The 57,671-nt window shown below is 47.0% G+C and carries 51 protein-coding genes, 1 tRNA gene, 1 pseudogene and 1 riboswitch (1 of these 54 cut by a window edge); of the genes and pseudogenes, 17 read left to right on the top strand and 36 right to left on the bottom strand.

Annotation, left to right across the window (positions count from 1 at the left end; translation table 11 throughout):
* The 24 genes from B5F83_RS02585 to B5F83_RS02470 form a co-directional block, all read right to left on the bottom strand.
* On the bottom strand, nt 1-293 hold the 5' end (the start) of the coding sequence (locus B5F83_RS02585) for a WecB/TagA/CpsF family glycosyltransferase (protein WP_087275154.1). 406 nt of this gene lie to the left of the window's left edge; only the first 293 of its 699 coding nucleotides appear in the window; the start codon lies at nt 291-293; its stop codon lies beyond the left edge, outside the window.
* 14 nt (nt 294-307) lie between these two features.
* The gene (locus B5F83_RS02580; RefSeq protein WP_087275157.1) at nt 308-1,501 is read right to left on the bottom strand and encodes a glycoside hydrolase family 88 protein; all 1,194 of its coding nucleotides are present in this window, start codon (nt 1,499-1,501) and stop codon (nt 308-310) included.
* A 19-nt stretch (nt 1,502-1,520) separates the two neighbouring features.
* On the bottom strand, nt 1,521-1,862 hold the full coding sequence (locus tag B5F83_RS02575) for a helix-turn-helix transcriptional regulator (RefSeq protein WP_087275159.1): 342 nt from the start codon (nt 1,860-1,862) through the stop codon (nt 1,521-1,523).
* Between the two features lie 7 nt (nt 1,863-1,869).
* Nucleotides 1,870-2,283: a DapH/DapD/GlmU-related protein gene (locus B5F83_RS02570; RefSeq protein ID WP_239383808.1), complete on the bottom strand. Its 414-nt coding sequence runs from the start codon at nt 2,281-2,283 to the stop codon at nt 1,870-1,872.
* Between the two features lie 248 nt (nt 2,284-2,531).
* Nucleotides 2,532-2,756 (bottom strand): hypothetical protein, encoded by a 225-nt coding sequence (locus B5F83_RS10775; RefSeq protein ID WP_239383807.1) that lies wholly within the window; start codon nt 2,754-2,756, stop codon nt 2,532-2,534.
* Between the two features lie 23 nt (nt 2,757-2,779).
* The gene (locus B5F83_RS10770; RefSeq protein ID WP_239383806.1) at nt 2,780-3,118 is read right to left on the bottom strand and encodes a transposase; all 339 of its coding nucleotides are present in this window, start codon (nt 3,116-3,118) and stop codon (nt 2,780-2,782) included.
* Nucleotides 3,119-3,277: 159 nt separating this feature from the next.
* Nucleotides 3,278-4,621, bottom strand: a complete 1,344-nt coding sequence (locus B5F83_RS02560; protein WP_087275163.1) for a hypothetical protein — start codon at nt 4,619-4,621, stop codon at nt 3,278-3,280.
* A gap of 18 nt (nt 4,622-4,639) precedes the next feature.
* Nucleotides 4,640-5,665, bottom strand: coding sequence for a glycosyltransferase (locus B5F83_RS02555; RefSeq protein ID WP_087275165.1), 1,026 nt, complete (start codon nt 5,663-5,665; stop codon nt 4,640-4,642).
* A 48-nt stretch (nt 5,666-5,713) separates the two neighbouring features.
* The gene (locus tag B5F83_RS02550) at nt 5,714-6,823 is read right to left on the bottom strand and encodes a glycosyltransferase (protein ID WP_087275167.1); all 1,110 of its coding nucleotides are present in this window, start codon (nt 6,821-6,823) and stop codon (nt 5,714-5,716) included.
* A gap of 2 nt (nt 6,824-6,825) precedes the next feature.
* Nucleotides 6,826-7,923, bottom strand: a complete 1,098-nt coding sequence (locus tag B5F83_RS02545) for a glycosyltransferase (protein ID WP_087275169.1) — start codon at nt 7,921-7,923, stop codon at nt 6,826-6,828.
* The gene (locus tag B5F83_RS02540; RefSeq protein ID WP_087275170.1) at nt 7,877-9,088 is read right to left on the bottom strand and encodes an O-antigen ligase family protein; all 1,212 of its coding nucleotides are present in this window, start codon (nt 9,086-9,088) and stop codon (nt 7,877-7,879) included. The genes B5F83_RS02545 and B5F83_RS02540 overlap by 47 nt, the downstream gene beginning before the upstream one ends.
* Nucleotides 9,082-9,990 carry an ATP-grasp fold amidoligase family protein gene (locus B5F83_RS02535; protein WP_204207308.1) on the bottom strand — a complete coding sequence of 303 codons (909 nt, stop codon included), beginning with the start codon at nt 9,988-9,990 and terminating at the stop codon, nt 9,082-9,084. Before B5F83_RS02535 ends, B5F83_RS02540 begins: the two co-directional genes overlap by 7 nt.
* Nucleotide 9,991: 1 nt before the next feature.
* On the bottom strand, nt 9,992-11,443 hold the full coding sequence (locus B5F83_RS02530; RefSeq protein WP_087275172.1) for a lipopolysaccharide biosynthesis protein: 1,452 nt from the start codon (nt 11,441-11,443) through the stop codon (nt 9,992-9,994).
* 14 nt (nt 11,444-11,457) lie between these two features.
* Nucleotides 11,458-11,820: a serine acetyltransferase gene (locus B5F83_RS02525; protein WP_204207306.1), complete on the bottom strand. Its 363-nt coding sequence runs from the start codon at nt 11,818-11,820 to the stop codon at nt 11,458-11,460.
* Nucleotides 11,821-12,192: 372 nt separating this feature from the next.
* Complete coding sequence (locus tag B5F83_RS02515) at nt 12,193-12,999, bottom strand: acyltransferase family protein (protein WP_158094128.1); 807 nt, start codon at nt 12,997-12,999, stop codon at nt 12,193-12,195.
* A gap of 23 nt (nt 13,000-13,022) precedes the next feature.
* Nucleotides 13,023-14,033, bottom strand: a complete 1,011-nt coding sequence (locus B5F83_RS02510; protein WP_087275179.1) for an NAD-dependent epimerase — start codon at nt 14,031-14,033, stop codon at nt 13,023-13,025.
* 4 nt (nt 14,034-14,037) lie between these two features.
* Nucleotides 14,038-15,348: a UDP-glucose/GDP-mannose dehydrogenase family protein gene (locus B5F83_RS02505; protein WP_087275181.1), complete on the bottom strand. Its 1,311-nt coding sequence runs from the start codon at nt 15,346-15,348 to the stop codon at nt 14,038-14,040.
* Nucleotides 15,349-15,354: 6 nt separating this feature from the next.
* Entirely contained in the window at nt 15,355-16,560 is a 1,206-nt protein-coding gene (gene wecC / locus B5F83_RS02500; RefSeq protein ID WP_087275183.1) for a UDP-N-acetyl-D-mannosamine dehydrogenase, read from the bottom strand.
* Nucleotides 16,557-17,267: a CpsB/CapC family capsule biosynthesis tyrosine phosphatase gene (locus B5F83_RS02495; protein WP_087275184.1), complete on the bottom strand. Its 711-nt coding sequence runs from the start codon at nt 17,265-17,267 to the stop codon at nt 16,557-16,559. The genes wecC and B5F83_RS02495 overlap by 4 nt, the downstream gene beginning before the upstream one ends.
* An 11-nt stretch (nt 17,268-17,278) precedes the next feature.
* Nucleotides 17,279-19,711 carry a tyrosine-protein kinase family protein gene (locus B5F83_RS02490; protein WP_087275186.1) on the bottom strand — a complete coding sequence of 811 codons (2,433 nt, stop codon included), beginning with the start codon at nt 19,709-19,711 and terminating at the stop codon, nt 17,279-17,281.
* Between the two features lie 20 nt (nt 19,712-19,731).
* Nucleotides 19,732-20,550: a polysaccharide biosynthesis/export family protein gene (locus B5F83_RS02485; RefSeq protein ID WP_087275518.1), complete on the bottom strand. Its 819-nt coding sequence runs from the start codon at nt 20,548-20,550 to the stop codon at nt 19,732-19,734.
* Nucleotides 20,550-21,692 (bottom strand): MraY family glycosyltransferase, encoded by a 1,143-nt coding sequence (locus tag B5F83_RS02480; protein ID WP_087275520.1) that lies wholly within the window; start codon nt 21,690-21,692, stop codon nt 20,550-20,552. Before B5F83_RS02480 ends, B5F83_RS02485 begins: the two co-directional genes overlap by 1 nt.
* Before the next feature lie 25 nt (nt 21,693-21,717).
* Nucleotides 21,718-22,293: a UpxY family transcription antiterminator gene (locus B5F83_RS02475; RefSeq protein ID WP_143822442.1), complete on the bottom strand. Its 576-nt coding sequence runs from the start codon at nt 22,291-22,293 to the stop codon at nt 21,718-21,720.
* A gap of 230 nt (nt 22,294-22,523) precedes the next feature.
* The gene (locus B5F83_RS02470) at nt 22,524-24,611 is read right to left on the bottom strand and encodes an alpha-L-fucosidase (protein ID WP_087275188.1); all 2,088 of its coding nucleotides are present in this window, start codon (nt 24,609-24,611) and stop codon (nt 22,524-22,526) included.
* Between the two features lie 93 nt (nt 24,612-24,704).
* On the opposite strand from B5F83_RS02470, the gene B5F83_RS02465 reads away from it, so the two are divergent.
* Nucleotides 24,705-27,293 carry a 4-alpha-glucanotransferase gene (locus B5F83_RS02465; protein ID WP_087275190.1) on the top strand — a complete coding sequence of 863 codons (2,589 nt, stop codon included), beginning with the start codon at nt 24,705-24,707 and terminating at the stop codon, nt 27,291-27,293.
* Nucleotides 27,294-27,949: 656 nt separating this feature from the next.
* Here B5F83_RS02465 and B5F83_RS02455 read toward each other — a convergent pair.
* The 3 genes from B5F83_RS02455 to glmM form a co-directional block, all read right to left on the bottom strand.
* Entirely contained in the window at nt 27,950-28,210 is a 261-nt protein-coding gene (locus tag B5F83_RS02455; protein ID WP_087275194.1) for a type B 50S ribosomal protein L31, read from the bottom strand.
* A gap of 89 nt (nt 28,211-28,299) precedes the next feature.
* Nucleotides 28,300-29,388: an exo-beta-N-acetylmuramidase NamZ domain-containing protein gene (locus B5F83_RS02450; protein ID WP_087275195.1), complete on the bottom strand. Its 1,089-nt coding sequence runs from the start codon at nt 29,386-29,388 to the stop codon at nt 28,300-28,302.
* A 12-nt stretch (nt 29,389-29,400) separates the two neighbouring features.
* Entirely contained in the window at nt 29,401-30,870 is a 1,470-nt protein-coding gene (glmM, locus tag B5F83_RS02445; RefSeq protein ID WP_087275197.1) for a phosphoglucosamine mutase, read from the bottom strand.
* A 206-nt stretch (nt 30,871-31,076) separates the two neighbouring features.
* Between glmM and B5F83_RS02440 the strand changes: the two genes are divergently transcribed.
* Entirely contained in the window at nt 31,077-31,445 is a 369-nt protein-coding gene (locus B5F83_RS02440) for a DMT family protein (RefSeq protein WP_087275198.1), read from the top strand.
* A 40-nt stretch (nt 31,446-31,485) separates the two neighbouring features.
* Here B5F83_RS02440 and B5F83_RS02435 read toward each other — a convergent pair whose 3' ends face one another.
* Complete coding sequence (locus tag B5F83_RS02435; protein WP_087275524.1) at nt 31,486-34,104, bottom strand: heavy metal translocating P-type ATPase; 2,619 nt, start codon at nt 34,102-34,104, stop codon at nt 31,486-31,488.
* Between the two features lie 188 nt (nt 34,105-34,292).
* Here B5F83_RS02435 and B5F83_RS02430 point away from each other — a divergent pair.
* Nucleotides 34,293-34,364 (top strand) — tRNA-Glu (locus B5F83_RS02430).
* Nucleotides 34,365-35,160: 796 nt separating this feature from the next.
* Here the strand turns inward: B5F83_RS02430 and B5F83_RS02425 are convergent.
* The 4 genes from B5F83_RS02425 to B5F83_RS02410 all read right to left on the bottom strand — a co-directional run bounded on the left by B5F83_RS02425 (nt 35,161) and on the right by B5F83_RS02410 (nt 41,075).
* Entirely contained in the window at nt 35,161-37,365 is a 2,205-nt protein-coding gene (locus B5F83_RS02425; protein ID WP_087275199.1) for an AAA domain-containing protein, read from the bottom strand.
* Nucleotides 37,366-37,380: 15 nt separating this feature from the next.
* The gene (locus tag B5F83_RS02420; protein WP_087275201.1) at nt 37,381-39,531 is read right to left on the bottom strand and encodes an AAA family ATPase; all 2,151 of its coding nucleotides are present in this window, start codon (nt 39,529-39,531) and stop codon (nt 37,381-37,383) included.
* A 143-nt stretch (nt 39,532-39,674) separates the two neighbouring features.
* On the bottom strand, nt 39,675-40,400 hold the full coding sequence (gene rsmI, locus B5F83_RS02415) for a 16S rRNA (cytidine(1402)-2'-O)-methyltransferase (RefSeq protein WP_087275203.1): 726 nt from the start codon (nt 40,398-40,400) through the stop codon (nt 39,675-39,677).
* Between the two features lie 9 nt (nt 40,401-40,409).
* Nucleotides 40,410-41,075: a hypothetical protein gene (locus tag B5F83_RS02410; RefSeq protein ID WP_087275205.1), complete on the bottom strand. Its 666-nt coding sequence runs from the start codon at nt 41,073-41,075 to the stop codon at nt 40,410-40,412.
* A gap of 59 nt (nt 41,076-41,134) precedes the next feature.
* Here B5F83_RS02410 and B5F83_RS02405 point away from each other — a divergent pair, with 59 nt between their 5' ends.
* Complete coding sequence (locus tag B5F83_RS02405) at nt 41,135-41,737, top strand: thymidine kinase (protein ID WP_087275206.1); 603 nt, start codon at nt 41,135-41,137, stop codon at nt 41,735-41,737.
* Here B5F83_RS02405 and B5F83_RS02400 read toward each other — a convergent pair.
* Nucleotides 41,723-43,054 (bottom strand): AMP-binding protein, encoded by a 1,332-nt coding sequence (locus B5F83_RS02400; protein ID WP_087275208.1) that lies wholly within the window; start codon nt 43,052-43,054, stop codon nt 41,723-41,725. The two genes, B5F83_RS02405 and B5F83_RS02400, sit on opposite strands and share 15 nt — an antisense overlap.
* A gap of 172 nt (nt 43,055-43,226) precedes the next feature.
* On the opposite strand from B5F83_RS02400, the gene B5F83_RS02395 reads away from it, so the two are divergent.
* From B5F83_RS02395 to B5F83_RS02385, 3 genes are all read left to right on the top strand, one after another.
* On the top strand, nt 43,227-44,021 hold the full coding sequence (locus B5F83_RS02395; RefSeq protein ID WP_087275210.1) for a hypothetical protein: 795 nt from the start codon (nt 43,227-43,229) through the stop codon (nt 44,019-44,021).
* A gap of 36 nt (nt 44,022-44,057) precedes the next feature.
* The gene (locus B5F83_RS02390; RefSeq protein ID WP_087275212.1) at nt 44,058-44,819 is read left to right on the top strand and encodes a PEGA domain-containing protein; all 762 of its coding nucleotides are present in this window, start codon (nt 44,058-44,060) and stop codon (nt 44,817-44,819) included.
* 88 nt (nt 44,820-44,907) lie between these two features.
* Nucleotides 44,908-45,426 (top strand): DUF4136 domain-containing protein, encoded by a 519-nt coding sequence (locus B5F83_RS02385; protein ID WP_087275214.1) that lies wholly within the window; start codon nt 44,908-44,910, stop codon nt 45,424-45,426.
* A gap of 1,514 nt (nt 45,427-46,940) precedes the next feature.
* On the opposite strand, the gene B5F83_RS02380 is transcribed toward B5F83_RS02385, so the two are convergent.
* Entirely contained in the window at nt 46,941-48,269 is a 1,329-nt protein-coding gene (locus tag B5F83_RS02380; protein WP_087275216.1) for a pyridoxal phosphate-dependent aminotransferase, read from the bottom strand.
* Nucleotides 48,270-48,396: 127 nt separating this feature from the next.
* Nucleotides 48,397-48,487: riboswitch (TPP riboswitch) on the top strand.
* 53 nt (nt 48,488-48,540) lie between these two features.
* On the opposite strand from B5F83_RS02380, the gene thiS reads away from it, so the two are divergent.
* The 10 genes and pseudogenes from thiS to B5F83_RS02335 all read left to right on the top strand — a co-directional run bounded on the left by thiS (nt 48,541) and on the right by B5F83_RS02335 (nt 56,315).
* Entirely contained in the window at nt 48,541-48,738 is a 198-nt protein-coding gene (gene thiS, locus B5F83_RS02375) for a sulfur carrier protein ThiS (protein WP_087275218.1), read from the top strand.
* A 73-nt stretch (nt 48,739-48,811) separates the two neighbouring features.
* A complete protein-coding gene (locus B5F83_RS02370) occupies nt 48,812-49,450 on the top strand; it encodes a thiamine phosphate synthase (RefSeq protein WP_087275526.1) in 639 nt (212 codons plus the stop codon).
* Nucleotides 49,451-49,467: 17 nt separating this feature from the next.
* Nucleotides 49,468-50,241 (top strand): thiazole synthase, encoded by a 774-nt coding sequence (locus B5F83_RS02365; protein ID WP_087275220.1) that lies wholly within the window; start codon nt 49,468-49,470, stop codon nt 50,239-50,241.
* 90 nt (nt 50,242-50,331) lie between these two features.
* Nucleotides 50,332-52,035, top strand: a complete 1,704-nt coding sequence (gene thiC, locus B5F83_RS02360; RefSeq protein ID WP_087275222.1) for a phosphomethylpyrimidine synthase ThiC — start codon at nt 50,332-50,334, stop codon at nt 52,033-52,035.
* Nucleotides 52,036-52,042: 7 nt separating this feature from the next.
* Entirely contained in the window at nt 52,043-53,197 is a 1,155-nt protein-coding gene (thiH, locus tag B5F83_RS02355) for a 2-iminoacetate synthase ThiH (RefSeq protein ID WP_087275224.1), read from the top strand.
* Nucleotides 53,194-53,949: a HesA/MoeB/ThiF family protein gene (locus B5F83_RS02350; RefSeq protein WP_087275227.1), complete on the top strand. Its 756-nt coding sequence runs from the start codon at nt 53,194-53,196 to the stop codon at nt 53,947-53,949. Before thiH ends, B5F83_RS02350 begins: the two co-directional genes overlap by 4 nt.
* A 97-nt stretch (nt 53,950-54,046) precedes the next feature.
* A complete protein-coding gene (locus B5F83_RS02345) occupies nt 54,047-54,736 on the top strand; it encodes a thiamine phosphate synthase (RefSeq protein ID WP_087275229.1) in 690 nt (229 codons plus the stop codon).
* An 18-nt stretch (nt 54,737-54,754) separates the two neighbouring features.
* A pseudogene (gene thiD, locus B5F83_RS02340) lies at nt 54,755-55,534 on the top strand (bifunctional hydroxymethylpyrimidine kinase/phosphomethylpyrimidine kinase); the annotation flags it as partial.
* A gap of 45 nt (nt 55,535-55,579) precedes the next feature.
* Nucleotides 55,580-55,891 (top strand): nucleotide pyrophosphohydrolase, encoded by a 312-nt coding sequence (locus B5F83_RS10765; protein ID WP_255376107.1) that lies wholly within the window; start codon nt 55,580-55,582, stop codon nt 55,889-55,891.
* Between the two features lie 43 nt (nt 55,892-55,934).
* Nucleotides 55,935-56,315, top strand: coding sequence for a hypothetical protein (locus B5F83_RS02335; protein ID WP_087275231.1), 381 nt, complete (start codon nt 55,935-55,937; stop codon nt 56,313-56,315).
* 27 nt (nt 56,316-56,342) lie between these two features.
* Here B5F83_RS02335 and B5F83_RS02330 read toward each other — a convergent pair whose 3' ends face one another.
* Nucleotides 56,343-56,543: a helix-turn-helix transcriptional regulator gene (locus B5F83_RS02330; RefSeq protein WP_087275233.1), complete on the bottom strand. Its 201-nt coding sequence runs from the start codon at nt 56,541-56,543 to the stop codon at nt 56,343-56,345.
* Nucleotides 56,533-57,117 carry a hypothetical protein gene (locus B5F83_RS02325; protein WP_087275235.1) on the bottom strand — a complete coding sequence of 195 codons (585 nt, stop codon included), beginning with the start codon at nt 57,115-57,117 and terminating at the stop codon, nt 56,533-56,535. Before B5F83_RS02325 ends, B5F83_RS02330 begins: the two co-directional genes overlap by 11 nt.
* Between the last annotated feature and the right edge of the window lie 554 nt (nt 57,118-57,671).

Below are 57,671 nucleotides of genomic sequence, written 5' to 3'. Positions count from 1 at the left end.
AGATAAAAAGTCTTTTCATCATGGAATTTTGCAACGATTTTCAGCCACAGTTCGCATCCGGGAAGTTTTGCCGCATCCTTATATCCTTTCTGCTTGACGGCAAGCTGCGCCCCTGCCCCATCGCAATAACCTATGTTCCTGTTGATAATGCCCCGTGTCTGCTCCGTTGCATGCAGAATCTTCTCTGCATTTATGGCCACAAGGATTCCCTTATGCTCATCCACAAAATCCAACAACTGACTTTCTGAAGTGAAAGGATATACCTCTACTCCGTTTAGAACGACTTTATCCATGGTGAAATGTATCTTTATTTTGAAAGAAAATAATAACTCATCGCATTGAACATAAATGCATTGCTCCAACGCATATACGGTATCTTCGAACTGATTCCCGGCTTCAACTGATAGTAAAAATATCCTTTTTTGTCCTGCATGTTGGCGATTGTCCACTTCAAAACCTTGTCTGCAAGTTCAGAATATTCACCATAACGATGCAATCTGTACAATGTCACGAGCAATTGTCCCGGACAATGGATATCTATCGGATATTTCTGATTATCATAATACTTCGGACAACCATCCGGCTCAAAGAAATTTTTTATATAATAATCAAAACCTTTTTCGATATTTTCATGAAAGGATTTGTCCCCCGTCTGTTCTTCGTAAGCAATCAGGCCGTCAAGATTGTAGCCGGTATGGAAACTGTCAATCCAAGACTGGACAGGGAGCATTCCATATACCCACGACCCATCATCGTTTTGCGAATTGCAGCAGGCAAGTACAGATGCCCTCGCGGCATCAAGATATTCCTGATTACGGGTATGATGCCAGCAATATGAAAGCAATTTGCTCCCTAACAGCGAAGCATTGAAAACAGTGTCATTGCCCTTCAAAGGACTGTATGAAAACAGGAATCCACCTTTACATTCAGTACGATGCAAGTCTTTAAGCACGAAATCCGCCGCCGACAAAGCCGTATCCAGATATCTCTTATTCCCCGTTATTTCGTAAGCATCCATCAGTGCCGTCGCACAAAAATTGGTAGCTACGACCGTCGGGGTAAATTTCGGGAACAGGAAGAGTCGCCTCGCCTGCCAATCGAAATTGTATCCCCAGCAAGCGCCGCTGTATCCTTTGGACTGAAGCGATATCAGCAATCCGGCCAACTCATCGACTCGTTCAAGTATAGAATCCTTGCTGCCGAGTGTCCCGGCCAATGAAGGATTCTGCCCGACCGCCTTATACAAATTGCAATACCCTTGCAAGAACAGGCCGACACCCTTTGCATTGTATTCCTTCGGAACCATAGCCAAAGGGCGAAGATTGACAGGACATCTTTTAAAGCCCTGAATCACTACAAGCCTGCACAAAGCCGATTTCTTGAAGAACGGCAACGCCTGGAAGACTTTCGAGTTCAACCCGTCATACGGATCCCAGCCCTTGAAATGCTCTGCCTCGCACCACGACCGCAGGGCGGAAAAAGAGGCATAAATATCTTGCATTGAGAAAAATGATTTAAGATTAGTTTTCCAACAGTATTTCCATTTTCGTGTAATTCCTGACGATTCGTTTGAAATCAGCAATTTGCGACATATCTTCAGGTGAAAGATCACTTATCTTAAATGGAGATGTGCTCATAGCCTTTGTCATATCAATATCATCTTCGTACAACGACCACACTTCACAGCCATACAAGTCAGCTAATCTCTCCATTAAGTCAAGCGGCAATTCCTGCTTTCCCACCTCATAATCAGAATATATCGAATGATTTATTCCTAAAAAATCTGCAATATTATCCTGTGAAAAGCCGTTAACTTCACGTAGTTGCTTTATATTTTCCGCAATAACACATTCTTCATTCATGTCAAATTTATTTTAATACTTTAAGATATGGCATTATTCCTTCTTTATATTTAGGATTTTCTTCAATTTTATAATCCAAATCCTTCCTCCAACCAATTATTTTAGCCGGAGTACCTGCCACGATAGCACCTTTCGGGACACTTTTATCAACAAAAGAATTTGCAGCAATTATTACATCGTCATCTATAATAACAGGACCTGCTATCACAACATTAGGACCACACCAAACATTATTTCCTAATTTGGGTACTTCCTTATATGGAAACTTTCTAACTGTCGAAAACCTTAAACCTAAAACACAATTATCACCGATTGTTGTTCCAGGTATTACCACTGTACTAATCCCATTACACACAAAATACGTTCCTTTACCGATTGATGAATCACCGGTAACTTTGCTATTATATATTATGAATATCAATAACTGGATAAATTTAGGCAATAGCGGAACTTTATGTAAATATAAAGACCGCATTACACGGTACAATTTAATGGCATTCATTTTTCCTTAAATATATTTCTTTAGTATTTCTTTCATATTCTTCGCTACACTTGAAGCCATAAAGTGTTTTTTTTTGCTTATTCGCAATTATATACTGTCGTTTAATTCCGTCATTATGAGTCACCCGGCAGACTGTCCCTGTATTTTCCCGTTTGAACTCATCTTTTTTATATCATCGGCTTCGTACGTTTGCGCCGCTTCTTGTACACGAGGTTGGCCTTCTCTATCCCTTCCCACAGCAGCTTCGGATCAGTCAGGTATCGCATCTCGCTCTCGTAGCAGGTCGAATCCGTGTACATCGTCTCCAGTTCCTTCATGTAGGGCTTCCAGGCCCTCGCCAGTATCTCCTGATGCTGTTGGATCTTCAGTCCGCCGGCAGGTTCTGAAAACACATCGTCAAGGAGCTTGTAGTTCGTCAGTGGATGCTCGGGTTTATCCTCACATCGCAGAACAACTGGTAGTGGAGATTCCCATTCAACTGTTCCATCAGTTTCGGACTGCTCAGTCCCGTGTACATTTTCAGGAACATCAGCGCAACCTTTCCCTCCGGCGTAAAATACGACCTGTGTCCTCGCTTCACTCTCATGCTCTTCCTTGTCAGCCCTAAGTTCTCCGCCATCTCATGCAAAGGAAGCTTCCGCCTGATCCTTCCCAGTTCGCTCTTCTCGAATGTCTGCCTGTACTGATCATAAAAATCATACTCCGTAAACGGAAGATCGGGGGTTATTCCAGAGAAATTTTGTACCTTAGCCATGCAGATTAATTTTTGTGATACCTCCAAAATCAGCTTTGCCAGGGCAGTTAGTTGGAGGTATCTTTTTTATCTTCAACTAAGTTACTAATTTATTATCAATCAATCAATTTGTTGGAAAGTTTTCACCTTTTTTACGACAGTCCCTAATTAACTATGGTTCTAACTTTCAACAATAATACTATTTGCTTTCAAAGAGCGACCTTTTATCGGAGTGTCAGCTGTTTCTATTGAATAATCGAACAACCCTGGCCAAGTTTTCTCCATATCGGATATCATACGACACCCTATTTCGGGATTATAATTTTCTTTAGGCACAACTCTTAGAATCAGATCGCCGTGCTGTTTTTGGATCAATTGTATAGATTTAATATAATCCCAATAATAATCCTCGAAAGACAAAACCGATATACCGGCAATTTTATAACCTTTTTTGGTTGTCAGGTATGAATTACCACGACCTTCCAACTTTTCAATATATCCAGTTGAATTGATTTTACCAAAATCATTCGTTTTATACCGAATAAACGGCATTGCCTCCATCCAATAACCAGTACCTACCAATTCATAATTTCCATCTGCATTTCTAAAATTTTCCGCATAACCAAAAAAAGGATTGAGCTGATACCCTATCGATTGATGCTCCTCATCAATTTTTGCCACGCCCAACAACACTCTCTCGGACATACCGTAAATACAATAAATCATAGCATCCGGAAATGCTTTTTTAAATGTTAGATAATGATGGTATAAAAATGTATCCGATGCCAGGAAAAGACATTTTACATTTAATGGCTCTATATTATTATCAACAATATATGAAGCATATTGATACAATAAGGATGGATATGAATGAATAACTTCAGGGTGGTATTCATAAGTTTTTTTTACAATTTCCGGCATCCACTTCTCATTTAAATGAATAGGTGAAACGAAACACCTGTTCCCTCGTATTTCTATCGGATATTCATCTTCTTTTTTCAAAGCATCTAAGCCAATTCTTAAGATTTTTGATTTAAGAAAATCATACCTAATAGTTTTCAAATCCTGTTCAAAAAAAATCTTTGAAACTATCGTATCGTTGAATGTACCTGAGATTACCACACCTTGTCCTGTTGTTCCCTCCGTGGAACCGAACTTCAATTTTGCTTTCGGGATATTTACGTTTTGAAAATCCTGCCAATTATCCATTACAGTTTTTTTATCTGTATATGGAAATTGCATGAGTTTATCATATACATTATTAATATTAATTGACAACGGATCTATTGTGACATTTTTTGCATACCATGGCACGTTCTTCAATGCATTATTTAATGTCAACACCATCCGAGCTCTCATAAACTCTTCTATCCTAGTATTTTCATTAGATTCTCTCCATTTATACAATTGAACGATTTGAGGATAAAGCGAACCGTATGTAATCCTTTTTGGAAAAATAGACATCAATTGACTGCCGAACTTTGTCTGTTTGACTATTTTTTTTGCGTACGAAAGATATGACATAAAAGACAGAATTAATTGTTATATATAAGATTGGATTCCTGAATATTTTATAGCATTGTTCACATCATATTTTTTAACTTGTGCTTGGCATTCATCAGACATGGCCCCAATATCTACTTGTTTATTTATTATTGAAAGCATAACCAAATACATATTATTTTCTACATCATCTACAGGAAGAATGAAGCCGGTTTTACCGTCAATTATAAATTCTTTATTTAAACTCCAATCGGTCGCAATTACCGGCAAACCTGAAATATATGCATCTATAATAACTCCCGGGAAACCTTCACCGGACCAAATAGTAGGAAATAACATTGCTGAATACGAAGATAAAAGATCATATCCTTCTTTAGAGTTCAGATTTAAAGTTCCTTTATAATTTACATTGCTAAAAGGTTTCAACTCATCATCGAATTGTGCAGAAAAATCAGAGGAAATTCCTCCATAAAAATCGATTACATACTTGTTTTCCAAACCATCCTTATTCAATTTCTTAGCCACATCTAATATAAATTGCACACCTTTTTCTGGTTGAATTCTTGATAAAAACACAAATTTCGGAATCTGAGGTTTTATCGGCGTTGGAATATAAAAGATTTTCTTAAAATTTGGGCATACAATAACATTTTTAAAACCGCATTCCAGAAGCGTATCTTTCATAGAATGCCCCTCGACAATTATTATGCTAAATACCGACAATAATTCTTTATCTATCAAACCTTCTTTTATCCTTTTAGGAAAAGATCCGCCTATCCCCCAATAAACTACATTTCTATTGGTCTTTAATACCTTTAAAATTTTTAAAAGTGAAATAACATTATCTAATGAAGTCGATATAATGAGTTCTGCCTTTGGATACAGAAGAAAATATAATGGTAATAATAATATATTCCATGGACGTTGCTTTGCATTATGAGTATCAACTAATTTTAATCTATATCCCTCATCCTTGAGATAACTTACTATCATTTTATTTTTTGTAAGTTCTCCACCAAACTCATTTTTATGCCCTATACCGCCGATAAATATAATTTTACTCATATCCAAAATTTAGTTAATTTTCCTATGATACATTCATAAATAATCACATTAATTATTCTTGCAACATGTACTTTTAATATATTCTTTCTCATACTTTTTTGCACATATATCCATACTATAATTTTCTTTATAATAATTAATCAAATAATCTTTATTTAATGGTCTTGTCATAAATCTTTTTAAATTCTTTACATATAACCCAACATTTTGATTTGGGGATAAGTACCCTGTTATGTCATCTTCTATAACATCAGGTATTCCACCCACAGATGTACAAATAGGTGTTAAACCACATGCCAACGCCTCTAAAAGAGTTATTGATAATCCTTCATAATTTGAAGTTAAACAAAAGGCATCAGCACACAACATATAATCACATACGTTATCTTTTTCACATAGGAAATAGACATTCTTACATGCTTGTTTTTGCAATTGTTTACCTGTTTCGCTATCATATCCACTACCTATGACCAACAATACAAAATCAATCCCTTCTTCAAATAAAGCATTAAAAGAGTCAATTAACATCTGTTGATTTTTTTCAGGTGAAAATCTGGCAACATGAATAAAAACAGGCGATGTAGTATTTTTTTTTAAACATTCAACTTCTTTTTTTACAGCTAAAAATTTATTTGAAACCACAGGCATGGCCCGTCCATTATTAATTACAGGTGCATTAAAAAGATTATATAGATCCTCGTATGATTTCTGACACAACTTTGATATACAAATTGGCCTTATAAGATTTAATTTATAATAAAATTTATTAAAATAATATTGCAATTTCGAATCGAATGTATATTCAGCGATACTGTGTAAAGTATGGAAAAACTTAATATGCCTGTAAAATAGACACAATCGGAAAACATACGGAATTACATTCAAATGACAGTGCACTATATCAGGATTTTCTTTCTTAATATAGGCCTGTAACAAATCAGACTTATGAATAGAAAATCCTTTATCGAAATTCATCGCATGGAATTTCACATTGTTATTAATAAATTTCTTGTTAAATGTCAATCTCGTATTATTATCTTCTAACAGCATGCAAACTGTAACGTCATGTCCCATATTGGCTAATTCATTGGAAAGATCCACTACGAATCTTTCCGCACCACCGGAGGAAAGAGAATAGATTATTTGAATTATTTTCATACTTATAAAGAATTATACATGTTAATATATTCTTTCGTTTTGTCTGTTAATAAGAATTTAGTCTTTATAGTATCAATTGCGTTTCTTGATATCCTTTCATAAGTATTCGCATCGGACAACAAATTAATTATTATGTCAATTGCTGAAGCAATATCTTTAGGAGCAACTATATATCCATTCACTCCATTCTCTATGATTTCAGCCGTTCCACCACCCTTGGTCGCAATTATCGGCTTGCCTACTGCCATTGTTTCCATTATGGTATTTGAGACTCCCTCGGCGTGAACATTATCATTTGTAAACAACACGGAGATGTCACAAAATTCTATTATCTTTTCCACATCGTTTCTTTCCCCCAAGAATCTGATATTATCTATACCTTCATCTCTGCTCTTACTTTCATAAGACTCTAACTGTTCACCGCTGCCTATGGCTATAAATAAAATATCTGAACGTATTTTAGTCATTTGTTTTGCCAAATTCAAAAACATATCCCAATCTTTTGCCGGAGAGAAACGGGCTACCATGCATATTGAATATGGTTTGTCTATATTGTATGCTTTCACAAATGAATCCTTATCAAATGATTTTCCTCCTATACGATGGAAATCAAAGCCATTGTAAATGACATGCGACTTCTTCGCAGGGGCTTCTTTTGCTTTCAAGCCTGCTATGGAATTACTCACGACTGCATTTGAACAACTGTATGAGAACTTCGCCACAAATAAAGCCAATTTACTCTTTATGCTATTCCCATCTGCAAGAAACCCTATAATAAGTTTATAATTCAACAAAAATCTACCTAAAGAAACAGTAAAAAGAATGATCGGTATCTCCGTCCATACATGGACTATAAAGGGGGAAATATCTTTTAACGTTTTTAACAATCTAATTATTAAGTCAAAACGATTAGTATATTTCAATAAATGCAATTTTGCGCCACTATTGACTATCTCTTGATATTTATTGTTTGAATCGGAAAAATAAATAATATGTTGCTCTGCAAAATCTTCAGTCAATAATCCTAACACCAATTGCCCCATTCGACGCTCCCTACCACCGCCGCCGATTCCACTGATTATATGTACTATTTTTCTCATAATCTATTAAACTTTTTTGTATACCACCTATAACTAACCCAAACACTATATAATAATGGACAAAAGAATATACCCATGCAGTTAATGAAATAAACAACACTGCGAACATCCATCCCAGATACGGCCAATATTCATTGCCAATTATATGATATTTCCGTGTTTTGATTATTTGCCTAAATATATTGAAATAAAACAACACATATAAGATAGTTCCTATTATCCCGTTTTCTGCTAACTGAGCCATATATTCCGTATGAAAAGGCAACTTTAACTTATCGATATACATAAAATTGTTGATACCTATTCCTGTCAATGGATGCTCCTTGAATATTTCCCAACCTTTAATATAAAAATAAGCCCTATCACCTAAAAAATTTAATATCCTCAAATTTGAAGTATTAAATTGGTTTGCCGATTCATCTATCCCATGCATCCTTTCGCCCAGTATAGTATTATCCAGCATAAAAGACAATCCGACATAGAAAACCAATAATCCAAATATCAAACTTAAAAAATTTTTTACGTTATTCAAAGGATATTTTGTTATTAATAAAAAGAATAACAAAATTAATAATCCACCCAAGGCCTTTCTCGTTGCAACAAATAAAATTGCAGCCAATGACAATATAATAATTATTACCAGATTTTTTAACGTGAGCCATTTCTTCACATACATGAAGACGGCCGTAGCAACCATACTTAATGATGTTAAAGGGAGTACATTTCCCAAGGCCGCACCGCCTCTACCCGACGGATAAATGGTATCTCTTTGAAATAACAATCCAAAAATCACATAGATGACAAAACACGATAAAATGAATTTTAATGTAGTCTGGTAATTTCTCCTGCATTCATATGTAACAACAACCATGGCAATCCATACCAAAAAAATCTGATTCCCAATAAAAATCCATGGGACTTGTACGCTCTCTACTCTATGAAACAGCCAGTTTACTGCTGTATATATGCCCCATAATCCCCATATTAGCACAGGAGTAGATTTTAAGACTTTTCTAAATTCGATGTTATTTATATTTAACAACAAAATCAATATACCAAGTAAAATACTGATTCTACCGGCTCCATCTATAGAATAAAACAAAAAACCAAGTCCTGGCTTAACTAAAATATATGCTAAGAAAAAATAATTAATTAATTTCAGCATTTTGATGGTAAATTAATCATTCGCCCAAATTTCAAATCCCACTCTTCAGGAGAAAATCCGCCTAAACCGGATGTAGGAAAGAAAGTTATTTCACTAAAATAAATCTTTCCACTTATATTATAAAAATCTATTCTGACAAATGGGATATTATCAGCTAACTTTCGAGACAAATCCCTCATTAAATCAAAATTGAGTGGCTTAGATGGACAAACTTCTGCAAATGGAAAATTTCGAGGCTCATGAAATGGCTGATGTACCCATTCCATGTCGAAAAAATCTATCGACATCACATCATTTCTTCCAGATATTACCTGACAATATTTTGGTTCTCCATTAAAGCAGAAAAACTTATAATCCATTAAATCTGAACCGTCCGGCATTTCAAGCAATTGTTCTGCAATAAAACGAGGCCGTACATTTTTATATGGCCATTCTCTGAAATTATTATATATATTATTTTCGGATGACTTTTTTAGTTTTCTTTTTGCTAGGCTATAATCAAATTGATTTTTGTCATTACAAATTACTACCCCGGTACTTCCACCTCCGCCTGTTGTTTTCAAGACAAATTTATCAGGTAATAATTTTATATCTATTTCATCAAGCGTATTCCATATATGATAAGTTGGAATAACATATTCTTCTCCAATGACTTGTTTTACATATTGCTTGACTTCAGCTTTATCAACCAATTGGGTATATTCCGACTTCCTATTGTAAAGTTTCAACCATTGTATTTTTTCTGAAAAAGTTTGCGGATTTTTTAAATTAAGCGATTTATTAAAATTAAAATTATACAAAAGCTTAAGATATAACACATCAGAAAACCACATTTTAAAAATATTTAAAAAAAGTTTTCTAGTATAATTAATATTTTTCAAATAAAATAATGGAGATTTCATATTATTTCCTAACTAAATATTTTTTTAGGTTAAAAACAATATCTCTTTCTTTCGGGAACAATAATAATATGATAAAATATATAGCAGCGGATATTCCACAAAAAACAATTTGTAAAATTATACTGTCATTCGTATTTGCATGAATTAGCAAAACAAATCCAGACATAACAATAGCAGCGACAATTGACGGCATGATATTTTTTATCATTGAACTAAACGATATCCTTAAAACTATATATATTATTACTGCATTAATCAATATGGCCGTAAGTCTTATTATTGAACGTACATCACATAAAACATTAAAGCCATAATCCACTGCAATCATAATTGCTGGGATTAAAAAACATAAATGACAAGCCTGCATAAGTACCGACAATTTCGGTTTCCCTTTCGCCCTATAAAGCTCACTGCAATAATGTGATAAAACGATTGTCACGGCACTTGTCAATCCCCACAAACCGATAAAATGTGCAGCTTCGTGCCATTGATTTCCCAACAATATAGTGGTTATCAAATCCTGAAACAAAAAGATTCCCACGCCTAAAGGGATAACCAGAATTCCGACCAATTTCTGAAATGAAAAGAACATTTTTTTCAGACCGGCATCATCGTCCTGTAATTTGGATAGAGAAGAAAAGAGTACCGGAGTCGTGGCAGCCGTTATCAGCCCCATAATCTGACCGACCGTAGACATCGAAGTTCTATATATTCCCAAATAATGCTCGTTAAGCATCGTTCCAACTATAAATATATCCACATAGCCTGTAAGCCAGATACTTATAGCTTCAATCATCGACCACACGGTGAAAGAAAACATTTCTTTCAACAGCTTGAAACTATAGAACCACTTGGGTTTCCATGGGGATTTTATTGTCAAAATGATTGCGTTTGAAAGATTCAAAGCTATCATTCCTATGATCAAAGACCAATAACTGCGCGTAAAATAAGCAAGCGGGATTGTAACTACTAAAGGAATCAACACTCCGATAATTCGCACCAAAAACAGCGTTTTGAAGTCCAGATTGCGCTTATACAGAGCCATTTGAATACTTGAAAATGCGGCTAATGGAATACAAAAACATGAAACCGCAATAACATCTCCGTGTCCTTCACTACCGACCAAAATGGCTATAGGTTCTGCAAATAATATTATTCCGAACCATATAACCAAAGACAAAGTAAGATTGGACCAGAATGCCACAGTCGTGGATCTGTATAAATCATCTGTACTTTTAAATTTATGCTGAATCAGATACTTCTGGAAACCTGCATCGGTAAAAATCTCTGCAAAACTAATGACCATGGTTGCCGTTACCAACACACCGAAAGCATCGGGTGTAAGCAATCTCGCCAATACCATCGTAGATATCGGCGAAACCAATTTGGCCGCTATTTCAGTTACAGTAGACCATTTTGTAGCAGTAACTACCTGATTGTTAAGATTTGACATTAATAAGAGATTCCTTAAATCTTATTATTTATATAATTTTCAGTCGCGTTTTCCTTGCTTTTAATAATACATGGATTTCCAAACACTATCGAATGCGAGGGAATATCTTTATTTACATAGGTATTAGGAGCTATCAACACATCATCTCCTATCATTATTTTACCTACTATTGTACTATTTACACCTATCCAAACGCTATCGCCAATAACTGGAGCACCCTTTCGTTCTCCTCTATTCTCTTGTCCGATAGTAACACCTTTATGTATATTACAGTTCTTTCCAATAATAGCATTCGGATTTATTGTTATTCCATACGGATGTCCTATATACAATCCTTCTCCTATGGTTACAGCAGAACTGATTTCAACATGATACATAAAATTACATATCCGTAACATTATGAGGCAAAAGATTTTACCCCCCCCCCTTGCTTGATTGGCTTTTTCTGAACCAATACTGATAGCAAGGGCATGCCCCTTTACGCAATTTGTCTTTTTTCCATAAATTATCCATAACGACACTAACCAATTAAAAATCTACCAAATTTTGTCTTTACCGTAAGATACGAAAATGAAACGGACAAAATAATCGCCACTACAAACCCCATCCAAGGCAATATATAAGGAGATACCGATTCCATAAACCCGAAATCATAATACAACAATTTCAAGATAAACTGCTGATAAATATATACTCCGAAACATAATGCGCTCACCTTCATCAAACTTTGCGATATTTTTATCTTATTTTTAATCAAAAGCCAATTTACGGTAATATAAGTCATTATTACTCCACTCCAGGAATAAATAAGAACCGATGCCTTTTGAGCAGACATCTTTAACACTTTGTATAATAAGCCTGAATCTTCCCCCCCCCCATGCAGAATTTGCTATCTGTTCACGTATTAACGTAAAAGACACAAATAGTATAATATAAGCAAAGATTGAAAATACAGCATATTTGCCTTCAAAAAATCTTGACAAGTCTATGTCTTTTTTCTTTAAAATATACCCAGTATAAAAAAACAACAGGTAATACATTGCACTTGTCATTCTAAAAGGTAACGGCAAAAACGATATTAGCGAACACACTACTAATAGCGGGAAAACAATAAATGGCTTGATTTTAAGCTTTTCTATTACAAATATTGCAACGAAACACCAAAAGAGCATCGGAAGAAACCATAAATGCCCAGCGCCATTTACTATGGTATAAACTATATCAAAAACAGGAGCCTTTAAATCATAAAATATCAGATAATAAATAATCCCAAAAAAGAAGCACGGCAATAACAAACGTTTTGCCTTCTTCAATATGGTATTCTTAAATGATATTATTGTCTCCCCTTTTGTTCTAACCTGATAACCAAATAAATATCCAGAGATAAAAACGAACATTTCCAGCATAAAACTATATGAAGCAGAAGCTATCCACCAATATGCTGGAATCTGACAATAACCATCGGGCGCATCCCAGGCACCATTAAATATGGCAAATGAGTGATACAATACGAGTAGTATGATTAAAATCACTCGTATGACGGAAACATCATCCAAATATCGTGGTTTTAATGAATTCGTCATTTCTCAAAATACCCCTTATACCACTTAACAAATTCACTTATCCCTTCTTTCAAAGAAGTTCTGGCCTTGTAGCCCATTACCCGTTCGAGTTTCTCCGTATCAGCGTATGTAGTATAGACATCCCCTTTCTGCATAGGCAGCATGACCATCTCGGCCTTCCTGCCTATCGCATCTTCGAGCGTATGGATGAAATCCATCAGCTGCATTGGATGTCCGCAACCGATATTGTACACATCGGCCGGGATTTCAGAAACCGGAGCCTTGTCTATTACCCTGAGAACACCTTCGACTATATCGTCAATATATGTGAAATCACGGGACAAATCGCCGTTGTTGAAGACCTTGATAGGTTCTCCTGCCATTATGGCCTTTGTAAAAAGCATAGGGGCCATGTCAGGTCTCCCCCATGGCCCATAAACCGTAAAGAAACGTAATCCCGTAGTAGGAATCCCATACAACTTCGAATACACATGCGCCATCAGTTCATTGGATTTCTTTGTGGCGGCATATAGCGATACGGGGTTGTCCACACGGTCGTCTTCGGAGAACGGGACTTTCGTATTTCCACCGTAGACCGAACTCGATGAAGCATAAACGAAATGTCTGACAGGATACGCCCTCGCCGCTTCCAAAAGGTTCAGGAAGCCGACGATATTGCTCTGAATGTATGCGAAAGGATTTTCTATCGAATATCGGACACCGGCCTGCGCCGCAAGGTTCATTATGGCATCGAAACTCTCCGTCTCGAACAATCTGCGCACAGCCTCCTTGTCTTCGATATCGACACGCATAAAACGGTAATGCTCATACTTGCTGCTTACTACCGTATGGCCTTGGACAATCTTTTCTTCAGCGATACCGCATTCTGCAAGCCGTGCATATTTAAGACTTACGGGATAATAATCATTGATATTGTCTATTCCTACGACTTCATCCCCCCGTTCCAACAGCCGCTTTACCAAATGGAAACCTATAAAACCAGCCGCACCGGTAACCAATATTTTCATAAGACTAACCTATTTTATAATAAGCGAAACCGTTTTCATTCAGTTCTTCCTTGTCATAGATGTTTCTGCCATCTATAAGGACTTTCTGCTTCATCGTTTTCCCTAAAACTGCGAAGCTCGGCATACGGAACTCTTTCCATTCCGTAACGAGCATGAGTGCATCGGCATCGAGGGCCGCCTCATACATATCCTTGCAATACACTACTTTGTCACCAATACGGCGACGGCATTCGTCCATTGCAATCGGGTCGTAAACCTTTACCGTACATCCTGCTTTAGTCAGTCTGTCTATCAGAACCAAAGAAGGGGCTTCGCGCATATCGTCCGTTTCCGGCTTGAATGCAAGTCCCCACATGGCCACAATCTTGCCTTTCAAATCCCCGCGGAAATGCTTTTCCAATTTTTCAAAGAGGATGCCTTTCTGATGCTCGTTCACGTCTTCTACGGCTTTCAGCACGCGCATTTCATAACCGTTTTTCTCGGCTGTCTTAATCAACGCCTTCACATCTTTAGGAAAACATGAACCGCCGTAACCGCAACCCGGATAAAGGAATTTCTTTCCGATACGTGTATCGCTTCCTATACCTTTGCGCACCATGTTCACATCGGCTCCCACAAGTTCGCAAAGGTTTGCGACATCATTCATGAAAGAAATACGTGTAGCGAGCATCGAGTTTGCAGCATATTTTATCATCTCAGCCGAAGGTATGTCTGTAAAAATCATTCGCTCTCCGCTAAGCATGAACGGCTTGTACAACTTCGCTATCAGTTTTTGCGCACGCTCGCTGTCAGTACCCACAACGACCCTGTCCGGGGTCATGAAATCCTTTATGGCCGCACCTTCTTTCAGAAATTCGGGATTGGAAGCCACATCGAATTCCACATCGGCACCTCTTTTTGCAAGTTCTTCCATAATTGCTGCCTTGACCTTCAAAGCAGTACCTACCGGAACAGTGGATTTGGTTACGAAAACAGTATATCTATTGATATTCTGCCCGAAAGTCCTTGCCACATTCAACACATAATGCAAATCCGCACTGCCGTCCTCGTCCGGAGGAGTACCGACCGCACAGAACACTACTTCGACATTATCGAGGCATGTAAGCAAATCCGTAGTAAAGTGGAGCCTTCCGGCCTCGACATTACGCTTTACCATGTCTTCAAGTCCCGGTTCATAAATGGGAATCCGGCCTTGCAATAAAGACTTTATTTTCTCTTCATTAACATCGACACAGGTCACATCTATACCCATTTCAGCGAAACATGTTCCTGAAACCAAACCTACGTAACCTGTACCTACTATCGCTATATTCATATCCCTTTACCTCTTAAATATTCCGCAGAAATCCAGTATCACCTTGTCGCTACGCCATTCAAGGGTCTTGAACGGGTCGTGGGCGGTAAGGAAAGCCACGATATCGGCCTTTTCGTAAGCCTCGCGGTAGTCGGTCAGCTTGAACACATGGTGCTCCTTGACATTCGGTTCCACAACGAGGATGTTTGCATTGTTGCAGCCCTGCATCACCTTGGTGACGATGTATTTTGCAGGGGATTCGCGCAAGTCGTCGATATTCGGTTTGAAAGCAAGTCCCATCATCGCGACTACCGGTTTGCGATGGTTCAGAAGCTCGAACTCCAACATGGCGTTCTTTACCTTCTCGGCGCACCAGAAAGCCTTATAGTTGTTTATTTCCCGGGCATCAGCTATGAGTTTGGACTCCGCAGGAAAATCGGCAGTGATAAAATAAGGGTCGACCGCTATGCAGTGTCCACCCACTCCGCAACCCGGCTGGAGGATATTAACGCGCGGATGCTTGTTGGCAAGGCTGATGAGTTCCCATACATTGATTCCCGCCTTGTCGCATATCAGCGAAAGCTCGTTGGCAAAGGCTATCTGCACATCGCGGCTGGAGTTCTCTGTCAGCTTGCACATCTCCGCGGTGCGGCAGTTGGTCCTGTGCAAGGTTCCCTGTACGAACTGCGAGTAGAACCCTATAGCCTTTTCCGTGGATTCCGGAGTAAGGCCTCCGATTACGCGGTCGTTGTGTACCAATTCATATATTACGTTGCCCGGCAACACCCTTTCCGGACAATAGGCAATGTATATCTTGCCCTCAAGCTCCGGACGTTCTTCGAAAATAATCTTCGCCATGCCTTCGGTCGTACCTATCGGCGAAGTGGACTCTATCACGTAAAGGTCTCCTTCCTTCAACAGCGGGAGCACCGCCATCGTAGCCGCCTCTACGTATGAAACATCCGGCTCATGATTGCCTTTGAAAGGAGTCGGAACCACCATGAAATAGGCATCGCACACTTCCGGGGCGACCGATGCCGTCAACATTCCGGAAGAGACTACCTCCTTCAGCATATCTTCCAAACCGGGCTCGATGATATGCAGTTTCCCCGCATTGGTCATTTCCACGACCTGCGGATTGATATCCACGCCCTTAACCTCAATGCCGTGCTTTGCGGCGATAATCGCTGTCGGGAGCCCTATGTATCCCAACCCCATGAAACATGCTTTCATTGCACTGATGTATTTTTAATTAAACTTATTGTCTTCGATGACAGTTTTTCCGATATGGTATGCCTGAACATCCTGAGCCCGTGTATGTCCGAGCCGAACATGTTCACATAGCCCTTCTTCAGAAGCCACCGTGACCTTTTGCGCACCTGCTCCCCGTAAAGGCCGGCGAGCGAAGGCAGGTTCATCTGAAAAGCCGTCCCCATATCCTTAAGACGGTCATAGTCACCGTCACTCATGTACGAATATCTTTCAGGATGGGCAAGTATCGGAAAATATCCTTTCGCCTTGATCCGTTCCATGATTCCGAACAAATCCACCGGAGGATTGAAATACGAGGTTTCGACCAAAAGACGGTTGCCTTCAAATCCCCACGGCAGCAGTTCGCCCTGCGCAAGGCGTTCCTCGAACAGCCTGTCCAACATGTTTTCCGAAGCGAGGTGCAGGGAGATGTTACCTTTATATATATTGCACAGCTCTGCAAAACGTTCTTTCAGAACAGCCGGTGTATTGGGCACATCCTCCATTACATGTGATGTCAGCCATACCGAAATGATTCCGAGCCTTTCATACAGCGCCAATATCTCCAAGGCTTCTTCCATAGTCCGCACACCATCGTCCACACCCGGAAGTATGTGCGAATGGCAGTCGGTAAAGCCGCGGAACACTCCGCTTTCCTCAAGAGAGAGATGTCTTCCGAAAGTCCACATGGCAGACTCAACTATTTCTGGACGTAACCTTCGTAACTTCCGTAACCGTAGTTGTATCCGTAACTGTACCCGTACTTGCGGTAACCGTAACGGCCCTGGGCCACTTCAGTACCGTTGAGCACGAGCAGCATGCCCTTGAACTTATTATCCGCATAAAAACCGTTTATCTGAGGCAGCATGCGTTTGTCAAGCAGCCCGGCCCTTGCCACGAACAGGGTATAGTCCGCATGACGTCCAATGATGGAAGTATCAGCCACCACTTCGACCGGAGGACAGTCTATGAAAATATAATCATACTTCTGCTTCAATTCGGAGAGCAACTGCCCCAATCTTTCCGAAAACAGGAGCTCGGCAGGATTCGGAGGTATGGTTCCGACAGGAATGATATCGAGGTCAAGTATCGACTTGTCCTTGAAAATTATGGAAAATAACGATACGTCCTTATCCGCGAGATAATTAGACACTCCGGTCTTTATATTGCCGACATAACTGCTCAGGGTCGCCTTCCTCAAATCGAGGTCTACGATGACTGTCTTTTTCTTCTTTATCGCAAAACTTGCCGCAAGGTTGGATATAACGAAGGTCTTTCCACTGTCCGGATTCATGGATGTAACCATGATTACCTTAGGCCCTTCTTCTTTGCCGATTACGAATTCAAGGTTTGTACGTACCACCCTGAACGCCTCGTTTATCACATCGCGGCTCTGGGCCCTGACCACGATTTCCGGAACCTCTTTCTCGTATTTCTTTTTCCTCTGTCTCATGCCGGCCAGCCTTGAAAAACGTTTCTTCTTGCCGATGAGCGGAATCTCACCGAGGAACGGAACATTCATGCCCTCGATGTCCTTACGTCCCCTGATAGCGGTATTGAACATTTCCTTAATGAAAATGACAGCTATCGGTATCAGGACTCCGAGAGCTATGGCTATCAGGAAAATATTCCGTTTAACCGGAGCCGTAGGCAACATGCTGCCGGTCGGAGGCGTGATGATGCGGGTATTGTAGGCCGTAAACGCCTGGGAAAGTTCGTTTTCCTCGCGTTTTTCGAGCAGGAAGAGATAAAGGGCCTCCTTTACCTTCTGCTGCCTTTCGTCCGACAACAGGTCTTTAGCCTGCGAAGGGCTCGCGGCTATCTTCGCCATTATCTGCTCGTTTGTCTGCTCCAAAGTCTCTATCTGCGTATTCAGTGTCACCACAAGATTGTCTATGGAAGTGATGATGGCTTCACGCATGGACTTCAGCGCATTGTCCATATCTTTCACCAAAGGGTTCTCGTCGCTACTGTTCGCGACCAAGTTGTTCCTCTGGAGCTGTGCTGTGTTGTATTCCGAAATCTGATTCTCGATATTGCCTCCGGATATTCCGGAATTGGCCGGCAGCAGCTGGTTCTGTGACTCTCCTGCGGCAAGATAACTCTTTATGTATTTTGCCATGGACAGCTGCATGCTGAGTTCCAGTATCTGCGCATTTGTCTCCTGGCTCTGCGACATATACATGCTCGAAGCGGCCTGTATGTCCGGAAGCAGATTCTCGCCCTTATACGATGCTATGTCCGCATCCACTGTCCCGAGCTCGTTCTCGATTACTTTCAGACGGTCGTTTATGAACATGGACGTACTGACGGCTATCTGGTTCTTGTCTTTCAGCCAGTTTTCGTTATATACGGCTATGAGCGTATTCAGCACATCCTCGGCCCTCTGTATGCATACATCTGTTATCGAAAGATTGATTATCGTGGCATCCTCGTTGGCAAGGCCGACCGACAGCCTTTGCGAATAAGACTGCACGGCGCCATAAATCGTCGAACGGCTGACATATACGTCCGAGTCGAAAGTCCCTGAATAATACGGCGTAGTCGAAACGACAATCCTGCCGACAGGGGTTTCTATGGTATCATTGAGCTTTCCTGTCGCCTCTGCATCGGATTCCTCCCCGTTACGGACGAAATCCGAAAAACCAAGAGTGCCGTCCGCAGCAGGCTTTATCGTGAATGAAGCTGACTCATTGTCGTTCAGGTCAAGGAAACTCACCGATACCGGCAGGTTCTGTCCGTAGAGTACCCTATCGTAAAAACGTCCGTCTACCTTATAGTTCACATCCAAATGCAACCTCTTAACCACATCGGTCATGATTGCCGGCGACTGCAAGGCTATCACCTCATTGTTCACATTGGTATTGGACTGTACCAGCCCCATGCTGGCAAAAGCGGAACTCACATCGCTCGAAATGGACTGTCCCTTTCCCTCCTCTTTTATAAGCATCGAAGCCGAGCGGGTATACTCCGGAGGGGTCCTCATTATATATATCAAAGCCAAAGCGATGAGCACTACGAGCGATATCGCGAACCAATACCACTTGGACAGGCACATGTACAGGAAATCCTGTATGCTTATGAAATCTTCGGACTGTTTTACCTGATTGTTTGCACTGATATTATCTGCCATGATTCGATATATTTTCTATTTTAAGGTATAATGATATTTATGATTGAAGCTATGAGCGAAGCAATCGATATCCAGAACGAAGTAGAAAGAAGGTTGTTTCCGTTCACAGTGGACTGCCTTGCTTTCACCGGATTAGGCTCGACATATACGACATCGTCCTGCATCAGATAATAGGCCGGCGAAGTATATACCTGTTCTCCCGAAGTAAGGTCTATCCTGTAGGCCTTCATCACCCCGTCCTCCACTCTCTGCACGAGGACGTTGTTCCGCTGGCCGTATATAGTCAGGTCTCCGGCCATGCTGAGGGCGTCGATTACAGTGATGCAGTCCCTGTCGATATTGAACCGGCCTGGTTTGTTCACCTCTCCCATCACCGAGATGCAAAGGTTCATATATTCCACAGTAACGACCGGGTCCTTTACGAGGTTGTTGTTTATCAGCTCGTTCTTAATATATTCGGCAACATTTTCACGTTTCATTCCTTCGACCTTTATTTTACCCAATACAGGAAAATCTATATATCCTTCTTCGTCTATGGTATATCCCATTATACCCTGGGTGGTCGATGTTGTCACGTTAACCCTCGAAGACATCCCGAGCTGCCTCGAAACATACGGAAGGTTGAACAAATCCATCAGCTGGGGGTCGCGGCTGTTTACGAGGATTGAGATCTTGTCCCCGGGCCGCAGGGTAATTTCTTTCGGAGTCGCAAGTGGCATCTCGTAAAGGCCTGAGGAAATATCTTGAAAATATACTACCTTCTTGTAAGAAGAACACGAAGCGAGCAGGAACACCCCCGACAACAGCAGGAAGGCCGCCCGTAAAATAGAACGATTCATCATATTGTTTTTTCTTGTTTTATATTCCACAGTCTTCTGCCCCTTCCCTTGTTCTGCCTGATGGCATAGTTGATTCCGAGCTGCATCACAGTCCAAATCGTCACATCAAGCACAAGGAGCAGGGTCGTGTCCATCCTGTCGGCCAGCAGATAGTTGAAACCGATGAAGAACAGGGAGACACACAATATCGTAATCATCACCGAACGCACCCTCATCCCGGTACGCAGCAGTTTGTGATGAAAATGGTTCTGATCCGGCAGGAATGGGTTCTTCCCTTCCCTGAGACGGTGAAGCACAACCCTTACTACATCGAAAAGAGGCACTAAAAGGGTCGAGAACGCCACTATCATGTCCGGATTGCCCGCCTTTATGTTTTCAGAAGGCTCCACAACGCTCATGTGGATGACGAGGGCGCTCAATATGTAGCCCAAAGTCAGGCTGCCCGTGTCTCCCATGAAGAGCTTGTGCCCTTTGTTGGCATTGCCGAACACGTTATAGAACCAAAACGGTATCACCACACCTAAGGTGGAGAAAGCCAGCATCGCATAAATATACTCTCCCTCTATGACATGCAGGATGCCCAGGACTGTCAGTGCGATACAGCACAGCCCCGAAGCGAGGCCGTCTATGCCGTCTATAAGGTTGATTGCATTTGTGATATACACTACAATCAGGAGTGTCAGCGGAATCCCGATGAAAGCCGGAATCTCATAAACCCCGAAAAGGCCTCCGAGCGAATTAATCCATTCCCCGGGCCAGACGAGAAGCAGGGCCGCAACTATCTGGGCCATGAATTTATAACGGTAGCCCACGCCGATAAGGTCGTCCGCCAGACCCACCAGATACAGCAGCATGCCTCCGGCGGCCAGGAAGAAAAACTGGCAAAGGGTCTGTTCGATATCGATATTGACCAATGTATATCCGGTAAAATACCTCACGCCCATCATGAAACATACCGAAATCAGTATGGCCGGGAAAAACGAAACGCCTCCGAGCCTCGGGATTGGCACCTTGTGTACCTTCCTGCTGTCCGGCATATCGAAAAGCTCCTTCTTGTAGGAGATGACCAGGATTTTAGGAATGATGAGGCATCCTAAAAAAATGGCAAGCAACAAATCGCAGCACAAAAACAAGTAATACATCATAAAAGGCCGATTTATAAAAGGTTCAGTTAATCAATTGTATATACTCCGGTTGGACTTCAACGCTCACCGACAGTAAGTTGGGAAGCTCTATCAAAATCCTTTTGACACGCGAGCCGCGGACTGCAAGCAGCCTGCCTTCATACCCGTCGAGATTGCCACCGACCATCCTCACTTTCTTTCCGCACATCTGCGGAGTGAGTTCGTCAGGGACATAGAACACCGGGGACTCGGCGGCACGTACCGCATATATGAAACGCTCCATATCCGCATCCCTTACCGTCATCGGTTCGCGGAAACCTCCGCGCACGAAACGGTATTGCAACGTAGGTGTTTTTTCTACAACCGGGTCGAGAATCCCGCGCGACTCATGGACAAAAAGCAAATCCTGTATTACCGGTATTTCCTCCCTGATTCTTTTCCCTCTACAGACAGACAGCCTGCTTTTCAAAGGGGTGAATACCTCAATGCCCTTCATTGCCAGCTCTTTGAATGCAGGCATCTTGGCATTGTGGCGTTTCAAATCCCTCATGACATACCATCTTTTGGGCTCGGCTTCCTCCGTCAACGCCGGAGGATGATTTTCGGAATCAGGTCCCATTACTGTATCGAAAGGTAAATTCATTAATCCTGAAAAGATATATAAAACATTATAATCCAATCAGTTAAAAATAGGTTCACAAAATCGGGACAATATTGCTTCATATCCGCTAAATCCCATTAATACTTAAAACCGGGTAAACAGTTTATAATACAAAAATAGGCATTATTTTTTAATCGGGACACCTGTTTCCGCAAAATTTACCGGGGGGGGGGTATTTTTTACGTATTTTACAGAACAATGCCGATGTTATGCAGCCTTCCGTCAGTATGTTCCGAAGGAGTGTCGGCAGCCTCTATCCGTATTTCGGCCGGCACTCCGGCCCTGATAGCGGCAGGCAGTTCAATCACGTCGGCACAGAGGCCCTGTTCCGGCGATACGGACAGACCGGCATAAAGTACGTTCTCAAACCTGTTATATGAACGCAAGAGTATCTGGTTATTCCCTTTCACGAGCCTGACCACGACCTTTTCACAGTTGCGCCCGCTGCGGTACGGATTCAGATGTTTCGCGCATAATTTTCCATTCACATACAATTCCATGCCGTTTCCGGACACAACGTCCAGAACCAGCTCGCGTTCTTTGTCTGAAACCACATCCAGCACCATGCGGCAATTGCCGAACGGATGCGATTTTACTGAAATTTCCCCTGATTGCGGCATCAGTGACCATCCCTCGAAACCAGTGACCGCCGCGACCGTATCCGGAGTATCGAAGGACGAAGCGCGGTAAAGCTGCATATAAGCCCCTTCCACGGAATAATCCGACCTGTCCGGATTCACCGCCAGAGAGCCTTTCAGCTCAAATTCGCGGGTTTCCCCGTTTACAGAAAGGCGGATTTTCCTGCCGTTTTCGGAAGAAGTGTGTACTATCCTCACGCTCTTGACGTCCTTGTTCCTCCCGAACTTCCTGCCAGGCATGATTTCCCACGAATATGCGACCGTACTGCGGTAATTGCTGTAATAGTCGAAACACGAATAGCTGTAGTCCTTTACAGCATTCCGGCCGGACAGGATACTTCCTTCAGCGCATTCCATCGCACCCTCCGACAGCGGTTCTATCCGACGGTCGAAAACTATGCTCACTATAGGAATCTCGTCTTCACAATACTCCGGGACACATACTGTCAGATAATCGCCCTCCTGTCTGTATACGGCATTATCCTGCACGGATACGGCCGAATATCCCGGCATCCGGAGAACTACCTCCCCGTCAGCGGGACGTTTTCCTGAAAATATGAGGTTCAGAACATTGTCCTTCCTCGTCACTGCGCCCCACTCGAAATCTTCACGGAAAGGAGAGGCTTCGGTGCCGTAGATGGCGGACCCGTTTTCATCCAGCCATTTTCCTATTGTCAGAAGCACGTCGCGCTCGAAAGGAACAACGGCTCCCGTCCCATCCGGACCGATGTTCAACAGATAATTCCCGCCGTGCGAGACTACCCTTATCAGGCTGCGGAGTTTTTCCATCGCCTTTACGGACACACTTCCCCTCTCCTGCCACGAACGGTAGCTCCATGTCTCATCGAACATGGATGCTGCGGTCTGCCAAGGGGCTTGTAACGCCCCGTCCGGATACCTGTTATCGCCCATTACTGAAAAATCGTAGAAATCATTGCCGATACGGCCGCTTACCATACAATCCGGCTGCAACGAATGGACAAGCGTGTAAAGTTCACGGCTCTGCCCGGGAGTCTGCGAGCCCATGTCGAACCAGAGCTCGGATATAGGCCCGTATTTCGTAAGAAGCTCCGTGACCTGCGCTTTGTTTAGTTCATGGTGCTGCGGTGTGACAAAATCCGCATTGTGGCTCGAAATAGGATATGCGTACGGATAATGCCAGTCGATTATGGAAAAATACAGCCCGAATCTCATTCCCGCCTTTGCGCATGCCTGCGAAAGTTCACGGACGAAATCGCGGCCGCAAGGTGTCGCATCAACCGAATTGAAATCCGTGGTTTCCGTTCCGAACATGCAGAAACCGTCATGGTGCTTGGACGTAAAGACTATTGATTTCATCCCGGCACGCTCCGCAAGGGCCACTATGCTGTCTGCATCGAAAGCCGTCGGATCAAGCTCGTCGGCAGTCAGCGCATACCAATCGCTGAAAATCCCGGCAAAAGACTGTATCTGCTCGCTATATCCCTGAGTCACAGGTTTTCCATCCCACACTCCGCCGAGCACCGAATACAGCCCGAAATGGATGAACATTGAATACTTCCCGTCATGCCACTCCTCTTCCGGAAGGTTCCCGCCCATCGAGACAAGGGGGCAGACTGACATTAAAAGCGCCAAGGCCGCAACTGATATCTTTTTCATACAGGAAAATAATTTTCGCGAAGATAGGTAAAATCGGTAAATTTGCATTCTTTATGTAAAATTTCATTCCATGATTATGTAGAATTTCATCCCATGAAAATTACATTCAGCATAAATTTCAGGACATCGCCGGGAGATGCCGTTTTCCTGCTTCTCGACGGGAAGAAAATAAGGATGTACCCTTCCGGCCGCTGCCGGGACGATTGGAAGGCGGTTGCAGAAGTATCCCCATGGACAGACATCAGATATTGTTTTCAGATTGAATGCGGCCCTTCATCGCCGATACCGGGCCTCGTCATGCATGAAACCGGGGGAGAAAGGCATCTGACCACAGGGAATGGAGACATCTCGATAAAATGCTCATGGCAGGGTTATGACAATTCCGCCCTGTTGCTTTCCGACCCATTCACAAAAATATTTTTCCCTCACAAATGCCACCCGTTAACGTTGGAAGAGGGTCGCGGGATTTTCCTGACAGTTACAGTCCCTGCCGTAAAAACCGGGGATAGCATATTAGTAAGCGGCGAGAACCCCTGCCTCGGGCGGTGGAACACATCGGAAGCCCTGAGGATGGAACCTTGCGAAGCAGGCAGATGGGCGGCCGAAATCCCCATCCGGGAGACGGACAAACGCCTTGTTTTCAAGTTTATAATGAAACGGGGCAATGGCGAAATCGTCTGGGAGAACGGAGACAACAGGGTGCTGGACATACCTGTCCAGGACATCCATGTTCAGGAACAAGGCGGGGACAAAATTCCCGGGACATCCTGCATTTTCGAGTTTTCCTCAGCCGATTTCGGACAGGAACCGCCACGTTTTGCAGGAACGGCCGTGCCAGTCTTTTCCCTAAGGGTCAGGGACGGCTACGGCATAGGGGACTTCAGCTGCATAAAGGCCGCCGCCGACTGGCTCCACGCCACAGGACAGCACATATTGCAGATACTCCCGGTAAACGACACTACGGCAAACCGCACATGGGACGACTCGTACCCTTACAATGTCATTTCAGTCATGGCGTTGAATCCCATATACATAAACCCCTCCCTCATCAGGAATGCGTTTAAGAATACGCTTCGGAATGCGTTTGCCGGTGACAAAAGCACTGAAATCGAGGCTCTTGAGTCCGGGCTGCATGATTCGGACAGGCTGGGCTACGTAGATTACGAAAACGTAGCCGCACTTAAAGACAAATACATCCGTATCCTGTTCGGCATGTATGCCTCTGAAACTTTCGCCACACCGGATTTCAAGGAATTCTGGGGAAAAAACTGCGGCTGGCTGCTTCCATATGCCGCATTCTGTACTCTCAGGGACGAATACGCAACACCGGATTTCAATAAATGGGGCGAATACTCGGAATATTTACCGAATCTTGCCGAAAAAATGTTTTCGATGGCACGGTTCCACGACCGGATGCAACTGCAAATTTTCACCCAATACCATCTTCACGCCCAGCTTTCCGAAGCCGTATCATACGCCGCAGGGAAAGGCATAGCGATAATGGGCGACATCCCTATAGGGGTCAATCCGCACGGCGTGGATACCTGGTGCAATCCCGAATGCTTCAACATGGGATTTTCGGCAGGCGCCCCGCCCGATTATTTTTCCAAAGACGGGCAGAACTGGGGGTTCCCGACATACGACTGGGACCGGATGGCTTCCGACGGATATTCCTGGTGGAAAATGCGGCTGAAAAAGATGTCTGAATATTTTTCAATGTACAGAATCGACCATATACTCGGATTTTTCAGGATATGGGAAATTCCCCGCGGAGTAAGCTCCGGAATGTACGGGCACTTCTATCCCGCCCTGCCATACAGCGGAGAAGAGCTCCGGTCTGCCGGGTTCTTGTCTGGGCCTGAAACGGGAACCGACGGAAACGCACTTGACGGAAAAACACTTGGCGAAAAAACACTTGGCGGATTATTTATTGAAGATCCGCGCGCGAAAGGTTTTTACCATCCCCTGTTCAACGGTCCGGACACGTTGGCTTTCAAGACATTGGACAACAAAATTCAAAAGGCGTATATGCGGCTTCACGATGATTTCTTTTACAGAAGGCACAACGGATTTTGGAAAAACGGCGCAATGCTCAAGCTTTCCGAACTCGTCTCGGCTACAGGCATGACGGCTTGTGCCGAAGACCTCGGGATGATTCCCGACTGCGTTCCGGAAGTGCTTGATTCCCTGAAAATAGCATCCCTCGAAATACAGCGCATGCCCAAGAACCCGGCCCGCGAATTTGCTGACCCGGCAGGGTATCCGTACCTAAGCGTATGCAGCACGGGGACTCACGACGTATCGACACTCCGCGGCTGGTGGAAAGAAGACCCGGAAAAGACACAACGGTATTATGAAAACGTTCTCGGCATGCCGGGGAAGGCTCCAGACGAATGCACCCCCGAGATTTGTTCCGCGATAATCTCAGCCCATCTGCAAAGTCCTTCAGCCTTTGCCGTCTTCCCTCTACAGGACTGGCTGGCAACTTTCCGTTACCCCGGACGGTACGCACTCGGCCCCCACGGCACCAACGGCACGCCCACTGACGAAGAACGCATCAACGACCCGGCGAATCCGCATCACCACTGGAAATACCGGATGCCCGTCACACTTGAAAGTCTCATCGAAGACACCTACAACAACCTGTCAATCAGGAACATGATAGAGGATTCGGGCCGCTGAACCCTTGGGCCCTGTCGACAAATGCTTGGAGCGAGTAAAATTTTTACAAATAACTGATTATCAATTATTTAAGAAAACACCACTCGCTTTTGACCATGTTTGCGTACTACCCAAAAGCGAGTCCTATTTTAACAAGTAATTGATTGCCAACAACTTAATAAAACACAACTCGCTCCAAACTTTTGTTTTCGGGAGGCCAGGGAAACAACATCTCTGCCGAAAGAATGATAGGAAAAGGGATGGAAGTGGGATGAGGAGGTAAAACCGGATTTTGCCTGCATATTTTCCACCCCACAGCCAGCCGGCTCTTTTTGAAGTAATTAATAATCAACAACTTACAAAAATACGAACTGCTTTTGGGTGCTTTCTGAGGCACCCAAAAGCAGGAGCTATTTTAATAAAACACTGGTTATCAGTATATTATAAAAATCATAGATGGCTATGGGGTGGAAAAACAGGGCGACAAAATCCCTTATTCTGAATCCGGAACCCTGAAGAAAAATCAATCGGGTAGCCAAGGAAGTTCTCCCGAAAGGAGGGCAGTCCATTTTGTTCGGGTCACGGACGAGAAATAACAAAAAACCCATGAACGGCATGACCATCCATGGGCAAATCCAAATTATGAAACGAATAAACTATTTTCTGAAACGAATAAACTATTTCTGGCTGTTGTCTCTTTTCTTGTACCTCTGGTAGAACTTGTCGACACGTCCTGCGGTATCCACAAGCTTCATCTTACCCGTGTAGAACGGATGTGATGTGTTCGAAATTTCGAGTTTTACAAGAGGATATTCCACACCGTTGATTTCGATGGTCTCCTTTGTATTTGCACAAGAACGTGTAATGAACACGTAATCGTTCGACATATCCTTGAAAGCGACAAAACGGTAACTTTCGGGATGAGTACTTTTCTTCATTGCTTTATAAATTAAATTATTAACGTTAATATTTTTCAAATCGGAGCGCAAAGGTAACCCCTTTTTTATGAAAACACAAATTTTTTTTCTTATTTTACCCGGAAAAGCTGGTTTTCCTCGTAAAGAAGGAATTTTCTGGCTTTCTTAATCCATTTCTGCTCCTGCTCCTTGATATGCTCCCGCGCGGTTTCCCACTCGACATCGCCCGTAACATAGCCGTACAGCACTTCGTCATCCAACAGGTCTATCAGAGTCCTGTCGTTGAACCCGAGCGAATCGTCATCGTTTATTATCGAAAATTCTTCGCAATTGCGGTATACGAAGTTCATCAGCTGCAACGCATGCGAGAGGGCATGATACGAGGCGCCCGGTTCGAGGATTATCTGATATCCGAAACACTGCCGCCCGGCATATTCCCCCACCGAAGGCTGGAAACGGCAAGGCCTCAAAGTGGCCCCGTCCGCTGCCGGCGGCATCTTGTAACTGTTATGAAGGCTTTCCATGAAAGGCGCGCCGAAAATCTCGTACGGACGTGTCGTGCCTATGCCCGGAGTTACGTTCGTACCCGACCACAGGGCGCTTCCGGAATAGAGGCTGCATGTAAAATATCCCGGCATATCCGCCGCAATAGGAATCGTCCACGGAAGCAGTTCGCGGTTCGATGGTGTGGCGGAAACGGAAATTACATGCAGAGGAAAACGCGCATTCAGGTCATTATGGACAAGAGAGGCAATCTCACCGACAGTAAGTCCGTGCCTGTGGGCCAGTTTGAACATCGCCTCGGACATGGTTCCCTCGACCTGCCGGCCGGCCGGATTGATATGGTCCACAATGAAAACCGGTATGTTTATCTTTTCTTCGGACATTGAGGAAAACAGTTCCAGCAAGTCGTTGGTGTAGGCGAAATACCTCGCCCCCGCCCCCTGGATTTCGACAATGAGCACGTCCGTTTCACGCAACTGCTCCAGAGGCACATATATGTGGCTTTCCTTATTGGAAAACTCGGGTGTCGACGGGGAAAAGACATGCTTCAGGTTTCCCCGCTTGGCAAATGTCTCATAAAGATACTCCCCGCGCTCCGGATGCCAGCAGTTCGGAGTACAGAACACCCCGACCCTGCCTTTGCGCAAGACAAGGTCGTCCTGTTCGAAAATCGGTGTGGTCCTGAATGAAAACATTTCCGGCGAAGGTTATCCGAGAATCGAATCCGCGAGCATCACTATTTCATCCGCAATGGCATCGGCCTCGGCCGAAGTCGGAGCCTCGGCATACACCCTTATAATAGGTTCCGTATTGGATTTGCGGAGATGCACCCATTTTCTTTCCATATCGAAATCTATCTTCACCCCGTCTATGTCGGTTATCCTCTTGTCCGAATAGCGTTCCTTGATGGCCGCAAGGACGGAATCCACCTTCGACGGATCCTTCAGTTCGATACGGTGTTTCTCTATGCAGTAACGCGGAAGCCTCTCCCTGACAGCCGAAACCTTTACTATGCCACGCTCGTTGAAGCACTCCGCCGGAGTATCGGGATAAATATCCCTGTAATGTGCGAGATAACTCAGGAAAAGCGCCGCACCTACAAGGGAATCACGGCCGTAATGGATTTCAGGGAAAATGACCCCTCCGTTGCCCTCGCCTCCTATGACGGCTCCGGTGCGTTTCATCTCGGCCGTAACGTTCACTTCGCCTACTGCCGCAGCGGTATAGGTTCCCCCGCGCTGCTCGGTAATATCCCTGAGCGCCCGGGATGAAGAAAGGTTCGAAACGGTGGCGCGCTTATGACCTACCGGATGGGACGGCCGTATCCTGTCATAATTCGCAAGAACATAGTCTGAAACGGCTACCAAAGTATATTCTTCCCCGAATGGCGTGCCGTCCTCGCACATTAAGGCAATCCTGTCCACGTCAGGGTCTACGGACACTCCGAAATCCGCCCCGGAAGATGCCGTAACCGACGAAAGTTCCATAAGGTTCGCCGGAAGCGGCTCGGGATTGTGAGCAAAATCCCCGGTAGGTTCGCAATTGATTTTCACGCACTCTACTCCCAGCCTTTCGAAAAGCATCGGCATGATGATACCGCCGACCGAATTGACTGCATCGAGGGCCACTTTGAAACCGGCCTTCCTTATCGCCTCGACATCGACATACGGACAATCGACAACCGCTTCGACATGTTTTGCTGCAAAATCTTTTGCCGTCACCTTTCCGAGAGTGTCTATTTCCGAAAAACAGAACTCGCCCCTGTCGGCACACTCGAGCAGTTCCGCCCCTTCCGCGGCATCGAGAAATTCTCCCTTTTCATTCAGAAGTTTGAGGGCGTTCCACTGCCTTGGATTATGGGATGCCGTTATGATGATTCCTCCATGGGCCTTTTCGAAGATAACTGCCATTTCAGTCGTAGGCGTTGTAGCGAGCCCCGCTTTCACCACATCCACACCGCACGCCATGAGCGTACCGCAAACCAGCGACTCAACCATCTCCCCGGACAGGCGGGCATCCCGACCTACCACGACACGGCACCTCTTGCCGGGATACAGTTTTTTCAATCTCGCACAATAGGCGGAAACGAATTTTACAACATCTACAGGCGTAAGAGCCTCGCCCGGATTCCCTCCGATAGTCCCGCGGATACCGGAAATCGATTTTATCAGACTCATAGCATAAAAATTTTACCGAAGGCAAATATACGAAGAAGCCGCAAGCGGAGCAAATTTATTTGATGTTACTGTCGCGCTCTGTCGCTATCCTGTCGCAGCCGAAAAAATTGTTTTTGCTAAAGGAACTTCTTATTTTTGCGGCCGTTTTGATTTTTGCGGATTTTAAACCGGTTTTGACAAAAGGATTTTAATAAAACAGTGGTGACATGAAAGGGGTCTATACTATACTTCTGCTCATCGTATCGAATATTTTCATGACCTTCGCCTGGTACGGGCACCTGAAACTTCAGGAGATGAAGATAACGACCGATTGGAAACTGTGGATGGTGATACTGTTTTCCTGGGGGATAGCCCTGTTCGAGTACTGCGCACAGGTACCGGCCAACAGGATAGGCTTCATAGACAACGGAGGGCCTTTCACACTGATGCAACTCAAAGTGATTCAGGAAGTAATAACACTCACCGTCTTTACACTCTTCGCGCTGTTCATATTCAAGGGGCAGGCGTTGCAGTGGAACCACTTGGCAGCATTCGCCTGCCTCATCCTTGCCGTATATTTCGTTTTCATGAAATAACGGGGCTTCATGAACGGGGCTTCACGGGAAGCGGCCTGGGCTACCTGGCCTTTATCCTGTAATCGCCTTCTTCCGCAAGCCTTTTCTGGAGTTCTTCCACAGGAACTTCGGCAGAATCGAATTCGACAACAGCCACAGGCGGGTCGAGCGTAACGGTGGCATGCACTCCCTCTATCGAGTTAAGTGCATTCTCGACATGTTTGCGGCAGTTCATGCACATCATGCCGCTGATTTCATACTCTTTTTTCATTTTCGTCACTACTTTATTATTTTTATTATCAACAATTTCATTATTATTAACAATCGTTTCCGGCACATTCGTTTTATCTGAAACTTCCGGGATTCCGGCCGCGGCCTTCTTGCCTGGCCACAGTTTTCTTACACCCAATCTCAGACTGTTCGTAACCACACTCACGCTGCTGAACGCCATCGCCGCACCTGCAATCATCGGATTGAGCAGGAATCCGTTAATCGGGTAAAGGGCCCCGGCTGCTATCGGAACGCCTATCAGGTTGTAAATGAAGGCCCAGAAAAGATTTTCCCGTATTGTCTGCACCGTCATCGCCGAAATCCTGATTGCATCCGGGATTTTTCTCAAATCTGAAGAGACTATAGTCATTCCTGCCACATCCATGGCTATGTCGCTTCCATTGCCCATGGCTATGCTGAGATCGGCTTCCGCAAGGGCGGCACTGTCGTTTATCCCGTCACCGACCATCGCGACCGTCTTTCCCGAAGCCTTCAGACTCCGTATATAGCTGCTTTTTTCATCCGGAAGCACTCCATAACGGCAGTTTTCTATTCCGCAGACACGCGCCACATATTCGGCACTTTCCTTCGAGTCGCCCGTAAGTATATGTACTTCGATGCCCATTTTCCTGAGTTTCGAAACGGCCTCGACAGAAGTCGGCTTTATCCTGTCGGCGACTCCGAGTACCGCTATGGCCTCCTTGCTGTCCGAGAACCATATCGCCGTCTTCGCCTGGGATGCGAGGCCGGCGGCGGCAGACGACAGGGAATCCGGAAGCAAGACCCCGTTTTCCTTCAAAAACGTCTCGTTTCCGACAAAATACGTTTCCTCCCCGACCGTTCCCCTCACGCCCTTTCCGGGCATGGCAGCAAAACCTGTGACATCGACCGGACGGCAATCGAAATAAGAAGCTATGGCCTCTCCTATGGGATGTTCCGACAACAGTTCCAGGGACTTTAAGATTGCAGGGCGCACATCAGTTCTGGAATCTCCAGGACCGGCATTTCCATGCCCGGCATCTCCCGTGCCCCTGTGTCCGGCTTCTCCTGGCATGTTTTCACCTTCAGCCCAGAACACATCGGTGACGGCCGGACGGCCTTCAGTTATCGTACCGGTCTTGTCGAGCACGATGACATCGGTTTTCTTGGCTATTTCGATACTTTGGGCATCCTTTACGAGTATGCCGTTCCTTGCCGCCTTGCCGACACCCACCATTATTGCCGTAGGGGTTGCAAGCCCCAATGCGCAGGGACAGGCTATGACAAGCACGGTCACGAACGCAAGGAGGGCATGGGTCATACCTTCGGACGGGTCAGCAATCAGCCAGACGACGGCAGAAAGGAAGGCTATGCCTATTATCACAGGAACAAAAACGGATGCGATTTTGTCTACGAGCCTCTGCACCGGAGCCTTGCTCCCCTGGGCATCCCTCACCAAAGATATTATCCGGGACAAAAGCGTGCCCTCCCCTACTTTTTCCGCCTTGAAATACAACGAGCCTCTCCCGTTCACGCTTCCGGCAAACACTTTTTCGCCGGCATATTTGTGTGAAGGCAGAGGTTCTCCGTTGAGCATGCTTTCATCGACATACGAATCGCCCTTTATCACGGAGCCGTCCACAGCTATCCTTTCACCGGGTCTTACTACGACAATGTCCCCCGCCTTCACATAGCCAATAGGTACGACACGTATTTCCGAATCTTCTCCGAGCACGCCCACCGTATCAGGCCGCAGGCCCATCAGCTCCCTGATTGCCGAAGAGGCCTTTCCCTTTGCCCTTTCTTCAAGCCACCTGCCGAGCAGGATGAAAGTGACTACCATGGACGAAGCATCGAAATAAAGATGGGGCTCCACTCCCTTGGATAGCCAGAAATCTGGGAAAAACAGGTTGAAGGTACTGAAAACGTATGCCACCCCGGTACTTGTCGCCACGAGGGTGTCCATGTTGGAAGAAAAATGCTTCAAAAGCCTGAAAGCTCCCGCAAATATCCCGCCAGCAGGCCATACCAGCACGGCTCCCGAAAGGACAAGCATGACATATCCTCCGTATGGCATGTCCGGGAAAAACATGGATATGACAAAAACAGGGATGGAAAACACTATCGAGAAAACCAGTTTCCGTTTCATCGCCTTCATTTTCCGGACATGTTCTTTTTCCAACTCGTCTTCCCCGCGTTCCTGCCGTCCTATCACAAGGTCGTAACCGGCATCTACCACAGCCTTTTTCAATGCCTCGGGACTGCACTCCGCCGGGTCATATTCGACCGTGGCCATATTGGAAGCGAGGTTCACCGAAGCGCATCTGACCCCCTTGCTTTTGTTCAAGGCCTTGTCCACACGTGCGGCGCAGGCCGCGCAAGTCATGTCCAGAACAGGAAAATTTTCTTTAATCAAACCTTTTTCCATAATGAAACATCCATAAAATCGCCGGTAATAAAATTTTCGGTAATTTCCGGTCACAAAAATACGTCCGGCACATTGCAAACGCTTTGCAAAATTAGCAAAAACGGTAAAATCGTGGAAAATCTCGCGGAAAATCTGCCGAAAAATTTGGAATATCACCTAAAACATCTATCTTTGCAGTCCCAAATCAAACCGGTGGATTCGTATAACGGTTAGTACTCAAGATTCTCAATCTTGCAATGGGGGTTCGATTCCCCCATCCACTACAGCAGGACGGCCCGTCAAGGCTGTCCTTTTTTGTTATCCGGGGCTATTATCCGGGTTGTCGGGCTGTCTCCGGGCTGTCTCCGAGCTGTCTCCGAGCATTCTGGCTGTCGGGCTGCCTCCGGGCTGTCGGGTATAATTTATCCGCACTTTCAGGGAAAGTGAACCAAATTGCCGGGAATTCGAGGCACTTTCCCCTATGATCCACGTACTACAGAGCACTACAGGTGCCCTACACGGGGAAACTACCAGAAAACCACAGGGAAAGTGAACCATATTCCTACAAATTCACGGCACTTTCCCCCAATAAATTCGTGTCTACCGCAATCTACATGCATTCATAGTCCATTTCTGGTCTGTTCTTTCGGGGAAAGTGAACCAATTTGCCACGAATCCGTGGCACTTTCCCCGGGAACGAAATCGGACAATCGCTTCTACGGCTATTCTGCCTACATTCTTTGTCCGTCCTATCAGGGGAAAGTGAACCAAATTCCCACGAATCCGTGGCACTTTCCAGGGAATATTGCTCCTCCCCCGGAAATATTGTTCCTACGCTATTCCTCATCCGCACTTTCGGGGAAAGCTTTCCATGTAATTTTGGAACAGTCGGTGCATGATAATTTTGAATGCATTGACAATCAAGCGATTAGTAAAATAGATGCACATTTCGGCCGTTTAAAACTTTCGAAATGTGCACTTGGATTTTTATTGTATTGATATTCAGCTTGTTGCAAAATTATCTGCACCCGGACTTCCACTACGTTCACTTATCCGGAAAGCAAACCAGTTTGCCACAAATCAGGTACACTTTCCCGGAACTGATTGCCCATTCGGGCCATCGGGACCATCTGGGGCAGTACCAGCCGAAGCAAGGCTATCCAGAGCGGGACCACCTGAAACAAAGCTGTCCATAGCAGGACCAGCCGAAGCAGAACAATCCTGAACAGAGCCATCCGAAACGGGACCATCCGGAGCTGGAGCATCCGAAACGGAAGCAGGGCTATCCAGTACGGGACAATCCGGAGTAGAGCTTTCCGAAGCAAGACCATCCGAAGCAGAACCACCCTGAGCAGGACCAGCCGGAGAGGGACAATCCGAAACGGGGGCAGGGACCAGCAGGCCTCCGGATTTTTCGATATAGTTGTACAATGCCTTGTAAAACGGGTGCGCACACATTGTACGGCTGTCCCCTATGATTACCAGTTTGTACCTTGCCCGTGTCATGGCCACGTTCATGCGCCTCAGCTCATGAAGGAAACCGATATTGGAGTTCCTGTTGGAACGCACAAGGCTTATGATGATTACATCTCTTTCCTGGCCCTGGAAACCGTCCACGGTATTGATTGACACCGAACTCCTTATGCTTTTCAGAAAACGGTTGCGCGAAACGAGTCCCCTCAAACAGGACACCTGGGCCTTGTACGGGGATATCAGTCCGAAATCGATATGCTCGGAACGGATGCGCTCCGCCCCGAAAGGCTGCGCATAGTTTTTCAGCACCGACACGGCAAATCGGGCCTCTCCCCTGTTTACACGGCCGGTACCGTCCGACACATGCTGCTCGGAAAAACCGCAATCGCACGTATCTATCCATAACATCGGCAGACCGAAAGATGAGGTGTCGCGGGCGGAAATCTGGGGCGCCGCCTTCAGCCTGTTATCGTAGAAAAAATATGAACTGAAACGCATTATCGTCTCATTCATACGGTATTGCATGGTAAGAAGGCTCACGCATTCCGGCTTGTTCTCCGCCACGACTTCCATAAGTGTCCTGCCGAGCCCTGCATCCAGGGCACGGAGACATTTGACCGTCGGGGGCAGCTGGCAATGGTCTCCGGCGAACACCACCCTGTCCGCCTTGTTTATGGCTATCCATGAAGCCGCTTCAAGGGCCTGTGCGGCCTCGTCTATGAAAAGGGTACTGTAATGCCTGTTGAACAGCACCTTCGAAGCGGCCCCGGCAAGGGTGCAGGCAATCACGCGCGCCGAGTCGAAAACATTGTCGGTAATGGAATGCTCCAGTTCATCCGCTTTCTTGCGCAACTCCCTCAGCCGAGCCGACAATGCCCTGCGGTTCCCGTTTTTCGACCTCAACGCCGCCGAACACTCCCTTGCGGCCCTGCGGACATTCCAGAGCAAAGGATAATCCGGATGGTCTTCGAAGCGTTTTTCAAAAGTGCAGTCCATGACCTTGTCATCTATCCTTACCGGATTGCCCACCCTCAGCACGGGAATCCCCCGTTCTATGAGTTTCAGGCACACCCAGTCGACCGCCGCATTGCTCTGGGCACAGACCATCACCTGATTTTCCCTGAAAAGTGTCTCGAATACGGCCTCGGTCAAAGTAGTAGTCTTGCCTGTGCCCGGAGGCCCATGCACTATGGCCACGTCACGGGAGCAAAGAATGGAATTGACAGCATCCTCCTGCGAAGGATTCAGCCATGAAAACGATCCGCGGACGGCAGAACCGCGCTTTACGGCAGGAGCCGCCCCCAACAATATCTCCCGCAACCCGGCAAGCCTGTCGTTCTTGGCTGCGATGACCCTGTCAAGCGCCGCGAACATAAGCCTGTATGTAGTCTCGTCAAAGGAAAGCTGGACACCCAGTCCCGTCTCCGCACGCAAACGCGAGACCGCAGATTCTCCGGGAACGGCGACCAGCATGGTATCGCCGTCGACAAGGCTCACGGTGCATGGATAGCTCAGAAAAACCGATTTTCCGTCCTTGTCAATAAAAAAGAACTTCACCGGAACCCCGTATTCGAAACGGCTCCCGTCCTCTTCCTCACCATCTTCACGCGCCGGCCGGGATACGGCAAGCACATACTGGTTCAGAGAGTTGTAGAAACTCCGTCCCAATTCCAACGGATACCAGCAAAGTCCTTTTGAAAGGCGGAGATCGAGAGACATCCTCCCCATCTCCGCCTCATTTTCGGCCAGCTCATGGCGGTACTCCTCAAGCAGAAGCTCCCTGTGGCGTTGCAAATGCGCAATGGAATCCATCTTCTCTTAGGAAAATCATTTCCTGTTAGAAAGGACTATCTGCCCATCTTTGACATCGACTACCACGGTCGAATCCTTGGTTATCCTGCCCTCCAGTATGCCTTTGGCAAGCAGGTTCACAAGTTCCCTCTGGAAAAGCCTCTTTATCGGACGTGCCCCGTAAGCCGGGTCATAGCCCTTGACACTCATGTAATCCACGAATTTTTCGGTAAAATCTATGTTTACACCGCTGTTTTCGAGGCGGGAAGCGAGTTCCTTCATCTGTATGTGGAGGATGTCCCTGATATCCTTGCCCGAAAGCGGCTGGAACATGATTATCTCATCGATACGGTTAAGGAACTCCGGCCTTACGGTCTGTTTCAGAACCTCAAGAACCTTGGATTTGCATTCCGCCAGCAGGGCCTCCCTTCCGGAGCCGTCCAAAGGCAGACGGTGTATGTAGTCCTGGATGATTTCCGCACCGACATTCGATGTCATAATCAGAATCGTATTCTTGAAGTCCACCGTACGGCCCTTGTTGTCAGTCAGACGCCCGTCGTCAAGCACCTGGAGCAGGATGTTGAACACATCCGGATGGGCCTTCTCTATCTCATCGAGAAGGACTACCGAATAAGGCTTGCGCCTTACGGCTTCGGTAAGCTGGCCACCTTCATCGTAACCAACATATCCCGGAGGCGCACCGACAAGACGGCTCACCGAGTGGCGCTCCTGATACTCCGACATATCGATTCGGGTAATGAGGTTTTCATCGTTGAACAGGAACTCCGCAAGCGCCTTTGCCAACTCGGTCTTGCCCACGCCGGTAGTACCCATGAACAGGAACGACCCGATAGGACGTTTTTCATTCTGCAATCCCGCACGGCTCCTACGCACGGCATCGGAAACGGCCCTGATGGCTTCATCCTGCCCTACGACACGTTTGTGGAGCTCGTCTTCCATCCTCAGCAGTTTTTCCTTCTCGCTTTCGAGCATCCTCTTTACAGGTATGCCCGTCCACTTGGCGACGACTTCCGCGATGTCCTCCGGAGTTACCGACTCATTGATGAGCGGATGCTCGTCGGCGGCGATTTCGGCATTCAGTTCGTCTATGCGTTTCTGCGTGTCCGCCATCTTTCCGTAACGTATTTCGGCCACCTTGCCGTAGTCCCCGCTCCTTTCGGCAGCCGCGGCGGAAACCTTCAGGTCCTCCATGTCCTGACGTTTCTGCTGGAGTTCGGAGAGCCGTTTTTTCTCCTTTTCCCACTGCTTCATCAACGCATCACGCTCCTCTGTAGCCGCCTTGACAGAATCCTTTATCTGCTCCGTCTTCAGCGAAGAACCGTCCCTTTTCACAGCCTCGCGCTCGATTTCGAGCTGACGGATTTTCCTGTTGAGTTCATCTATTGATTCCGGCACCGAGTTCATTTCGAGCCTCAGCCTTGCCGCCGCCTCGTCCACAAGGTCTATGGCCTTGTCCGGCAGGAAACGGTTGGTAATGTACCTGTGCGAAAGCTCGACGGCCGCGATGATGGCATCATCTTCGATATGCACCTTGTGATGGTTTTCATACCTCTCCTTAAGTCCACGAAGGATGGATATGGATTCGGCCGGAGTAGGCTCGTCCACCATTACCATCTGGAAACGCCTTTCAAGGGCCTTGTCCGATTCGAAATACTTCTGGTACTCGTCGAGGGTCGTAGAACCTATCGCCCTCAGTTCTCCCCTTGCCAATGCCGGCTTCAGTATATTTGCGGCATCCATCGCTCCGGAAGAACGCCCGGCCCCCACAAGGGTATGAATCTCGTCTATGAACAGGATGATTTCTCCTTCGCTGTCTATCACCGCCTTGACAACACCTTTAAGACGCTCCTCGAATTCTCCCTGATATTTCGCACCTGCAATCAGCGCACCCATATCGAGGGAATATATGCGCTTCGTCTTCAGATTTTCCGGGACGTCGCCGTTGACTATCCTCTCGGCAATACCTTCGGAAATGGCCGTTTTGCCGACACCCGGCTCTCCGACAAGTATAGGGTTGTTCTTGGTACGCCTGCTCAGAATCTGGAGCACCCTTCTTATTTCCTCGTCACGTCCTATGACGGGATCGAGCTTTCCCTGCGCTGCCCTTTCATTCAGATTCGTCGCAAACCTGTTCAGAATTTCCATATTTTCTTTAGTTATGCTCATATATCGTCAATCTCCTTTTTTCTTTTATTATTATAAAAATTTTTAAAAACACGACGAGTTTTCAACAAAACATGTTCCCTTAAAGAAAAATTGACATAATGACATGAAAAAACAGAAAAAAACCGAGGTTTTCTGACGAAATTTCAGTCCCGGGTCTTGTATTTGTTTTTCGACACGCCAGTTTCCTTCACGGGTTCCGGGGCCCCTGAAACCACAATAACTATCTCTCCTTTGGGCTCGTTTTCAAGAAAATGCGCCTCCAGCCCGGCAAGGGTGCCACGGACTGTTTCCTCATGTATTTTCGTAAGTTCGCGCGACACGGAAGCGGGACGGTCCTCCCCGAAAACCTCCTTCATCTGCGAAAGGGCCTTTACAAGGCGGTACGGGGATTCATAGAATATCATCGTCCTCTGCTCGTCCTTCAGGGCAGCGAGACGGCTCGACCTGCCTTTTTTCTGAGGAAGAAAACCTTCGAATACAAAGCGGTCCAAAGGAAAACCGCTGTTTACCAAAGCCGGAAGAAAGGCGCACGGGCCGGGAAGGGTCTCGACTTCCACGCCTTTTTCCACGCAAGCCCTCACAAGAAGAAAACCCGGGTCGCTCACCCCCGGCATCCCCGCATCGGATACAAGGGCAGTGTCGAGACCGGAGGCTATGCGGTCGCTTATGTACTCGGCCGTCTTGTGCTCGTTAAACTTATGATGGGATTCCAGTTTCGGTGCGACAATGCCGTAATGCCTGAAAAGGACCTGGGAAGTCCGGGTGTCCTCACAAAGTATCAGCCCGACATTTTTCAAGACCTCCACCGCCCTGTAAGTCATGTCCGAAAGATTGCCTATCGGAGTAGGGACTATATAAAGTTTTGCCATAAGCCCTCCTTAATCCAGTTTGCGCCTTGCCGCCATCATGAAACGGTATACGATGTCCGAATCCATGTCCCAGCCGGCATCTTTGTCTTTAAGATAATCCAGAAGTTCGTCCATGCCGTGCATGGCGTTTATCGCCAGCATGGTATCCTGGAAGGCGACCGGATCCCCGTTGAAAAGGGTGTTTATGAAAAGCACCCTGTCGTTGAGTGTCACCGCACTTCTTATGTCGGACACATGGGCACCCGGACGGTCCGTCCTCCATGCCTGCGAGATGGTAAAATCCTCAAAAAGGCTTTTGCCCTGCCTGGCTTCCGGCTCCGGAGTCTCGGTCCGGGCTCCGGTACTTTCTTCCCGGGCGGACATCTCCGGCTCCGGGACATCCGGCACCAGACTTTCGGGCTCGGGAGTTTCCTGCACTGGCGGTTCGAGCTCCTGTAATTCGAGCGGCGGCAAGTCGTCGGCGGGCTGGGCAATGGCAGGCTGGTCATCGACGAGATGGTCATTGGCGGGCTGGCCGATGGACTGCAAATCGTCGGCAGGCAGGTCGTCTGCCTCTTCCGCCTCCTCAATAGCGGAAATTAGCGCATCGGCGGCCGACAGGCGCTCCGACATGTTTTCAAGCAAGCGTTTCAGGGAATCTATTTCGTTCCGCAGCAGAGACAGATTTTCTTTCATAATTTTAAAACATTCTCTAATTTTGTTTCCCGAAAAGCAAAGTTAGAAAATTTAAGAAAATGTTTACGGAAACACCTAAAAAAAGCGGAGCGATCGAGGTCTGCTGCGGCTCGATGTTCAGCGGAAAATCGTCGGAACTCATCAGAAGGCTCTCGCGCGCGAAAATCGCAAAACTGCGGGTCATGTCATTCACGCCGGCCATGGATACGAGGTACAGCACCTTCGAAGTCGTAAGCCACGACGGGATGCACATAGAATCTATTGCCGTAAACGACCCGATGGAAATCCTCAGGCACGCACAGAACGTGGATGTCGTCGGCATAGACGAGGTACAGTTCATGGACGAAAGCATCGTGGACGTGGCTTCGCAACTGGCGAACAGCGGCATAAGGGTCATCTGCGCCGGGCTGGACATGGATTATACCGGGAAACCTTTCGGCCCGATGCCGCGCCTGATGGCCATAGCCGAACATATAACGAAACTCCATGCCATCTGCGTAAGGTGCGGCGACCCGGCCAACAACAGTTTCCGCACGGCAGACTCGGACGAACTCGTGATGCTCGGCGAAAAGGATGCCTACATCCCGCTTTGCCGCCACTGCTTCAACGAATTGATGAAGAAACGCTCTGGAGCGGACATTTTCAGGTCAGAAACCGCCTGAACCCCTCTTCCTTTTGTCTATCAGCTTCACGGCCTTGCGGCTCTTGTCCGGAAACAGCAGGGCATTGTTTTCATTGACAGACACTATTTTTATATCCGGGGCCACCCTGATACGCGCCCTGAAACGGTCTTTCATGTCTTTTACGACATCGAGCGGCAGGCCGTCAGGACCTTGCGGGACGTATTTCAAACCTACGCGAACGGTCACGTCGTCCGCACCGATTTCATTGTCCGAAAGCACTACCACATAGTTTTCAAGATAAGGCGTATTGTCGCATACGTCATTGATTGCCGGAGGATAAATCGTCGTTCCCTTGAACTTTATCATGTGGTTCTTGCGGCCGATTATCGGGGATATCCTCATGGTGTTCCTGCCGCAGCCGCAATGTCCGTAATGGAACCGCGCCATGTCCCCGGTACGGAACCTCAGCAAAGGCATCCCTTCCACGCCGAGGGTAGTCACCACGAGTTCCCCCACCTCGCCCTGAGGCACAGGATTGCCCTCATCGTCAATCAATTCGCATATTATCAGCTCGGGATGGTGGTGCCCTCCGCAACCACAACCGCATTCGCAGAAACTCGTGCCCATCTCGGTGGAAGCGTATGTGGAATAGAGTTTCAGTTCCGGCCATTTGTCATTGATGCGTTTTCCGAGAAGATTGAGCGAAAAATCCTGTTCACGCAGGTTCTCCCCTATGCAGACAGCCTTCCTGACCGAACATCCCCGGTAATCGATTCCGTGCTCCTCGGCGTACTTTATGATTTTCAGTATGAACGACGGCACACAGATGATGGCATCCGGGCGTATGCGCATTATCGTATCCCACTGGAGCTCCGGAATGCCGTTACCCACCCTTATGATGGAAGCCCCCATGGCCCTGATTCCGAGCACGTATGCGTATCCGGCCATAAAACGCTTGTCCAGAGTGGTCATGAGCTGGTATATCTCCCCGGGATGCCCGTCGGCGCATTCGAATGAAATCTTTTCATTGTAGGCAAGCCTGTCGAGGTCCCTGGAAGTGGCGGCAAAAACCACGGGATCTCCGAGGGTACCGCTGGTAGTCATATAATCGGCTATCATCTCCCTGGGAACGCAAAGAAAATCCGCGTTGTAACGCTGGAGGTCCCCCTTGTCGGTAAGCGGCACTCGCCTCAGGTCTTCCAAAGTATTGATTGTTGACGGGTCGATTCCGTTTTCTGCGAAAACCCGCCTGTAATACGCGGATTTTTCCATTAAATATTTTATAAGGCAGCGCAGTTTTTCCTCTTGGAACGCTTTTATATATTCTGGGGATTCCCACTCGACATTCAACGACATATTCCGTTTAAAACGTTGGTTTTCAGCGGCAAATATAAACAATAATTTTATCATTCCGCCCGAATTCGATAAAAATTGATTATAAAAGAATTAAAATTTTCTCCCGCATGGACGGAGGGGCCGGAAAACGTTCAAGAAAAAACCAACGTTTAATCTTTAATGAGGAAAATATATGAAAATCACACGCATTCTGCTTGTTATGGCAGCGGGAACGGTACTTGCCTCCTGCGCGTCCATCTTCAGCAAATCAAAGATTCTGCTCACCAATGACAATGTAAACGAGCCCGTTAACATCACGACCGACAAGGCCCATTATGAAAATGTCTTCCTGCCGGCGAAAGTCAAAATCAAAAAGGGATACGGCACGTCCAGCATCATGGTGACTTCGCGCAATTACCAGCCGCTGAACCTGATTGTGGACAAAAAGTTCAATGCTGCCTACATCGCAAATGTATTTTTCCCGATAGGCTTTATCATCGATGCCGCGACCGGAGCGATAATGAAACCGGCGAAAAAGGCCTATTATCTTAATCTGAGGCCTAAAAACGAGAACAATCAGAATATCATAATCTATAACGAAGTCCCTGCACCACAGATTGCCGACAGCGGCCGGGACGGGGCCGTTTCAAGGGACAACCCGGGACAGACCGAACTCGAACAGACCATTATCAGGTGGAACATCGATTCCGAGCCACAGGGAGCGAGAATCTACTGGAGGGTAGTTTCGAACGTACCTGCGGAGGTCAAGAACACCAACGAACTCTATCTCGGGCCTACGCCTTACGAGGAGACGAGGCCTTTCAACATCCTCGGGCTCACATACGAAAACTCACACAACGTCCAGATAGAAATAAAATTGACCAGGAGAGGCTACATGGACCAGATTAAACGGTTCAATGTCCGCCAGGCCATCGACCAGCAGGAAATCAGCACCTTCTTCGAATTAGTGCCCGAAGAAACCGAATAACAAACCCATAAAATCATAAATCAAACAAAAAACGTTATGAAACACTTTTCTATTTTACTTCTGGCAGCAGCCCTTCTGTCGCTTGTTTCGTGCGGCCCGTACAAGGCTACCAGCATGAATTATGTAAACACATCCATCACGTCCGAACCGTCCGGGGCCACGGTAATATTCAACGGAAAGGTTCTGGGAACCACACCGTGCGTAGTCAGCATGCCCGTAAAGATAACGACCGTTATGAATCAGCGGAACCTAAAAAACATAAATACTGTTAGTAACACAGCCCCTTGGGAAATGCAATTCACCAAGGACGGGGTCATAGAGAACACCTCTTTCGACCCGAACGCCGTACCATTGAATAATGGTATCGCCACCATAAACTATAAATTCAAAAGTTTCGCCAGACCTTCGGCTTACGAGAAAGACCCTACCATCATGGCCGGCGAGGCAAACAACATGGTGACACGCGACAACCCGGGACAGACCGCATTGGAACGTACCGTAATCAGGTGGTACTTCGATTCCGACCCGCAGGGTGCAAGGGTATACTGGAGGGTCGTTTCCAGCATTCCGAGCATCGTAAAGAACACCAACGAGACATATCTCGGAACAACCCCTTACGAGGACACAAGGGCGTTCAACATACTCGGGCTCACATACGAAAACTCCCGTGACGTGCAGATTGAGGTAAAAATCAAGAGGCAGGGTTACATGGAACAGGTCAAGAGGTTCAATGTCCGCCAGGCCATCGACCAGCAGGAAATCAGTTCATTCTATGAACTCGTGAAAGACGAGGAGTAAATAAGTTGTTTAAAATTTTCTGAAAAAATTTAAACAGCTTCTAAAACACGCAAAATTTCAAAACACACAAAAATATTCAAGCAACGTTATGAAAATCAAAAACTTATTTTTGCTCTGGGGGGGGGCACTGGCCGCCCTGCTTCTCGGCAGCTGCGGGCCATTAAGGACACCGACCGTCATCAAGAACGCTCCTGTTGAAAATTACAGGTACGCATACGTTACCGAAACCCAGGCCCTGACATCGAGTACGGGCTATAGCAACGGAAACGGCGGAGGATTCATGGGACTGTTTTCGGGAGGGACAAACATAACCACCAAGACAGTGAATCCGGGCGATGTGATTTCGGGAGAACTTGCCAAATACGGTTTCGTCATCCTTTCAGAACTGACTCCCGAGCAGGAGGCTCAGACCGTAATAGTGAATTACGGGGAAAGCGGTTCCCGGAAAAGGGGCATAAAAGAAGCTACGGAAGTTACGATACAGTTCATTTCTGCAGACAGCAAACAACTGATTTGCTCCTGCACGGCCGAGGGCCAGGGACAAACGGAAGCCGACAATATCCGGGAAGCCATCCGGAGGGCACTGTCCGCCCTGTTCGCGCAATAGTTGTAATAGCGGTAATAAATAGCGGTAATAAACGTGGCCATGCCCCTGCATTATAGCGGTTGCATTATCATTATAACTGTTATAGCGGTTTAGACACCCAGTTTAAACCGCTATTTCAATAAAGACCCGGGGAAAGTGTAGCGTAAGTTCCGGAAATGATGTTAAAAGCAATATTTCCGGGGAAGAATCAACATTTCCGGCGGGAAAGTGCCTCAAATTCGCGGCAAAATGGTTCACTTTCCCCTGATAGGACGGACGAGGAATGCAGGCAGAATGGCCGCAGAAGCGATTGCCTAATCTCGTCCCCGGGGAAAGTGCCATTGATTCGCGGAAATTTGGTTCACTTTCCCCGATAGGACGAACGAAGAATGCAGGCAGAATGACCGCAGAAGCGATTGCCTAATCTCGTCCCCGGGGAAAGTGCCGCAGATTCGTGGAAATTTGGTTCACTTTCCCCTGATAGGACGGACGAGGAATGCAGGCAGAATGGCCGCAGAAGCCGATTGCCTGATTTCGTCCCGGGGAAAGTGCCGCAGATTCGTGGTAAATTGGTTCACTTTCCCTCATCAGGCCGAACCATGCCATTGCCTGTTAGTCATATCGTGTCTACAGTTAAATCCGTCCATTGCTGAAAGTAAAAATAAAAAGCCGAGAGCAGAGCAAATGAACTGTGAACTGTAATTGCACCGCCAGGTCCCATGACAGTTTTCCAAAAGCTTGGAGCGAATAAAATATTTGCAAATAACTGATTATCAATCACTTAAGAAAACATAACTCGCTTTTGACCATGTCCGCATAACCCTCAAAAGCGAGCCAAATTTTAGCAAACAATTGATTATTAGTAACTTAACAAAATTCAACTCGCTCCAAACTTTGTCGGGAGGTCAGGGAGACTACACCTTCGCGCCTGAAACCTGCATCTTCGCGCCAGAAAAATATACATCTCCGATGAAGGAACGGAGGGACAAAGCATGAAGGCAGAAAAACCGGTGGAGGTGAGTAGGAATCGGATCTTATCGGTATATCTTGTCGGTATTATCTTGCCGGCATATTTTTCCACCTCACAGCCAGCCATCATTTCCAGAACATATTGATATCCAATATTTTACTAAAATCACTCCTGCGCTTGGGTACCTTGGAAAGCACCCAAAAGCAGGGCCTATTTTTACAACTTATTGATTATCAAGCGCTCCAAAAACAGAGCGATGGATATGGGGTGGAAAATACAGGCGGCACATAAGCGCACAACAAACGCCGCCCCATAAACGCACAACGCCCGGTGGAACACCAGACACAACGGTCCGTAAACGCACAACGCCCGGCACATCAGACCCGGCAGAACATCAGACCCTGAGGAACATCAGACCCGGCAGAACATCAGACCCTGAGGAACATCAGACCCTGAGGAACATCAGACCCTGCGGAACATCAAACACGCCCGGCACATCAGACCCGGCAGAACATCAGAACCGGCGGCACATCAGACCCGGCAGAACATCAGACTCGGCGGAACATCAGGCTTGTGAGACCTGCGGGTGATCGGCGGCAAAAGCTTCGAGCCTCTCTTCGAGAAGCGGGAACATGTCACCGGTCATTTTCGAGACACAGGCCCGTATGCCTTCGCGCTCCGAACCGGTGGTCGAAAGGGAAATGCTGCTGATACCGTAATGGAGCAGTTCTTCCATCAACTCGGCACCGGTCATTTTTCCGTAACCGACGGAAAAGAAAAAGCCGTCACCTATGGGACGTCCGCAATCCTCGTCATAAACTATGTGGAAACAGTTTTTCAGAAAGGCGGCCTTCATCAGTTCGGCGCGCCTTGCATATTCGCGGTTGTCCGACACGAAACCGTAAACCCCGTCGCAGGCCGCTTCCATCATCGCCGCCATCGCATACTGTGTGGAAAACGCCGTTCCGGCCGAAATGGTGTAAAGTATGCTGCTGGCGTATGTCTGTGCAAAAATGCCCGAATCAGCATATCTTGCGGCAAGGGCCGGAAAATGCCTGGAAGCAAGCCTGTCCGAAATGCAGGCAAGCCCGAGCCTCTGGCCGGCATAGCTGAACATCTTCGAAGCGGACAGCATCAGTATATAATTGTCAGTATATCTCGCGACAGTCGGAGGATAAGGGGCCTTGAACGGCTGGCTGAAATCCGAGCGGGAGTCCATACAGAAATATGCAAGGTCTTCAAGCACAATCACCCCGTACTTGTCCGCCAGTTCGCCTATGATATGCAGTTCATCCTCAGTGAAAGAAATCCACGCCGGATTGTCAGGATTGGAATAAATCAGGGAAGCGATTCTTCCGGTCGAAAGGCACTCTTCGAGTTTTTCCCGGAGAGCCTCTCCCCTGTATGCATAGACATCGAAGCTCAGATGCTTTATACCCAATATGTTAAGCTGCGCTTTCTGTACGGGGAAACCAGGGTCTATGAACAGGACGGTATCCTTCCGCGGGTCAAGCTGTGTAGTAATGGCAAAGGCCGCGAACGATATGGATGCCGAGCCTACGCCGGGAATGCAGGACTGCGGAGAAACATCCACATCCAGGAACGCCTTCACGAAACGCGATGCTGCGGACTTCAATGCGGGAAGTCCGGCCTGGGGAGGGTATTTGTTGGCCACGCCTTCGTCCAAGGCCTTTTTCTCGGCCTCCACCCCTATTCGGGAAGCCGGGAGCCCCGGAATGCCCTGGTCCATACGTATGAAAGGTATGCCTGTCCTGGCTTCGAGGGTTACCGCCACGTTCAAGACATCGGCTATCGCCGCGTTACTCAAATTCGGTATATTCAATGATGCGGCACATCCGGCCACCGTCTCTTTGCTGAAAAGTTCTCTTCCCATATCCGTATTCAAAAAATTTTCACTAAGAAGCTGTTTAAAATTTTCCGCTAAAATAGTTAAAAAATCATTATCTTTGCAGTCGCTGGCGTAAACCGGTTGCCTCCGGAACGGCCGGCAGACATGAAAAGTAAATACAAAGGGGTGCCCTCCGGGCTGAGATCATACCCTCGAACCTGATGCAGTTAGTACTGCCGTAGGGATTTGTAAGCATTTGATTCTCCGTATTTTTCCCCTTTTTATTTACACATAACGCGACATACTGACTAAAGACATGAATATCGAGATTAACGGGAAAAGCATGGCTACGGAAGCCCACACCCTCGCACGGCTGGCAGAGGAACTCGGAATACCGGCGGGAGGAACTGCCATAGCCGTGAACGGCAGGATGGTTCCCCGCACGGAATGGGACGGAAAAACCCTGAACGAAGGGGACAAAATACTGATAATCAGAGCCGCATGCGGAGGATGACAAAATGAATGGGATGAACGGGATAGACGGAATGGACGGGATGGACAAAATGAAGACGGGCAAACTTGCCGCAATGGCCAAGGGCCGGGTACAATTCATCACTCATTTTACCGGAAAATATTCGTATGCCGATTCCGCAAGGCTCGCCCTCGCGGGGGGTTGCAGATGGATACAGCTCAGGATGAAGGATTCCCGGGAGGAGGACATTCTGGAAACCGCCCGCGAAGTCAGGAAAATGTGCGACGAATACGGGGCGGTACTGATTGTCGACGACCATGTGGAACTGGTTGAAAAGACCGGAGCGGACGGGGTGCATCTCGGCAAGAACGACATGCCGGTCGACGAGGCAAGGAAAATACTCGGGGAGGGAAAGATAATCGGAGGTACGGCCAACACTTTGGAAGACATAGTGATGCATTGGAAAAGAGGTGCCGACTATATCGGTTGCGGGCCTTTCCGTTTTACTACCACGAAGAAAAACCTTTCCCCCGTACTCGGGACCGAAGGCTACCGGGAGATTGCCGAAGGGCTCGCAAGCCTCGGGATAAACATCCCTACAGTCGCAATCGGAGGCATAACCAAGGATGACGTTCCGGAAATAATGTCCACTGGAATAGGCGGCATCGCCGTTTCGGGCAGCGTATTGAGAGCGGAAGACCCCGTGGCGGAAATGAAGGCCATAGAAACATTGATTTTGCAAATAAAAAACTAAAAAATTTTAATATAAAAATGGACAAACTGATATTGGGCGGCTGCGAATTCAGCTCGCGGCTGTTTTTAGGGACTGGAAAATTTTCTTCCAACGCTTTGATGGGAGAAGCCATAGCCGCTTCCGGAACGGAGATGGTCACAGTCGCAATGAAAAGAATCGAGCTTTCGGACAAGGAAGATGACATGCTCGGGCACATAAAAGGGGAAAACGTGCGCCTGCTCCCGAACACTTCAGGGGTACGCGATGCCGAAGAGGCCGTTTTTGCGGCACAGATGGCACGCGAGGCTTTCGGGACAAACTGGCTCAAACTCGAAATCCATCCTGACCCGAGATATCTGCTTCCAGACTCGACGGAGACATTGAAAGCCACGGAAAAACTCGCTGCAATGGGCTTCATAGTACTGCCCTACTGCCAGGCCGACCCCGTACTGTGCAAAAGGCTGGAAGAAGCCGGTGCGGCAGCAGTCATGCCATTGGGGGCGCCCATCGGGAGCAACCAGGGCCTGCGCACCAAGGACTTTCTGCGCATTATCATAGAACAGTCGGGAGTCCCTGTAGTAGTCGATGCCGGCATAGGGGCGCCGAGCCATGCAGCCGAAGCGATGGAACTCGGAGCATCGGCCTGCCTTGTGAATACCGCGATTGCGGTAGCCGGGAATCCGGTAGAGATGGCAAAGGCATTCAAGGCCGCGGTAGAAGCAGGACGGATGGCATACGAAGCCGGACTCGGCAGCAGGACCGAAGGCTTCACGGCCGAAGCAAGTTCTCCGCTGACCGCATTCCTCGACTGACAGCGAGCAATGCCTGTTTTTATTTTTAACTGATTTTTATTGATTTTCGACAAATTTTAACGACATAAATTTTACAAAAAAATAAAAGAAATGAAACCCTCCATAAAATATCCGCGTTCCGAAAAGGTATATATGCAAGGAAAACTTTTCCCTGAAATCAGGGTCGGGATGCGAAAGGTAGAACAGGTTCCGAGCAGTACTTTCGATGAAAACGGTGAAAGGCACGTGACACCGAATCCGGACATCTATATTTACGATACGAGCGGCCCTTTCAGCGACCCGGAAATAAAGATAGACCTGAAGAAAGGGCTCCCGAGGCTGCGCGAGAAATGGATTCTCGACCGGGGCGATGTGGAACAGCTGCCGGAAATAACTTCCGAATACGGAAGGATGCGCCGGGATGACAAGTCACTCGACCACCTGCGTTTCGAACACATAGCGTTGCCTTACAGGGCGAAGAAAGGCCATGCAATGACACAGATGGCATACGCCAAGGCAGGTGTAATCACCGCCGAAATGGAGTATGTGGCCATCCGTGAAAACATGAACTGCGCGGAACTCGGCATACAGACACACATAACCCCGGAATTCGTAAGACAGGAGATTGCCGCGGGAAGGGCTGTACTGCCGGCCAACATCAACCACCCTGAAGCGGAACCTATGATTATCGGGAAAAATTTTCTTGTGAAAATCAACACCAACATAGGCAATTCGGCCACGACTTCAAGCATCGAAGAGGAAGTCGAGAAGGCGCTCTGGAGTTGCAAATGGGGAGGCGACACCCTCATGGACCTCTCTACCGGGGACAACATCCACGAAACCAGGGAATGGATTATCCGCAACTGCCCTGTTCCGGTGGGGACTGTTCCTATCTACCAGACCCTCGAAAAAGTGGACGGCGACATAAGCAAACTGACCTGGGAGCTCTTCAGGGATACGCTGATAGAGCAATGCGAACAGGGAGTGGACTATTTTACCATCCATGCCGGCATCCGTTATGCCAATGTACACCTTGCCGAAAAAAGGGTCTGCGGGATATGCAGCCGCGGAGGGAGCATCATGAGCAAATGGTGCATGATGCATGAGCGGGAGAGCTTCATCTACGAGCACTTTGACGACATCTGCGACATACTCGCCCGATACGATGTGGCCATTTCGCTCGGAGACGGACTGAGGCCGGGGGCGACGGCCGATGCCAACGACGAAGCCCAGTTCGCCGAGCTCGACACCATGGGAGAGCTCGTCACCCGTGCCTGGGACAAGAACGTACAGGCCTTCATAGAAGGGCCGGGCCACGTTCCGATGAACAAAATCAGGGAAAACATGGAGAGGCAGGTAGTGAAATGCCACGATGCCCCGTTCTACACTCTCGGCCCTATCGTAACGGACATAGCCCCGGGATACGACCATATCACTTCGGCAATCGGAGCCTCGATAATAGGCTGGCTCGGTACAGCGATGCTTTGCTATGTAACCCCGAAAGAACATCTCGGGCTGCCTGACAAGGAAGACGTAAGGGTCGGGGTGGTGACCTACAAGATTGCTGCCCATGCGGCCGACCTCGCAAAGGGCCATCCGGGAGCATACGTGCGCGACAATGCCATAAGCAAGGCCCGCTACGAGTTCCGGTGGAAAGACCAGTTCGACCTTTCGCTCGACCCTGAAAGGTCTCTGGAATATTTCCAGAGGGGAAAACATACGGACGGGGAATACTGCACGATGTGCGGTCCGAATTTCTGCGCAATGAAACTGTCGAAAGATGTAAAAAGAGTGTCCGGAAAAAATAAGGATTGATTTTAAAATGTTTTCAGAAGAAATAAAAAAATATTCATGGGACGAAACGACGGAGCGCATCTACTCCAAGACCGGGGATGATGTGCGCCGCGCCCTTTCAAAAGAAAAATGCGACACGGACGATTTCATGGCGATGATTTCCCCTGCCGCCGTACCGTATCTCGAAACGATGGCAAGGCTCAGCCGGAAATACACCCAGGAGCGTTTCGGAAACGTAATGTCGATGTTCATCCCGCTCTACCTCACCAACTCGTGTACCAATTCATGCGTATACTGCGGCTTCCATGTAAGTAACAAAATGAAGAGGACAATCCTCACTCCGGAGGAAATGGTAAACGAGTACAAGGCAATAAAGAAACTCGCCCCTTTCGAGAACCTGCTGATAGTAACGGGTGAAAATCCCGTGCTGGCGGGAGTGCCTTATCTGGCAAAGGCCCTCGACCTTGCGAAACCGTATTTTTCAAACCTCAAAATCGAGGTAATGCCGCTGGCGGCAGAAGAATACGCCGAGTTGCGCAAGCACGGGATGAACGGGGTCATCTGCTTCCAGGAGACCTACAATGCCGCCAACTACAACATTTACCATCCACGCGGAAAAAAAGCCGATTTCCAATGGAGGGTGGACGGCTTCGACCGCATGGGCCAGGCCGGGGTACACTCGATAGGAATGGGCGTGCTTATCGGACTTGAAAAGGAGTGGCGCACCGATGTCACAATGATGGCAAGGCATCTCCGTTACCTGCAAAAACATTACTGGAAAACGAAATACAGTGTCAATTTTCCACGCATGCGCCCGGCGGAAAACGGAGGTTTCGAGCCGAACGTAATAATGAGCGACAGGGAACTGGCACAGCTGACCTTCGCCATGAGGATATTCGACCACGATGTGGACATCTCCTACTCTACAAGGGAAAGCGCAAGGTTCCGCGACAATATGGCAAGGCTCGGCGTGACCACGATGAGCGCGGAGAGCAAGACAGACCCCGGAGGATACTACAGTTATCCTCAGGCACTCGAGCAGTTCCATGTGAACGACGAGCGCACGGCCGTGGAAGTTGCGGCCGCACTAAGGAAAGAAGGCATAGAACCGGTATGGAAAGACTGGGACAGCGTTTTCGATGCCTTAGACACGGGCAGTACCGGCAAGGGGACGGCGGCATGAAAAACAGGTACGACCGCCAGAAACTGCTTTCCGGTTTCGGGGACAAAGGCCAGGAAGCCCTGGAAAGGGCATCGGTACTAATAATAGGTGCAGGAGGGCTCGGCTCTCCCGCATCTTTGTATCTTGCCGGAGCCGGCATCGGAAGACTCGGAATAGCGGACGGGGATACGGTAAACCCGACAAACCTGCACCGCCAGATACTTTATGACGAAAGCAAATGCGGCATGAACAAGGCGGAATGCGCGGCAGAGAGGCTGCGGAGCCTCAACAGCGGAATCACGATCACGCCCTACCCTTTCATGCTCAACAGGGATAACGCCATGGAACTCATCTCCGGTTACGACATCGTAATCGACGGTTGCGACAACTTCCCGACAAGATACCTTGTCAGCGACATCTGCGAAAGGCTCGGAAAGCCATACGTGTACGGAGCCGTAAGCGATACCAGCGGCTTCGTAAGCGTGCTTTGCCTTAAAGACCCAGCCAAGGGCAGGATGTGGACTTACAGGGACCTGTTCCCGGAGGAACCATCGGCAGGAGAACTATCAACATGGGAACTCGCGGCAGAAGCATCGGCGGCGGCAAAACAACCGGCCGCATCCAAGGCCGTCCTCGGGCCGGTTCCAGGGATTACAGGATGCTGCCAGGCCGCCGAAGCTATAAAACTCATCTGCGGCATCGGTACTCCCCTATGCGGCCGACTCTGGATTTACGATGCCTTGAGCGGCACATCGGATACAGTGGAACTGTAAAGGGCATGACTGATATTCAGCCCCCTTTCCCATATCCGACAAAGCATGTTTCTTTGTCCGGCAAATTCATTATTTTTGCATCAAAACATGCAGCCTAATGGACTTCAGACTGGCCATAATAACCCTTCCCGAGTTTTTCAGCGGTGAAACCGACTGTATAGCAAAGCTATCGGAAGCCGGCGCGGAGTACCTGCACCTTCGCAAGCCGGGATGCAGCGAAACACAGATGCGGGATTTGATAGAACGCATACCGCCCCGATACCGCCGGCGGCTGATAGTCCACAGACATTTCGGGCTTGCAAAAGAGTACGGTCTGAAAGGCATTCATCTCAGTTCCTCCCATGAAAGCATCCCGGAAGGGTTCGAAGGAATGACCATCGGGCGCTCCTGCCACACTGTCGAAGAGGCCTCCCGTTTCGGAAAAATCTGCGATTACGTGTTTCTGAGCCCGATTTTCGACAGCATCTCCAAACAAGGCTACCGCTCTGCGTTCTCACTGGAAAAACTTTCCGTAGCTTTCCGCGACGGCAGCCTCGGCAAAAACGTCATGGCCCTCGGGGGAATAGACGACACCAACATAGTCAAAGTAGCCGAAACCGGGTTCGCCGGAGCGGCCCTGCTCGGATACATCTGGGGAAAACATGAAATCTGGGAGAAAAATGACATTCCTGAAAAACATGATATTCCGGAAAAAACGGATTTTCCCGGACGAATGGACGAAACTGTCGGAAAATTTTTAAGAATCCGGGAAAAATTATCGTATTTTTATGAAAATTTTCATTTATAACATATCTGTTTTCATAAAATGGAAAGAAAATACAAGGTCGTACTTACAATAGCCGGCTCCGATTCATCGGGAGGCGCGGGAATCCAGGCGGACATCAAGGCCATTTCCGCCCTCGATGCATACGCCGCATCGGTCATAACAGCCATCACGGCACAGAACACGAAAGGTGTCTACGGCATACATCCCGTGCCCGCAGATATGGTTTCCGCACAACTCGAAGCCGTATTCACTGATTTGTCACCTGATTCCGTGAAAATAGGCATGGTAAATACTCCGGAGGAAGCACAGGCAATCGCCTCCGCCCTGGAAAAATACCGTCCGCGCCATGTCGTATTCGACCCGGTAATGGTTTCCACAAGCGGCTGCGGGCTGATGGCCGACGGGGCGATGAAAAGCATCGTGGAAACGTTGTTCCCCCTCTCCGGCCTTGTCACACCTAACCTTCAGGAGTGCGGCGCACTCACAGGCAAGCAGGTTTCGGGGCTCGGGGAAATGGAACAGGCGGCACGGACATTATGCAGCCGCTACGGTTGTTCCGTTCTCGTGAAGGGCGGACATTCCGAGGGAAACGAGATGACCGATGTACTGTACAATAACGGCCGCGCAGTCCTGTTCCACGGCAAAAGGATAGACACTCCGAACACTCACGGCACAGGCTGCACCCTGTCTTCGGCCATCGCCACCTTCCTTGCCAAAGGATTTTCCATGGAAGATTCGGTACAATATGCAAAGGATTATGTAACTTTGTCGATAGCGGCCGGAAAGGGACTGGGAATAGGACACGGGCACGGCCCTCTTTGGCACCAGGCAAAAGGCACCGGCCTGAGGGATGCCCAGCAGAGGGTGGATCGCTGGATAAGACAATACGGGGTAAGGTATTTCAACGAGCTGACCAATATGGCCGTGCTGACCGAAGAAGTCGGGGAGCTCGCAAGGGTCATGGCAAGAAAATACGGGGAACAGTCATTCAAACCCGGTGAAAACCAGGACCCTTCGGAAGAAATGGCCGATGTCCTCTGGGTGCTGGCCTGCCTTGCAAACCAGACAGGCACGGATTTGAGCGAAGCGCTCGAAAGGAGTTTTGCCAAAAAGACGGCCCGGGACAGCGAAAGGCACAGGAACAATCCTAAAATCAATGACTTCCGAAACGATTGAGTAGAATGTTTGAATAACCGTATAACGTTTTAATATAAAAATTATGGCATCAGTCAAAAGAAAAATAATCATTGCTGTTTCCGTGATTGCAGCCGTCGCCTTAGCAGCGTTCGTATACTTCAAGTTCTATTTCGTATTCGGCGAAGGGGTTAAGGCCGGAAACCTGAATTTCGTGGTTTACAAGGGCTACGTATTCAAGACATACGAAGGGAAAATCATACAGGCTGGCTTTACGGGAAGAAACAACACGACCTCCATACAGTCATACGAATTCGAATTTTCGATAACTGACGAAAATATCGCCGATTCGCTGATGAGATGCGGAGGCCGTGATGTAGAACTGCATTACAAGGAATACCTCGGAGCGTTGCCGTGGAGGGGGATGCAGAAATACGTCGTGGACGGAATAATTGCCGTGAAATAACGGAGGGCCACTCAAAATAACGGAAGGTCACTCGCCGTCTTCAAGCTCGAAAATATCATTGACCCCCACTCCGAAGACACGGGATATTTTCAAGGCAAGCAAGGTGGACGGATTGAAACGCCCGGTCTCGATGGCGTTCACGGTCTGACGGCTCACACCGAGTTTCCCGGCAAGGTCGGACTGCGTGATGGAATGAATCGCCCGCAAAACTTTAAGATTATTTTTCATCCCCGTACCTCCTTTCCGTTCGCACTTTGATATCCCGTCCGTTTGCATCCTCGCCAGACCGGTTGTCCCGCTCGTCCGGCACTCTTCCGTTGCCGATGATTACACGCAACTTGAAGATTATGACATAGAGCAGCCAGAGCTGTTCGGCCCTGAGATAGAAACCGAATTCATAACCATTGGCCGCGATATAGTTCATCAATCCATCGGTCATGCACAGGCTCCATACTATGGACACCGTTATATACAGGATTAGGTATGCAGCCGCAACCGCACCTATGGTACTTAGCCTAAGCCTGTCCATCATCTCGTCCTCGACCTTTTCCCTGGAAAAGGTTATGAAAGCAAGGGACAGAAGACCGATTATATTCAATGCCGTCCTGACCCACAGCGTATTGTAAGTTTCCGACAACCACGCAAAAAACGGCCAGGAGGAGGATTCCGGTCCAAAGGCCCCGCACCAATAACAGACCATACCTCCCAAAACACCTGCAAGCATCAGGAAAAATACTGTAAAGCCTATTTTCTGAAAATAATGCGGCAACATCAGCCGCTTGACTGTAAATTTTGTACTCATGGCAATAACATTTAATAATTAACAATAACATTCCGCAATAGCAGATTTGGCAATTATACTGCATTTCCCCGCAAATGTAATGTAAACTTTACAAATTAACAACCATTCTTTACATTAATTTCAATTAATTTCACCCCATAGCCAGGCAGAATTTTTATAAATCACTAACAATCAATACATTACAAAAATTACTCCTGCGCTTGGGTACCTCAGAAAGTACCCAAAGACAGCCCGCATTTTCATAAGTTCTTGATTATTAGTTATTTCAGAAAGGACAAGATGGCTATGGGGTGGAAAAACAGGTTGATAAAATCAGATTCCCCCACCTGTCATTCCTCTCCAGCACTCCATCGGCAAAGATGTTGTTTCTTTGCTCGCCTGAAAACGAAAATTTGGAGCAAGTTATAAAAATAATGTTGGACCCAAAGAAAGATTCAGCAAGTGTGAGGGTTGTATATAAACACCCTTGCACATACTGGTCAGCACTTATGCTTAACCGGCATTCCATGCACGAGCGGGAACAGGGATTTTCGGCAGGTTTTCAATAATATTCT

Origin of the sequence: Muribaculum sp. An289, assembly GCF_002159555.1 — a bacterium.
Lineage (GTDB): Bacteria > Bacteroidota > Bacteroidia > Bacteroidales > UBA932 > Merdivivens > Merdivivens faecigallinarum.
Note: the sequence above shows the minus strand (reverse complement) of the source record. Positions and strands in the feature narration are given on the sequence as shown.

Excerpts from the sequence above, each read along its gene's own strand:
- B5F83_RS02580 (WP_087275157.1), bottom strand. The coding sequence starts at position 1,501 with ATGCAAGATATTTATGCCTCTTTTTCCGCCCTGCGGTCGTGGTGCGAG.
- B5F83_RS02405 (WP_087275206.1), top strand. The coding sequence starts at position 41,135 with ATGTTTACGGAAACACCTAAAAAAAGCGGAGCGATCGAGGTCTGCTGC.
- B5F83_RS02330 (WP_087275233.1), bottom strand. The coding sequence starts at position 56,543 with ATGAAAAATAATCTTAAAGTTTTGCGGGCGATTCATTCCATCACGCAG.
- B5F83_RS02485 (WP_087275518.1), bottom strand. The coding sequence starts at position 20,550 with ATGAATCGTTCTATTTTACGGGCGGCCTTCCTGCTGTTGTCGGGGGTG.
- thiH (WP_087275224.1), top strand. The coding sequence starts at position 52,043 with ATGTTTTCAGAAGAAATAAAAAAATATTCATGGGACGAAACGACGGAG.
- B5F83_RS02540 (WP_087275170.1), bottom strand. The coding sequence starts at position 9,088 with ATGCTGAAATTAATTAATTATTTTTTCTTAGCATATATTTTAGTTAAG.
- B5F83_RS02380 (WP_087275216.1), bottom strand. The coding sequence starts at position 48,269 with ATGGGAAGAGAACTTTTCAGCAAAGAGACGGTGGCCGGATGTGCCGCA.
- B5F83_RS02470 (WP_087275188.1), bottom strand. The coding sequence starts at position 24,611 with ATGAAAAAGATATCAGTTGCGGCCTTGGCGCTTTTAATGTCAGTCTGC.
- B5F83_RS02495 (WP_087275184.1), bottom strand. The coding sequence starts at position 17,267 with ATGTGGACTTTCGGAAGACATCTCTCTCTTGAGGAAAGCGGAGTGTTC.
- B5F83_RS02475 (WP_143822442.1), bottom strand. The coding sequence starts at position 22,293 with ATGGGACCTGATTCCGAAAATCATCCTCCGGCGTTGACGGAGGAAGCC.
- rsmI (WP_087275203.1), bottom strand. The coding sequence starts at position 40,400 with ATGGCAAAACTTTATATAGTCCCTACTCCGATAGGCAATCTTTCGGAC.
- B5F83_RS02525 (WP_204207306.1), bottom strand. The coding sequence starts at position 11,820 with ATGTATCATGTTGAAATCAGTTCTGCTGTAACCATAGGAGAAGGATTG.
- B5F83_RS02550 (WP_087275167.1), bottom strand. The coding sequence starts at position 6,823 with ATGAAAATAATTCAAATAATCTATTCTCTTTCCTCCGGTGGTGCGGAA.
- B5F83_RS02365 (WP_087275220.1), top strand. The coding sequence starts at position 49,468 with ATGGACAAACTGATATTGGGCGGCTGCGAATTCAGCTCGCGGCTGTTT.
- B5F83_RS02465 (WP_087275190.1), top strand. The coding sequence starts at position 24,705 with ATGAAAATTACATTCAGCATAAATTTCAGGACATCGCCGGGAGATGCC.
- B5F83_RS02345 (WP_087275229.1), top strand. The coding sequence starts at position 54,047 with ATGGACTTCAGACTGGCCATAATAACCCTTCCCGAGTTTTTCAGCGGT.
- B5F83_RS02555 (WP_087275165.1), bottom strand. The coding sequence starts at position 5,665 with ATGAGTAAAATTATATTTATCGGCGGTATAGGGCATAAAAATGAGTTT.
- B5F83_RS02385 (WP_087275214.1), top strand. The coding sequence starts at position 44,908 with ATGAAAATCAAAAACTTATTTTTGCTCTGGGGGGGGGCACTGGCCGCC.
- glmM (WP_087275197.1), bottom strand. The coding sequence starts at position 30,870 with ATGAGTCTGATAAAATCGATTTCCGGTATCCGCGGGACTATCGGAGGG.
- B5F83_RS02390 (WP_087275212.1), top strand. The coding sequence starts at position 44,058 with ATGAAACACTTTTCTATTTTACTTCTGGCAGCAGCCCTTCTGTCGCTT.
- B5F83_RS02410 (WP_087275205.1), bottom strand. The coding sequence starts at position 41,075 with ATGAAAGAAAATCTGTCTCTGCTGCGGAACGAAATAGATTCCCTGAAA.
- wecC (WP_087275183.1), bottom strand. The coding sequence starts at position 16,560 with ATGAAAGCATGTTTCATGGGGTTGGGATACATAGGGCTCCCGACAGCG.
- B5F83_RS10770 (WP_239383806.1), bottom strand. The coding sequence starts at position 3,118 with ATGGCTAAGGTACAAAATTTCTCTGGAATAACCCCCGATCTTCCGTTT.
- B5F83_RS02440 (WP_087275198.1), top strand. The coding sequence starts at position 31,077 with ATGAAAGGGGTCTATACTATACTTCTGCTCATCGTATCGAATATTTTC.
- B5F83_RS02420 (WP_087275201.1), bottom strand. The coding sequence starts at position 39,531 with ATGAGCATAACTAAAGAAAATATGGAAATTCTGAACAGGTTTGCGACG.
- B5F83_RS02370 (WP_087275526.1), top strand. The coding sequence starts at position 48,812 with ATGGCCAAGGGCCGGGTACAATTCATCACTCATTTTACCGGAAAATAT.
- B5F83_RS02545 (WP_087275169.1), bottom strand. The coding sequence starts at position 7,923 with ATGAGAAAAATAGTACATATAATCAGTGGAATCGGCGGCGGTGGTAGG.
- B5F83_RS02490 (WP_087275186.1), bottom strand. The coding sequence starts at position 19,711 with ATGGCAGATAATATCAGTGCAAACAATCAGGTAAAACAGTCCGAAGAT.
- B5F83_RS02510 (WP_087275179.1), bottom strand. The coding sequence starts at position 14,033 with ATGAAAATATTGGTTACCGGTGCGGCTGGTTTTATAGGTTTCCATTTG.
- B5F83_RS02400 (WP_087275208.1), bottom strand. The coding sequence starts at position 43,054 with ATGTCGTTGAATGTCGAGTGGGAATCCCCAGAATATATAAAAGCGTTC.
- B5F83_RS02535 (WP_204207308.1), bottom strand. The coding sequence starts at position 9,990 with ATGAAATCTCCATTATTTTATTTGAAAAATATTAATTATACTAGAAAA.
- B5F83_RS02575 (WP_087275159.1), bottom strand. The coding sequence starts at position 1,862 with ATGAATGAAGAATGTGTTATTGCGGAAAATATAAAGCAACTACGTGAA.
- B5F83_RS02335 (WP_087275231.1), top strand. The coding sequence starts at position 55,935 with ATGGCATCAGTCAAAAGAAAAATAATCATTGCTGTTTCCGTGATTGCA.
- B5F83_RS02350 (WP_087275227.1), top strand. The coding sequence starts at position 53,194 with ATGAAAAACAGGTACGACCGCCAGAAACTGCTTTCCGGTTTCGGGGAC.
- B5F83_RS02450 (WP_087275195.1), bottom strand. The coding sequence starts at position 29,388 with ATGTTTTCATTCAGGACCACACCGATTTTCGAACAGGACGACCTTGTC.
- B5F83_RS02325 (WP_087275235.1), bottom strand. The coding sequence starts at position 57,117 with ATGAGTACAAAATTTACAGTCAAGCGGCTGATGTTGCCGCATTATTTT.
- B5F83_RS02505 (WP_087275181.1), bottom strand. The coding sequence starts at position 15,348 with ATGAATATAGCGATAGTAGGTACAGGTTACGTAGGTTTGGTTTCAGGA.
- B5F83_RS02455 (WP_087275194.1), bottom strand. The coding sequence starts at position 28,210 with ATGAAGAAAAGTACTCATCCCGAAAGTTACCGTTTTGTCGCTTTCAAG.
- thiC (WP_087275222.1), top strand. The coding sequence starts at position 50,332 with ATGAAACCCTCCATAAAATATCCGCGTTCCGAAAAGGTATATATGCAA.
- B5F83_RS02425 (WP_087275199.1), bottom strand. The coding sequence starts at position 37,365 with ATGGATTCCATTGCGCATTTGCAACGCCACAGGGAGCTTCTGCTTGAG.
- B5F83_RS02395 (WP_087275210.1), top strand. The coding sequence starts at position 43,227 with ATGAAAATCACACGCATTCTGCTTGTTATGGCAGCGGGAACGGTACTT.
- B5F83_RS02530 (WP_087275172.1), bottom strand. The coding sequence starts at position 11,443 with ATGTCAAATCTTAACAATCAGGTAGTTACTGCTACAAAATGGTCTACT.
- B5F83_RS02560 (WP_087275163.1), bottom strand. The coding sequence starts at position 4,621 with ATGTCATATCTTTCGTACGCAAAAAAAATAGTCAAACAGACAAAGTTC.
- B5F83_RS02480 (WP_087275520.1), bottom strand. The coding sequence starts at position 21,692 with ATGTATTACTTGTTTTTGTGCTGCGATTTGTTGCTTGCCATTTTTTTA.
- thiS (WP_087275218.1), top strand. The coding sequence starts at position 48,541 with ATGAATATCGAGATTAACGGGAAAAGCATGGCTACGGAAGCCCACACC.